Below are 56,284 nucleotides of genomic sequence, written 5' to 3'. Positions count from 1 at the left end.
ACGCTGGTTTGGGAGTCGCCTCCTTCAACCCGGACACGATCCCCGTTGGCCAGGCATTCTTCGCTGAGTTCATCGGAACGTTCATCCTCGTCTTCACCGTCTTCGGCGTTATCCACCGCAAGGCAGCCCCCGGCTTCGCTGGGCTCGCCATCGGTTTCGTCGTCTTCGCCGCCATCATTCCTGTTGGCCCGATCACCGGCGCCTCCATCAACCCGGCCCGCACCACGGGACCGATGCTCGTTCAGCAGATCATGGGCGGCCAAGTCGCGTGGGAGCAGCTGTGGGTTTACCTCGCCGCTGAACTGCTCGCCGGCATACTCGCAGCCCTCGCGTTCGGCTTCATCTCGAAGACCGCCGCAGACAACACCACCCTCACCGAGGCACTCACGGAAGAGAAGGCCAAATAATGAAGAAACTGATCAACACCCCCGAGTCGGTACTCGCCGACGCGCTCGCCGGAATCGACGCCGCGCATCCAGAGCTCAAGGTCGACCACGTCAACCGCGTGATCTACCGTGCAGAACCCACCCGCGCTGGCAAGGTTGCGCTGATCTCCGGCGGTGGCTCGGGCCACGAACCGCTTCACGGCGGCTTTGTAGGCATCGGGATGCTCGACGCCGCGTGTGCGGGCGAAGTGTTCACCTCGCCCACCCCCGACCAGATGCAGGAAGCCACCAAGGTCGCTGACTCTGGTGCTGGCGTACTGCACATCGTCAAGAACTACACCGGCGACGTCATGAACTTCGAGATGGCCGCCGAAATGGCGGAGGCGGAAACCGGAGTGAAGGTGGCCTCGATCGTCGTCAACGACGACGTTGCCGTTCAGGACTCGCTCTACACGGCAGGCCGCCGAGGCGTTGGCCTCACCGTTCTGCTCGAGAAGATTGTCGGCGCAGCAGCGGAAGAGGGGCAAGACCTCGACGCGGTCACCGCACTCGCACACCGCGTCAACGACTCCGGTCGCTCCATGGGAATGGCTCTCACGAGCTGCACCGTTCCCGCGGCAGGAAAGCCAACCTTCGACCTGCCCGACGACATGATGGAAATCGGCGTCGGCATCCACGGAGAACCCGGTCGCCACCGCGAGAAGCTCGCGGATGCCGCCTCGGTCGCCAAGCAACTGGTCGACCCGATCCTGGCCGACATGGACTTCACAGGCTCACCCGCCATTGTGATGATGAACGGTATGGGCGGAACCCCGCAGATCGAGCTGTACATCATGTACAACGAGGTCGCGAAGCTGCTGAAGGCTGCCGGCGTTGAGGTTGTGCGCAACCTCGTCGGTGACTACATCACGAGCCTCGATATGGCTGGCTGCTCGGTCACCATCCTTAAGGCTGACGAAGAAATGTTGAAACTATGGGATGCCCCGGTGAACACCGCCGGGCTCCGCTGGGGAGTCTAAGAACTATGTCTACAAGCACCATCACTCTTGACCAACTGATCGCCTGGCTTTCGCGTTTTCGCGATCTCGTGACCGAGAAGCAGAGCTACCTGACCGAACTCGATTCGGCCATCGGCGACGCTGACCACGGATCGAACATGACCCGCGGAATGAGCGCAGTAATCGAGAAGGTTGGTGCTGCACCCGCGACCGCCGCCGACGAACTGCTCAAGTCAGTAGGAATGACTTTGGTTACCTCTGTCGGCGGCGCGAGCGGCCCCCTCTACGGCACGCTCTTCTTGCGCATGGGCGTCAACGCTGGCCCCGTCACCGAACTCGACGGAGCAGCCTTCGGCGCCGCCCTGCGGGCCGGTCTCGAAGGCGTCGTGGCGCGCGGCAAGGCCGAAGCGGGCGACAAGACCATGTTCGACGCGCTGTCTCCGGCACTGGATGCCTGGGATGCTGCCGTCGCTGGCGGCGCCGACATCAGTGCTGCGGCATCCGCGGCTTTCGCTGCCGCCGAAAAGGGTCGTGACGCGACCGAGCCTCTCGTTGCCCGCAAGGGGCGCGCGAGCTACCTCGGAGAACGCAGCGCCGGCCACCTTGACCCCGGTGCCACCTCGAGCACGCTGTTGCTTCAGGCGCTCGCCGAAACTGTAGCGAGCTGACCGTGATCGGCATTGTGGTGGTGAGCCACAGCCCTGCGCTCGCGCGGGCCGCTGTGGATCTTGCTTTAGAAATGGTGGGGGAGACCCCGCCGCCGATCGCCATTGCGGCCGGTGCCGGTGACGGCATCATCGGTACGGATGCCGTGAAGGTCGCCGAGGCAATCGACGAGGTTGCCAGCGGAGAAGGCGTTCTCGTCTTCATGGATCTCGGGTCTGCGGTGCTCAGCGGCACCATGGCCACCGAGTTCATGACCACGAGCGACGAAGTTCGACTCACGGATGCTCCCTTCGTGGAGGGTCTCATTGCCGCGATTGTGCTGGCTAACGCTGGTGCTTCGCTCGACGAGGTCGACCGCGAAGCCCGGGGCGCTATGGGCCCGAAGCAGAGCCAGCTCGCCGATCAGGGCGGGGCTGTGCCTGCGGCAGAAAGCGAAGATTCTGCTTCGGACGCTGCGCCAGCGGTAGCCGCCGCGACATCCACTACTGACGGCTCCGCGGCGCTGACCGCGGAAGCCACTCTCGTCAACCCCGACGGGCTGCACTCTCGCCCGGCCGCCGCGATCGTTCAGACGCTTGCGAAAATCGACGCGAAAGTGACCATCCGCGACGTGACCACGGGCAAGGGCCCGGTTGGCGCAAACAGTTTGATCGGCATCATGTCGCTCGGCGCCAAGAAGGATGAGGTTGTCGCATTCTCGGCAACCGGCGCTGCAGCCCAGCAGGCGATCGACACTCTGCTGGAGATGACGCGAGACGGCTTCGGCGAACTCGCGAGCTAATAGCGTTCACGCGCTCACACACGAGAAGCCCGCCGAGATTCGTTCTCGGCGGGCTTTCTTCGTGCGGGCAATCTCCGCCGTGAGATCGCCGCTTTGCGGTAGGCCGCAGCGCGCTTGTGGGTGCTGCGGGGTACTCTCGGCAACGACATGAATCGCCAGCTCACCCTCCTCTTCGCCGCCTTCGAGGCGCTACTCGTTGTCGCTATCGGGATTGCGATTCCGCTGGTTCCGCTAACGCTGTTGTGGGGCATCCATTACGGTCTGGCGATTGACTGGACGGTATTCTGGCGCGCGGCGGTCGATATCTGGCTCGTCGGTCATGGCACCGACATCACCGTCGTCCTTGATCCGGCCGTGGCGAGTTCGGTCGGCCTTGCCGCCGCAAGCACTCCCGTCACGATCACGATGGCGCTCTTGGGCTTTGCCCTGCTCACTCTTCTCTTGGGGGTGCGCGCGGGTCGCCGCGTCGCCGAGACTTCGCATGTGCTGTTGGGCACGCTCGCGTCCCTGGCGACGTTCGGGTTGGCGTCGCTCGTGCTGACGCTGTCGGCGCTGCACCCGGTGGCGCGTCCGTCGCTGTGGCAGGGCGCTCTGTTGCCGACCCTCGTCTTTGCACTCGGCCTGCTGATCGGCAGCCAGATCGTGTCGGCAAGCAATCCCGTTTCTGGGCGCCTCCGTCGATGGATCTCTGGATGGCCGGCTCACGTGCGCACGATCGTCTCGACCTCTCTGCGCGGCGGCGCCATCGCGGCTGCCGGATTGTTTGCGGTCGCTTCGCTCATTACGACGGCGGCGATTGTCACGTCGTTTGCCGACATCATCACGCTCTACGAAGGACTCCACACCGAGGTACTGGGTGGCGTCGCGGTCACGATCGGCCAACTCGCTCTTCTCCCCAACGTCGTCATCTGGGCAGCCTCGTGGCTCGTCGGGCCCGGCTTCGCGATCGGCACCGGCTCTGCGGTCTCACCGCTTGCGACAACGCTCGGGCCCGTTCCGGCGATCCCGCTGTTGGGCGCGCTGCCCGGCGGAGATTTCGCGTTCGGTTTCGTAGGGCTGCTTGCTCCGATCGTGGTGGGTTTCTTGGTCGCTGCTGTTCTTGGCCCGCGCATCGCTGGCGAACTTCGTCGCCGCGAGCTGGCGATAGTGGCGCTCGGAATCGGTGTCACGGCCGCGATAATCGTGGCCGGATTAGCCTGGGCATCCGCTGGTTCAGCTGGTCCTGGCCGTTTAGTGGATGTCGGTCCCCAGCCCTGGATCGTCGCCGCGTGGGCTGCGCTTGAGTTCTCGGTCGCGGCGGGGCTCGGCCTGTTGGCGGCTGCTCGCCCGGAACGCGCTGACGACGGGTTCACTGAGCGCTAGGCTGGGTGCGTGCTCACACTCGTTGTCTTGATCTCCGGGGGCGGGTCTAACCTCGCTGCCCTGCTCGAAGCGGCCGAGAGTGCCGACTTTCCCGCTCGTGTCATCGCCGTCGGCGCCGACCGGGCTGCGGACGGTTTTGATCATGCCGAGCACTACGGCATCCCTACCTTCTCGGTGGCGATGTCGAACTTCGAGAACCGCGACGCCTGGGGCGATGAACTGCTCGAGCAGATTCAGTTCTGGAACGCCGACCTCGTAGTGCTGAGCGGCTTCATGAAGTTGTTGCCGCCGCGCGTTGTCGAAGCGCTCTCTCCCAACATCATCAACACGCATCCGGCGTACCTTCCCGAGTTTCCGGGAGCGCACGCGGTTCGCGATGCTCTTACGGCGGGGGCAACCCAGACCGGTGCCAGTGTTATCAAGGTCGACAACGGTGTCGATAGCGGTCCGATCATCGTGCAAGAGCGCGTTGCGATCGAGCCGGGGGATACCGAAGAACATCTGCACGCTCGCATCAAGCCGGTAGAACGGCGCTTGCTGGTGCAGACGATCGAAGACATTGCCACCAATCGCATCAACCTAAAGGAACTCTGAATCCCATGAGCGGCCCCAGTCACAATCCTGCCGATTTCCGCGAACGCAATGTCGTTCCGATCCGCCGCGCGCTTATCTCCGTGAGTGACAAGTCGCGACTTCTCGACCTGGCCGGCGCGCTCGCTGACGCGGGCGTCGAACTCGTCTCGACCGGTTCGACCGCGAAGACGATTGCTGAAGCGGGTTACGACGTCACTGAGGTATCGACGGTCACGGGTTTCCCCGAGTCGCTCGATGGTCGCGTCAAGACACTGCACCCCGCCGTGCACGCCGGTATTCTGGCTGACCTTCGCCTCGAGTCACACGAAGCTCAGCTCGCCGAGCTCGGCATCAAAGCCTTCGACCTCGTTGTCGTGAACCTTTACCCATTCGTGGAAACGGTTGCCTCTGGCGCTGCTCCCGCCGACATCGTCGAGCAGATCGACATCGGGGGGCCCGCCATGGTGCGCGCCTCCGCCAAGAACCACGCCAACGTTGCCATTGTCACGAGCCCTGAGAGCTACGACGAGATCATCGCCGCGGCAGCAGGGGAGGGCACAACCTTCGCTCAGCGTTACGCGCTGGCTTCGCAAGCCTTTGCGCACACCGCCGCCTACGACACCGCGGTGTCGCAGTGGTTCCTGACCGGTGCGCTGCTCGGTGAAACGGATGCCGCGGCATCCGCTCCCACGCTGCCTGTGCACCTCGATGTCGCCGCTGACCAGCTCGCCGTGCTTCGTTATGGCGAGAACGCCCACCAGCAGGCGGCCCTCTACGGTGTGGCCGCTCAGCCCGGAATCGCTCAGGCCACGCAGCTCGGTGGCAAAGAGATGTCGTACAACAACTACGTGGATGCCGACGCCGCTTTGCGCGCCGCTTTCGACCACGACACTCCCGCTGTTGCGGTCATCAAGCACGCTAACCCGTGCGGAATCGCCACGGCGGCCAGCATTGCGGAAGCCCACGTTTTGGCGCACGCCTGCGACCCCATCTCGGCCTACGGCGGAGTGATCGCGGCCAACGGAATCATCACGAAGGCTGCCGCAGAATCGATCGCCCCCATCTTCACCGAGGTTGTCGTTGCTCCCGGCTTCGAGCCTGAAGCGCTCGAGATCTTGACGGCCAAGAAGAACCTGCGCTTGCTGCAGCTGCCCGAGGGCTACGCCCGCGACAGCCGCGAACTCCGCCAGATTTCGGGCGGCATGCTTGTGCAAGAACTCGACGCGCACTTCTCGCCAGCGTCGGCGTGGACGCTCGCTGCGGGCGACGCCGCCGATGCCGAGACTCTCGCGGACCTTGAGTTCGCGTGGCGTGCAGTGCGCGCCGTGAAGTCGAACGCTATTTTGCTTGCCGACGGCGGAGCATCCGTGGGTGTCGGTATGGGGCAGGTGAACCGTGTTGACTCGTGCCAGCTCGCGATTTCGCGTGCCGGTGATCGGGCCAAGGGCTCGGTTGCGGCCAGCGACGCGTTCTTCCCCTTCGCCGACGGATTGCAGCTGCTGCTTGATGCCGGTGTTCGTGCCGTCGTTCAGCCTGGTGGCTCCATTCGTGATGAAGAGGTCATTGCCGCAGCGATCGAAGCGGGCGTGACGATGTACTTCACCGGAGAGCGCCACTTCTTCCACTAAGCGCGCCCTCAGCGCGACGCTCAGCGCGAGACTCGCTCGCGTTGCGGACGCTGACGCGCGGTAGAGAAGCACTTATGTGCGCTCAAGGCAAAAACATAGATTGACACAGATAGGTTTGGGCGCATGATCAGTGTGAAACGGCGTTTCGGCGCAGCTTTTATTTCAGGACTTGCCGTTGCCGGCACCGTTTACCTCGCAACCGGGTTGGCGTTCTTCACGTCAAACGGTGCTGCGGCAGAGAACCTGCCGGCGATCGGCGAATATTTCTTGCCGATGGCCCTCGTTCTGTTCCTGCTGTACTCCCTAGCGGCTGCGCTGGAGATTAATCGGTACTGGTACACCGCTGCGGTTACCGGTCTCGTGTTGGGTATCGCGTCAGCCTTCTTCGGAACTGCTCTTGGCATTATCGCGTCGGGTGCCGAGTGGAACCCTGAGGCGATGACGTTCATTCTGGCAAGCTTGCTGGGAACGAACCTCATCTTCGTCGTCGCTACCATCATCACTGCAGTCACCGTTGGCCGCCGGGTCTGGGCGGGGATTGCCCGGCCGGTTCACCAGCCGACCACCCTCACCGCTCTGGTTCGTGCGCCGTCGTCACGTATGGCCGACGGCGAGCTTACGCACCTTGACCGTGTTCCCGTCGACGCCGAACTCGCGGATGCTCAGTGGGAAGGCTATGTCGCGGCACTTCAGGCCAACGGCTTCGAGACCATTGAAGTGGCCGCCGCCGATGAGCTCGCCGACTCCGTCTTTATCGAAGACACTGTGGTGATGTTCGGCGAGGTCGCCGTGCTCACGAGCCCTGGCGCTGAAAGCCGCCAGCCCGAGATTGATGCTGTTCGCGAGAGCGTCGCTGGACTGGGCCTCGAACTCCGCGAGATCACTCAGCCGGGAACTCTCGACGGTGGTGACGTTCTCAAGGTCGGCTCCACGGTCTACGTCGGTCGTGGCGGTCGTACTAATGCTGAAGGTATCCGCCAGTTGCGCGCGATCGTGACGCCCATGGGCTACACCGTCATTGCGGTACCGGTCGAGAAGGTGCTGCACCTCAAGAGCGGTGTCACAGCGCTTCCTGACGGCACGATCATCGGTCACCCCGATCTCGTCGACAACGTCGACCTCTATGACCGTTTCTTGGCCGTGCCCGAGGCCGAAGGTGCCGCTGTTGTGGTGCTGTCGGATGACGCGGTGCTGATGTCATCGTCGGCACCGAAGACCGCGGCTCTCATCGAGAACCTTGGGTATCGCGTCGTGACTGTCGACGTGTCAGAGTTTGAGAAGATGGAGGGCTGCGTCACGTGCCTCTCTGTCCGCATCCGCTGAGTTGAGACTCTGTCAAAAAATTTGTGGATAGTGATTGTGAAAGCGCCGGGGCGGGCATATTCTAAAAGGCTGTCTGCCCCGCGCCAATCACGACGAGGAGCAGCGGTTCACGGTCGCACACGACGCGACCCGCAGTAATCGCGATCCCTGAACGCAGGGATCCCTCTCGTCAAGGATCCATGGTGTCACCACAGTCTGACCAGCCAGAACGCGTGAAAGCAGTCGGCACTTTTACGGCTATCCGCCGGCTTTACCCCTATGCAAAATCAGCCATGCCGTTCATCTACCTCGGTATGGGGGCAGCGCTCGCCGCCGGTATTGTGGCGTTGCTTATCCCACAAGTGTTGCGCTCGCTCGTGGATGGGCCGCTTCAATCGGGCGATTCAAGCCAGATTTGGCCCGCCTTCTTCATCGTCCTCGGGCTCGGCATCGTCGAGGCGATCATGATCGCGCTTCGTCGCTACTTTGTGCTGACGCCGGGAACCCATGTCGAGGCGCGCATGCGCAATAGCCTCTACATGACCTTGCAGCACCTGCCGGTGAGCTTCCACGACCGGTGGCCGAGCGGTCAGCTGCTGTCGCGGGCCGTCAGCGACCTCAACCTCATCCGTCGGTGGCTGTCGTTCGGACTCGTGTTGCTCGTGGTCAACGTGCTCACGATCATCGTGGGGCTGATCTTCCTCGTCAATATTTCTTGGATTCTTGGCGTGATCTTTATCGTCACCTCGATCCCGCTCTGGATCTACGGCTATGTCTTCGAAAAGAAGTACTCGATCGTGGCTCGCCGCAGTCAAGACCAGACCGGTGACTTGGCAACCGCCGTCGAAGAGTCGGTTCACGGCATCCGTGTTCTTAAGGCTTTCGGTCGCGGAAAGCACGCGCTCGTCGGATTCTCGGCGCAGGCCGAAAGCTTGCGCGGCACCGAGATCGAGAAAGCTCGCGCCATTGCGGGCATCTGGTTGTGGCTGTTGCTCGTACCCGATGTCATGTTCGCCCTCGGCTTGCTGGGCGGCGTCTGGCTCGTTGTCGAAGGAAACATCTCGGCCGGGGACCTCGTTGCGTTCTTCGCGACCGCGACCGTGCTGCGCTTCCCCGTGGAATCGATCGGCTTCTTGCTCTCGATGACGTTCGACGCGCGTACCGCCGCCGACCGCTTCTTCGAAGTCATGGACTCCGACAACCCGATCACGGATCCCGAGAACCCGGAGACCATCACGGAGAGCAAGGGGCACCTGCAGTTTACGAACGTGCACTTCCGCTACCCGGATTCGCCCGCGAACGTTCCCGACCTCGTCAACGGTGTCGACCTCAGCATTGAGCCGGGGGAGACGATGGCTCTTGTCGGTCTCACCGGTTCGGGCAAGTCCACGATCACGGCGCTCACGACACGGTTGTACGACGTGACCGAAGGCTCCATCAGTATCGACGGTGTCGACATCCGCAACCTCACGCTGCGGGAGCTACGTCGTCACCTGGCGATGGCGTTCGAGGATGCCACGCTGTTCTCGTCGAGTGTGCGCGAGAACGTGCTCATGGGTCGCCCCGACTCAAGCGAAGAGCAATTGCGCGAAGCGCTCAGCATTGCGCAGGCCGACTTTGTTTACGAGCTGCCGAACGGCCTCGACACTCTCGTGGGTGAAGAAGGCTTGAGCCTCTCGGGCGGTCAGCGTCAGCGCCTCGCGCTCGCTCGCGCCGTTGCCGCACGGCCCGCCGTGCTCGTGCTCGACGACCCGCTGTCTGCGCTCGACGTTGACACCGAAACTTTGGTGCAATCAGCCCTCGGCAAGGTGCTGAGCTCCACCACGGCACTCATCGTTGCTCACCGGCCGTCGACCGTGATGCTCGCCGACAGGGTTGCTCTTCTCGAAGATGGCAAGGTCACCGCGGTCGGAAAGCACTCCGACCTGCTCGCGACGAGCGACCATTACCGGTACGTCATATCCAGTCTTGAAGAGGAAGAACAGGAGGTCAGCTCATGAGCGTGATGGGAACCTCCGGCGAAGAGCGTAACGACTACACCAAGGATGAGAGCCGCCAGATTCGTCAGCGTTCGCTGCGACTGCTCGGTTCACTGATTGCGCCGCTGCGCGCCCGCGTGATTCTCACGATGGTCGTGGTTGTCGTGAGCACCGCCGCTCAAGTTGCGGGCCCCGCACTGATCGCCTTCGGTATCGACCGAGCCCTGCCTGCCCTCATCGATGGCGACGCGCTGCCCCTCGGGCTCACCGTGGGCGCATACCTGCTCACGGGCATCATCGGCGCTTCGATGATCGCCTGGTACACCGTGCTCAGCGCACGCGTGAGCCAAGCGATTCTGTTCGACCTGCGCAAGCGTGTTTTCTTACACACTCAACGGTTGAGTCTCGAATTCCACGAGAGCTACACCTCGGGCCGCATTATCGCGCGCCAGACCAGCGACCTCGATGCGATTCGCGAACTGCTCGACTCGGGCATCAACCAGCTCGTTCAGGGCGCGCTCTACATGGGGTTCATCGCGATCGCGATGTTCTCGCTCGACTGGGTGAGCGGCGTGATTCTGTTCTGCGCCCTCGTGCCGCTGGGCTTCCTTACGCGCTGGTTCCAGCTGCGGTCGCAATTGCACTTCCGTGAGACGCGCACCACCTCGGCCAAGCTGATCGTGCACTTCGTTGAGACCATGACCGGCATCCGTGCGGTCAAGGCCTTCCGCAAGGAAGAGCGCAACCGCGAACAGTTCGGTGGACTCGTCGAGAACTACCGTGATGCTAACGCCCGCGTCATCCAACTGTTCGGAATCTTCGACCCGGGCCTCGTTCTCATCGGAAACGTCGCCTTGGCAATGATCCTGCTCGTGGGTGGACTGCGGGTCTCGACCGGCGACCTTGCGATTGGTGCCCTGCTCGGTGCGCTGTTGTACGCGCGTCAGTTCTTCGCTCCGGCGCAAGAGATGGCGATGTTCTACAACTCGTACCAGTCGGCTGCGGCGGCTCTCGAGAAGATTTCGGGAGTGCTCGAAGAGCGCCCGACGGTTGCTGATCCCACGACGCCCATCGATCTGCGCAAGGCCAAGGGCACCGTGAAGTTCGACGGCGTGGAGTTTGCGTACAACTCAGAGAAAGTGATTTTGCCGAAGTTCGATCTCGAGCTGCCGGCCGGTCAGACCGTCGCGATGGTGGGAACAACGGGTGCCGGTAAATCCACACTCGCGAAGCTCATCTCGCGGTTCTACGACCCCAGCCAGGGCACGGTCTCGCTCGACGGCGTTGACCTGCGCAAGCTGCACCCGAAAGACCTGCGCCGTGCGATCGTTATGGTCACGCAAGAGGCGTATCTGTTCTCGGGCAACGTGGCCGACAACATCGCCCTCGGCAAGCCCGATGCCACCCGCGACGAAATCATCGCCGCGGCGAAGGCCGTCGGGGCGCACGAATTCATCGAAGCGCTACCCAACGGTTACGACACTGACGTGAACAAGCGTGGTGGTCGGGTGAGTGCCGGGCAGCGACAACTGCTGTCATTCGCGCGCGCATTTATCGCCGACCCCGTGGTGTTGATTTTGGATGAAGCAACCGCGTCGCTCGACATCCCGAGCGAGCGACTCGTGCAGGCCGGTCTTCAAACACTGCTCGCCGATCGCACCGCTGTCATCATTGCGCACCGTCTCTCGACGGTCGCGATTGCTGACCGCGTGCTCGTGATGGAACACGGTCGCGTGATCGAAGATGGCACCCCGCAAGAACTCATTTCGGGCTCCGGCAAGTTTGCGCAATTGCACGCGGCCTGGCGCAACTCGCTCGTTTAGGGGCGGTGCCGCGCTAGTCGCAGGTTGACGCGGTACCCGCCGTCGGGCATCCATTTCAGCGGCGTTGATTCGGCCTCGTAGTGCACGAGTGCTCGATCTTCGTGGGCCAGCGGTGGATGCCCGCCCGAACGGATGACGCGCCACCACGCCACCTCGGAGCCGTAACGCGCCATGACGGTGCCGACAGCGCGCGCGGCTCGCGAGCCGATCGTGGCAGCCACCTCGCCGTACGTCATCACGTGCCCGGGTGGGATGGATTCAACGACGTCGAGCACGCGGCTCACGAAATCGTCGCTGGGGGCGGGCATGGTGAGCGTTCAGTTAGCGAGCGTTGGGTTGGCGAGTGGGAACGCGTAAAAGGTGCAGGCGAGAGATCACACTCTAGAGCGTGTATTCGCCGAGCTTTTCGCCGTATTGGGTTTCGCCGACGACCTGAAAACCCACTTTAAGGAAGAACTGTTCTGGGCCGTCTTCGCCCTCTTCCCAAATGGCGGTAATGCGGTCGAAGCCACGGCTGCGGGCTTCTTCGGCGAGAGCCTTCACGGCGAAGCGGCCAATGCCGCCGCCCTGAGCATCACCGGCGACATTGACGCGCCAGATGCAGCTACGGAACTCTTCTTGCGAAGCATCCGCGTCGAAGTTGCCACGGATGAAGCCCACGACGGTGTCGCCATCGAGAACAACACGAGGCCACGACGTGAGCGGATCGATGTAGGCGTCCGCGATCGCGTAGGAGGGCGGCGTGACGAATTGCTCCTGCCCTCGACGTAGCGAGAGGTTGTTGGCAGCCACAATGGTGCTTGCCGATAATTCTTCAAGTCTTAGCTCACCCATGAATACAGGCTAACCCGCGGTAGACAGATGCGCCAAGGTATCTCGATGTCGAGATACTTAGGAAAAAGAGTAAGCTGGTAGAGGCCACCAACTAAGGAGCAAAGCTTGTCCAAGATCAAGGTAGAAGGCACCGTCGTCGAACTCGACGGCGACGAAATGACGCGAATCATTTGGCAGCGGATCAAGGACACCCTGATCCACCCGTACATCGACGTTAACCTCGAGTACTACGACCTCGGCATCGAAAGCCGTGACGCAACAGACGACCAGATCACCATCGATGCGGCTCACGCCATCCAAAAGCATGGTGTTGGCGTCAAGTGCGCAACCATCACCCCCGACGAAGCCCGTGTTGAAGAATTCGGCCTCAAGAAGATGTGGCGCAGCCCTAACGGCACCATCCGCAACATCCTTGGTGGCGTTATCTTCCGCGAGCCGATCATCATCTCGAACATCCCGCGTCTGGTTCCGGGCTGGAACAAGCCGATCATCATCGGCCGTCACGCCTTCGGCGACCAGTACCGCGCTACCGACTTCCTCTTCAAGGGCAAGGGAAAGCTGACCGTGGAGTTCGCTCCCGAAGACGGCTCCGAGCCCATGAAGTTTGAGGTCTACGACGCCCCCAGCGACGGAATCGCTCAGGTTCAGTACAACCTCGACGACTCGATCGTTGACTTCGCTCGCGCGAGCCTCAACTACGGTCTCTCGCGTAACTACCCCGTGTACCTCTCGACGAAGAACACGATCCTCAAGGCCTACGACGGTCGCTTCAAGGACATCTTTGAAGAGATCTTCCAGACCGAGTTCAAGGACAAGTTCGAAGCGGCTGGCCTCACCTACGAGCACCGCCTCATCGACGACATGGTCGCTTCGGCCATGAAGTGGGAGGGCGGCTACGTCTGGGCCTGCAAGAACTACGATGGCGACGTTCAGTCTGACACCGTAGCTCAGGGCTTCGGCTCGCTCGGCCTCATGACCTCCGTTCTGGCCACGCCAGATGGAAAGGTTGTTGAAGCAGAGGCCGCTCACGGCACCGTGACGCGTCACTACCGCCAGCACCAGCAGGGCAAGCCCACCTCCACTAACCCGATCGCCTCGATCTACGCGTGGACCCGTGGACTCGCTCACCGCGGACTGCTCGACAACAACCAGGAGCTCATCGAGTTCGCTTCGACCCTGGAAGATGTCGTCATCAAGTCGGTGGAGGGTGGTCACATGACCAAGGACCTCGCGCTGCTCGTCGGACCGGACCAGAAGTGGGAAACCACCGAAGAGTTCCTCGACACGCTCGACAAGAACCTCGCCGCACGCCTCGCATAATCTGCGTCTCGCGCGGTAACTGACTGGCTCACGCCACGACGTTCATGAAGGGCCTGAAAGCTTCGGCTTTCGGGCCCTTGTGCGTGGGCGCACAGGCAGGAAAACACCCAGCTCGCTCTGGCTATTCTTGAGCGGCGGGTGCTGTGCGGTGCTCGCTCATGCTGAACGAGACAGCGTGCGGCGTGGTGCATCGTGAGGAGACAATAGTGACGGTCGTCATAGCCGGATGCGGTGACCTAGGTGTCGAAGCAGGGCTCCGCTTTGCGGCGCTGGGGCATTCTGTAGTGGGCCTACGGCGCTCGATTGACAAGCTGCCGCCCGACATCGCTGGGCAAGCGGTCGACTTGTCTGCGCGGATGCCGGTTCTTCCCTCCGATACCAGCATCGTCGTCATTGCGGTGAGCCCCGATCAGCGCACGCGCGAGGGCTATCGCGCGACCTACGTCGACAGCGTGCGGAGCATCGCCGCTGCTATCGAGCGAGACTGCGCTGCTGCACCGAGAGTTATTTATGTCTCCTCGACTGCCGTCTATGGGGTTAGCGATGGCTCGTGGGTCGATGAATTGACTCCGGCGACGCCGTCAGCGGAGACAGCGACCGTGTTGCGGGAAGCTGAAGAGTTGTTGCTCGAGCGCGTGGCCAATTCGACGGTTCTTCGCTTGGCGGGAATCTACGGGCCGGGTCGCACCCGACAGATCGACCGCATCCGTGCCGGTGACGAAACGGTGGCATCCGCCCCTTACTTCACCAATCTGATCCACCGGGATGACGCTGCAGCGGCCATCGTGCACCTTGCGACGATGGCCCCCTCGCCCGCCAGCATCTATGTCGGCGTAGATGATGAGCCGGCCGATCAGCGTGAGGTCATCGAGTTTCTCGCTCGCAGTATCGAGCAACCGATTCCGCTCGAACGTGCAGGCGGTGTCACTGATGGCAGGGGCCGCGGTAAGCGCTGTCGCAATGCGCTACTGAGAAGTACAGGCTTCTCGTTTACTTATCCGAGCTACCGCGAAGGGTATGCGGCGGTGCTGGCGGGGGAAGGCACTCGTCATCGTTGACGCGTTCACCGAGTGAGCGTCTTGGTTCTCATCTAACGTTCGGCTAGCACTCGGCCAGTGTTGAGGATCGCTCCCTAGCGTCGAAGCGCAGCACAACTGCGCAACCGTCGACGAATTGGAGACACAATGTCATCTCACAGCCACGCAACAGCAGACCAGCTCGACACCATCCGCTCCATCATGAAGAGCACGCGAATCGCGATGCTGACCACGGTCGCCGCGAGCGGTGCTCTGCACAGCCACCCCATGACAGTTCAGCAGGCTGAGTTCGACGGCGACTGCTGGTTCCTTGCCTCCGACACCGCGGATGCCGTGCAGCAGCTTCAGGCCCACCCTCACGTTAACGTCTCCTACTCGGGCTCCTCGCAGTGGCTGTCGCTCGCCGGCACCGCCGAAGTCGTGCGCGATCAGGCGACGAAGTCGGAGCTGTGGGGTTCGTTTACCGACGTGTGGTTTGAGGGTGGAGAGACCGACCCCTCGGTCGTTCTGATTCACGTCAAGGGCGAATCGGCCCAGTACTGGGAGAGCCCGGGCAAGGTCGCGACTCTTGTGGGTGTCGTTGCCGCGAAGGTCACCGGAGACCAGCCTCAGACCGGATTTTCCGAGTCGGTCACGGTCTGACCCCTACGAGCGCGGCCTAGTTCAGGCCTGCTCCCGTCGGCGCGCTGCGGTTCTTTAGGGGCCGCAGCCGCGTCAACCAATGCCAGCACAACCGCACTTGCCAGAGACGAGGAACCGATGAAACGACTGCCAGTGTTACGAAACGTTGACCGCCTCGAAGAGGCCACCTCGCTCGACCCCGCGGTCGACAAGACGCGCGGTGTCGTCGATGCAGTACTTCGCCCTCGGTGGTTGCGAGATCTACTTCACGGCGTGCCAATGGGGCACCCCGTGCATCCGCTAGGGGTCCACGTTCCGTTGGGGGCGTGGATCTCAGCCGGGGTGCTCGACGCCGTGCCAGGCACTGAACAAGCATCGCGTGCCTTGGTCGGAGTCGGAGTGCTGGGCGCGAGCGGCACGGCAGTCGCTGGCTTTGCCGATTGGTCGCAGCTGGACGAAAAGCAGCAGCGCGTGGGCATCGTGCATGCCGCGGTCAATATCGTGGCCACGGGTCTTTTTGCGGCATCCTTTGTGCAGCGTTCGCGCGGAAAGCACACGAGCGGCAAAGTGCTGAGCTATGCCGGGCTTGCGATTTCCTCAGGCGGCGGCTACCTCGGTGGGCACCTGACTTATCGGCAGGCCGCGGGCGTCAGTCACGCGCCGGATGTCGAAGCCACCTTCCCGAGCGGCTGGCAGCAGCTGGCGCCGCTCACTGACTTGCCCGAGGGCGCTCTCGAGAAGCGTGTCGTTGCCGACACCGAAGTAGTAGTCTTCCGTCGGGGTGAGCGGGTCTCGGTGCTCTCTAACACGTGCAGCCACCTCGGGGCCGAGCTTCACGATGGCTACGTCGTCGAGGACGATTCCGCTCCGGGCGGCGCGTGTGTGGAATGCCCCTGGCATCAGAGTGCGTTCTCGCTCGATACAGGCGAGGTCATCCACGGTCCGGCGACGAGTCCGCAACCGCGCTTTGAGAGCCGCATCGTTGACGGCGCGGTGGAGATTCGGTTGCCGCGCTAGTCGAAGCGCGCACCCTCAGGGTCTGAACTGCGGAGGGCGAGTCCCAGCACGATGATCGCTCCCAGCGGGAAGAGGGCAAAGAACGCCCACCCTCCGGAAAGGTTCGAATCGTGGAGGCGCCGTACGATGACCGCGATTCCCGGGATCGCGGTCAGTAGAACCCAGCCTCCCACCATGAAAGCGAGAGCGACGAGCACGGGCGAATTCGCGGTCGTAGCGTCACTCCAACTCGCGATGCTCAGAGTGGGATAGACAAGCGAGCCAAAGGGGCCAAAGTTGAGCGCATCACTCAGCGGGCGACCCGCGATCATCAGCGGGGCGACGACTTGGAGGGTCGTGACCACGACGATGTTCACGAGCATCCACCACCAGTATTCGCTGCGACTGGCACGACCGCGCATCCGGAACGATCGATCGAAGAACCGCCGCATCGCCACCCTCATCGTTGCACGCGGCAGCGGGGCGCTCTCGGGGTCTAGCGTGAGCGCTGCCGCGGCGGTGGAGGTCATGCCCTCACCTTAGGTGAGTGGTTGTCGCTTTGGAAGAGGGTCGGATACCGAGGATGCCGAGGTCGGCGACGTGGGCGCGGGCGTTCCTGCTGATGCGGCCATCTGAGTTGCGTGCTCGAGCAGCACGTGCTTGAGCTGGTTCACCTGGTCGGTAAGTTCGGTTACCTCGCGACGCGTGGCAACGTGCGAGAGTTCATCTTGAGCCGCAACTCGTTCCACGATCCACGAGGCGAGCGTTGCCGTCACGACACCGAGCAGGGCAATGCCGGCCACCATTACTCCACCGGCAATAACGCGGCCGAGCGTGGTGGCGGGGTAGATATCTCCATAGCCGACCGTGGTGATTGTGACGAAAGCCCACCAGATGCCGTCGCCCAGGTTGGTGATTTGGCTGCCCGCGATACTGCGTTCGGTATCCAGGATCGCGAGCCCGGCCACGAAGACGAGCAGTAGCGAGGAACCGACGGCGTAGGTGAGAACGCCGCCGCGCACAGCGGTTCCGGCGCGACGCTGCAGAACGTTCAGGAGTGTGACTAAACGCAGCAAGCGTAGCGGGCGCAGCATGGGCAGCACGACAACAAAGAGATCGAAGATGTGCTTGCGAAACCAGAACCAGCGGTGCTCAGCGAGAACAAGGTTCACGGCGTAGTCGACCACAAAAACGACCCACGTCACGGCGATGATGATCTCGGCAATGAGCATCGGAACACCGTCGAGATTTGCGATCACTTCCCACGCATACGCAATCAAGAAAATCACTGCCGCAACGGTGAGGGGAATGTCCATGATCTGTTGCCAGCGCCGTTGAGTCATGCTGTCGAGCCTAGCGACCCGGCCCCGAAACGTGCCCCGAGCCACTGCTAAGGGGAGCCTGTGCTGGCTGGCCGGATGCCGCGAACGAGAGTAGAACGAAGGTATGGCTACTTCTCGCTCCATCACGCCGGGCTCGGCGGTGCGCCGCTATCCGCTCGTTGCACTCACAGTCGTGGTCGGCGTCGTGGGGCTGGCATTGAACTGGACTGCGGCATCCGCTGTCGTGCCCTGGCTGCTCTCGCTCTACGCGCTCGCGGTGGCGGCGCGCGAAGCGGTGTCGATGGTGCGCAAACTTCTGAAGCGCGAGTTCGGGCTCGATGTGCTGGCGGTCACGGCCATCGTCGCGACGGTAGTGGTGGGCGAGTACTGGGCGAGCATTGTGATCGTGCTGATGCTGACGGGCGGCGAAGCGCTCGAAGACTTCGCAGCGGGGCGGGCCAAGCGCGAGCTGAATGCGCTGCTGGGCCGTGTTCCGCAAACCGCGCATCAGGTGACGGTATCTGGTGACATCGTTGACGTGCCCGCCACCGAGGTAGCCGTGGGGGATCGTCTCGTCGTGCGCCCCTCGGAGATCGTGCCGGTGGATGCCGTGCTCCTCTCCGCCGCGACATCCGTCGACGAATCGTCGCTCACGGGCGAGAGCATGCCCGTGGAGAAGGTGACGGGAGACCTCCTGTTGAGCGGATCGGTGAATGGGCCAGAAGCTGCCACGGTGCAGGCGAGCGCCCGCGCGTCCGACAGCCAATACCAACGCATCGTGCAGCTCGTCTCCGAGGCGGCGGCGAGCAAGGCGCCCATCGTGCGGTTGGCTGATCGCTATGCGGTGCCCTTCACTTTCGTGTCGATAGGGCTCGCCGCAATCGCCTGGTGGATCTCTGGTGACCCCGTGCGCTTCGCCGAAGTGCTCGTGGTGGCGACGCCGTGTCCGCTGCTGATTGCGGCCCCGGTGGCGTTCATGGCGGGCATGTCGAGCGCCTCGACCTACGGAGTCGTCGTCAAAAACGCCGGCACTCTTGAGGTGCTCGCCCGCGCGAAAACTGTCGTGTTCGACAAGACCGGCACCCTGACGAGTGGGCGTCCCGTTGTCGTCGAGGTGCGGCCCGAAGGCGACCTCAGCGCCGACGAACTACTCGCCTTGGTCGCTGCTGCCGAGCAGTATTCGTCTCACGTGCTCGCGGCATCCCTTGTCGAGGCCGCGAAGCAACGCTCGCTCGATCTGCCCGAGGTGGCGGATGCCCGCGAAGTCGCCACCCATGGCGTGCAAGCCCGCGTTGGCACGCGGCTGGTGACGGTGGGCAAGCCCGCCTTCGTGGCGCAGCAGGCGCCCGCGCTGACCCGCATCACCCTCGCGAGCGGGGAAGCAGCCGTGTACGTGAGCGTCGATGACCAGTACGCCGGCGCGATTGTGCTGCGCGATGCAGTGCGGCCCGAAGCGGCGCGCACGCTCACGGAGTTGGGCGAGCTGGGCATCCAGAACACTCTGATGCTGACGGGCGATGTGGAAGAGACGGCGCGCAAGGTGGCGGACGAGCTCCACATCAGTGAAGTGCACGCCGAGTGTCTTCCCGAAGACAAAGTGCGGCTCGTGCACGCCACCTCGCCGCATCCGGTGGTGATGGTCGGCGATGGCGTGAACGATGCGCCGGTGCTGGGAGCCGCTGACGTCGGCATCGCGATGGGCGCGAAAGGCTCAACGGCGGCGAGCGAATCTGCGGATGTTGTGATTCTGGTCGACGACCTGCATCGGGTCGTCTCCGCAGTGCAAGTGAGTCAGCGCACCGTGCAGATCGCGTTGCAGAGCATTTGGATCGGTATCGCGATCAGCATCGGGCTCATGCTCTTTGCTATGACCGGAGCGCTGCCCGCAGTGGTGGGAGCTGCGCTGCAAGAAGTGGTTGACCTCGTGACGATTCTCAACGCTTTGCGGGCGCTGAATCTCAAGCGTCGTGTGCGCGGCTCACCACGCTCGACCGCGGAGCGCGTGCACGTGCCGAGCTAGTAGCCCGAGAAATAGTCGGTGTGGATGCGGCGAATGCCGTTTGCTCGCAGCGTCGACTTAAGGTCATTGACGAGCGCGGGCGGGCCCGAAAGGTAAGCCCGGCGGTCGGCCAGATCGGGCACGAGCGCGGAGAGCGCGTCGCCGTTCAGGCGCCCCTCGCTGCCGAGAACCCAGCCCGCGGGCAGGGCGTCGGCGGGTTGCGGCCCGAAGACGATGACGCGCACACCAGCCGCAGTCAGAACATCAGTGAAGGGCAGGGGTGCCGAGCTCGAGGTGGCGTAAATGACCACGATGTCGCGCTCTTCGTCATGACGGTGAGCATGCGCAACCTGGCTCGCGAAAGGCGTCATGCCGATGCCGCCGGCGACGAGCAAGAGCGGCTCGCTCGTCTTGCGGGGGAGTACAAAGTCACCCCAGATTCCCGTCGCGTTCACTTGAGAACCGCGCGGTAACGCCACGAGGGCAGCCTTGAAGCTGCTCGAGTTTTCGGCAACCGTGAACGTCACCGCTAGGGTCGCTCCGGCATCCGGTGCTGACGAGATCGTGAAGTAGCGGCGCACTCCGCGAAAGTCCGGGGAGGCGTGCGGCAGCGACAGCTCGATGTACTGGCCCGCCCGGAAGAGGATCGGGCGGTGCGGGGCAAAAGTGAGTTGCCATGTTCCGGGAGCGATCTCGTCGGTCTCGGTGAGCGACATCCGAATGGTGCGGCGCTGGGTGAACGCGAACGCCACGAGGTTACCGATGAGCAGAGCGAGCAATGGGTCGCTGTAGAAGTTGCCGATCGAGAACGGGATGGCGAAGAGCAGGGCGACGAGCACCGCGAGACTGAGGCGTTGCCAGCGTCGCGGCGGCAACGTGAGCGGTTCGCTCAGCATGAAGCCCGCGAAAAAAATCATCTGAGATGACAAGAAAGTGAAGCTGAGCGCCTCGGTCAGGTCGCCACCGTTAGCCAGCGTGAGCGCAATGCGGATGCCAGCCGCGACCACCACGAACGTGAGCCCGAGATCAAGGCGCTGAGTGCGGTACAGAATGAGGAATGCAGCGATCAGAACGACCGGCTGCAGCCAGGGTGTTCCGACCCACCACGTCGGAAAACCGAGCGGTACGAAAATGAAAACGTACGCGCCGAGTGCCGCCGGGTTGAAGATATGGCGCCCACGGAATGCGAGGAGAAACTTGGATGCCGCGGCAATCGTTGAGGCCAGTGCAATGGCGAGCAGCCCAGTCAGTTGCAGGCTTGGCGCCATGATGAAGAACACGAGCAGCCCCGTGATGAGCGATGATTCGAGGTGCGCTCGCTGACCCACGATGCGGGCTCCGAGCCAACTAGCGCCATAGCTGAACGCGACTGCGACCGGCAAGCTCGCGAGCAGCGCGAAGGGGTCAGGCGAAACGAGGCCGACGAACGCGAGCGCGATCGACACGACAGCGAGTACGGCGAGACTGCCGAGCACGAGCTTGTACATGGCGACGGCGCCGAGGGTTCGATCGAGCCAACGTTTCATAGAAATACTTCTCCGGTGAGGTGGGCCGAGTGTTCGACTCGGCCGGTCGAATGCATCCGCACCCACTGAAAGTCGAACTCGGCTTCGAGTTTCGCAGGCTCGGCAAAGAACAGCGCAGTGGCGAGGCCGTCGGCCTCGAGGGCAGTGCGGGCGATGGCCCAGGTCGCGATGATGCGGTCGGTGGGCAGTCCGGTGCGGGCGTCCAGAATGTGATGCAGTCCGGCCCAGGCTCGGCGGTTGGGGGCCGAGGCGCAGATCGCTTCGTTGCTCACCGTCACGACACCGATCGCTTTGCTGGTGTCGAGCGGATGCTCCAGCGCGACCCGCAATTCGCCAGCGCCGCGATGCAAAATGTCCCCGCTCGCATCTACCGTGCTGGTGGTGACTCCGTGCTCGGCGAGCACCTCGGCCACGAGATCGACGAGGTAGCCCTTGCCTGCGGCGCCCACGTCGAGCACCGCCGGGGTGAGCGTGGTGAGCGCACTGCCGTTCCAACTAATGGCTTCGCTCCATGCGGGAACGCGCGTGCGGGTGGAGGCAGGCTGCAGCGAGTACGTGCGGTCGTATCCGAGCTCTTCCAGAGCATGGCCCACGAGAGGACTGAGGGCACCGTTCGTTACGTCGTAGAGACGACGATAAAGCTCAAACAGTGGGGGAGCATCCGCCGGAAAAGGGTAGGTGCCGGGCGTGCGTGCAATTGCGGTGACGAGGGAGTCGTCGCGAAACCGTGAGTACGTACGGTCGAACAGCTCGATTCGGTGCGCTACGGCAGCCTCTATGTCAGAGCCGAGAGGCTCCGCAGTGTCGATCTGCCAGGGCGCACCGATGGCATCAAACTGTTTACTCGGCGAGGGCATCAGCCTTAATCGCGTCGACGGCCTTGTTGAAGCCACCGCTCGTGAGCGAGGAACCAGCTACCTTGTCGACGGAAAGCTCGTCGATGTTCTTGCCCACGACCTCGTCAGCAATTCCGTCGATGAACTCGCCTTGGAATTGGATCGAGTTGGGGTTCTCGCCGTAGCCGACGACCGTGACGTCGGTGATGGTGTTGCTCTCGAGGGTGAGCGTGACATCCACCTTCTCGGCGCCGTTGGGCGAGGTGTAATCGCCTGACTCTGTGTAGGTGCCGTCGGCGTAGTCGGCGCCGGTGCCGGCGTCGGAGGCATTAACATCGGCAGATCCGCTGTCGGCGCTCGGCGACGAGCAGGCAGAAAGTGCACCCACGAGGGTGACACCGGCAAAGAGGGCTACGGCAGTCTTGTTGTCGGTGAGGTTACGCATGGGGCTCCCAGAGGTTGGCGAGTGTTCAGTATGCCCGAGCAACCCTGACGAGAAGCTGGATTCTCAGGGATTCCAGCGCGCTCGGTGACGATTGCCAGACGCTAGTTGTCGCGCGAGCTGGTGTCGTCGGTGTCGAGAGGATCGCGAGTCGTCGGAACGTTCGTGGGCTGCGCGACGTCATCTGCGTCAGCCCCTTCTGTCTCAGCGTCGTCGAATTCGGGCGCTGCATCAATGGCCTGCTCGAGTTCGTCGACGAGCAGCGAATTGGGCGCGATGGTTCCGCCTCGGTAGCCGGCGCGGGCGATCATGTGAGCCGAAACGGGCGCGGTGATCATCTGGAAGATCAGGAGAAAGATCAACAGCAGAATCGTCGAGAGCTGACGGTTCTGCAGGGCGATGGCTAAGAGCACGAACGTGAGGCCCAGAATCTGGGGCTTGGTGGTGGCGTGCAGTCGCGCGATCGCATCGGGAAAGCGTAAGAGCCCCACCCCGGCCGCGACCGAGAGAAAGCTACCGAGCAGGAGAAAAATGCCCGTGAGAACGTCGAGGATCGAGTCGAGTGTCATGAGTTAGTCCTCCGCGACACGTAGCGGGCGACCACGACAGAACCGAGAAACGCGGTGGTGGCAAGCACGAGCATCGCTGGCAGGCTGCGGGTGTGACCGTTGTAGACCATCTCCGCGCCGAGCGCACAAATGATTGTCGTGAGCAGCATGTCGGAGGCGATCATGCGGTCAAGAATCGAGGGGCCGCGGATGATGCGGTAGAGCGCCAGAAGGGCTGCGACGAGCAGCATCAGCCCGACGGCGATGAAGACCCATTCGTTCATCGGGCGGCCTCCGTCTCGTGAATGCGGGCAAGGTCGTCTTTCGACCCGATGGCGCGAACGATGCGCGTTTCCACAACGAGCACCTTGGCGCGCATCGCTTCAACATCGGCGGCGGTAGTCGTATCGAAAGTGTGGAAATACAGGATGGCACGCTCGCGGTCGACTTCAACGACGATCGACCCGGGAACCAGCGACATCGCAATCGCGTCGAGCGTCATGACGAAGTCCGAGCGAGTGCGCAGCTGAACAGCGATAACGGATGATGTCGGAATCGGTCGTGGGTTGAGCGCTTGGAAGGCGACCATGAACGAGGCCACCGTGACATCCAGAATGAAGTGGGCCAGAAAGACGAGCGAGTACCAGATGTTCAGTCGCTCCGAGATGTCGGCCGGGGGCAGGTAGAGCACGCGAGTGACCAGAATCGCGACAATGAAACCGGTCAGGATGTTCAGCCACGAGAACTGCCCCCAGAGAACGGCCCACAGCACCACGAGACCGAGCAGCAGCGGCAGTTGCTGCCAGACCCGGCCGCGCACTTCGGAGCGCGATGCTCGGTGTTCAGCCACTGGTTGGTTCACGGGCGACGCGGTGGACGCTGCCGCGGTAGTGGGCTGGCTGTCGTGGGCGCTCATTCGAGACCTCCCGGGAAGACAGTGTTCACGTAGTAGGCCGGGCCGTCAATGTTCTCGCCGGCATTCGCGCTCAGGTCGAAGAGCGGAGTCGCGAACACGGTGAGCGCAACGCTCACGGCAACCATCGCTACCGTCGCGCCGACCATGATGCGCGGCGTCGTGCGTACGGACTCGACAGTGGCGGAGCTGCTGTTTTCGGGGGACATCGCGAGCGGGTTTTCGTAGTCGGCGACCTCTTCGGCGTCGCGCCAGAAGATCATGCTCCAGGCGCGAGCGAGGGCATACAACGTGAGTAGCGACACGGCTGCACCACAGCCGATGAGCACCCACGCGAGCGTGGAGCCGTTGTTGGCGCCTGCCTCGAACAGGGCGAGCTTGCCGAGGAATCCGGAGAACGGAGGGATGCCGCCGAGGTTCAGCAGAGGGATGAAGAACAGCACCGCTATGAGCGGACTGGCCTTGAGCATCCCGCCCAGTTTGTTGATGCCGGTCGTGCCACCCTGACGTTCCACCAGCCCGGTGGCCAAGAACAGGGTCGTCTGCACGGTGATGTGGTGCACGATGTAGTACGTTGCTGCCGCGAGCCCGGCCGCGGTATCGATGCCGATGCCGAACAGCATGTAGCCGATGTGACTAATGAGCGTGAACGACAGCAGTCGCTTGATATCGGACTGCGCTACCGCTCCCAGGATTCCGACCACCATGGTGAGCGCGGCCACAATCAGCAGCACAGTGTTGAGTTCGCCATCCGGGAAGATGATCATTTCGGTGCGGATGATCGCGTAGACGCCGACCTTGGTGAGCAACCCGGCGAAGACGGCCGTGACGGGTGCTGGCGCCATCGGGTAGGAGTCAGGCAGCCAGAAGGAGAGCGGGAACACGGCAGCCTTGATGCCGAACCCGATGAGCAACATGACGTGCAGCGTGAGTTGAACGTCGGCGGGAAGCTCGGCGAGGCGCACGGTGAGTTGGGCAATATTGACGGTGCCAGTGGCTCCGTAGATCATCGCGATCGCCGCGAGGAAAATAGCGGATGACACCAAACTGACGACGATGTACACCGTGCCAGCGCGGATGCGGGGTTCGGTGCCGCCAAGCGTGATCAGCACGTAGCTGGCCACGAGAAGAATCTCGAAGCTGACATAGAGGTTGAACAGGTCGCCCGCGACGAACGCGTTGAACACGCCGGTCGCCAAGATCAGGTAGGTCGGGTAGTAGATCGAGACGGGGGTTTCTCGGTCTCCGTCAGCAAGTCCCTGACCCACGGAGAATACGAGGACGGCCAAGAGGACGGCCGCAGAGACCACGATCATCAGCGCTGAGAGTCGATCGACCACGAGCACGATGCCGTAGGGCGCGGGCCAGCCGCCGACCTCTACCGCAATCGCGCCGTTGGTGTCGACGGCGACGAGCAGCGCGGCTCCGATCGCGAGAACGGCGGTGAGCACGCTGACGGTGATCAGCGTCTGCACTCGGGGGTGCTTTGCTTGGGTGAGAGCTGCTGCCGCACCGAGCAAGGGCAGGAGTACTACGAGAGTGGTGAGGGCGCTCATGCGTCTCTCTCCTTCTTGTCGATTTCCTGTTGTCGGCGTTCGGCAGCGAGGCTCTCTTGCTCTTCGCGTTCTTCTTGTTCTTCGAGGTCGACAGCGGTGGAGATGGCCGCGGCCGCGCGAGTACCGAATTCGGTGTCATCCCCGTCAACCGGTCGGTCGGTCGTGACCGAGGTGCGGCGGCGGCCCATCGCGAGGTCTTCCGTGTCGTCGTAGACCACGTCGGCATTGGCCAAGCGCCACGAGCGGTAGATCAGCGCAAGCAAGAACGCGGAGACGCCGAACGTGATCACGATGGCGGTCAGGATGAACGCCTGCGGTAACGGGTCGGCGGTAGCGGCATCCTCACCATAGAACGCAGCGGGGCCGGAGGGGCCCGACACGATGAGGATGAGCAGGTTGGTCGCATTGCCCACGAGCAAGAAGCCCAAAAGCACGCGGGTCATGCTGCGCTCAAGAAGAAGGTAGACGCCTACCGAGTAGAGCACGACCATGATGATCACGAGGGTGAGAGAGGCGTTCATATGGTGCTTCCGCTCTCGAGAGATTCAGAGGACTCTTCGCGCTGACGATCAATCTCGGCGCCCAGACTTCGAAGGACATCCAGCACCATTCCGATGACGACGAGGTACACCCCGATGTCGAAAATGGTGGAGGTGGAGAACTCAACGTGGCCGAGCAGGGGGATGGTCGTTTCGAAGAACGTGGAGGTCAGAGCATCCGCCCCCAGCAGCAGCGGCACGGTGGCGGTGCCCGCCGCGAGAACGAGACCGACACCTAGGATGCGCCCGGCGTCGAAGGGGGCGGCGGCGCCCAGTTCGTAGCGTCCGCCAGCAAGGTAGCGACCGGCTAGAGCGAGACCAGCAACGAGCCCCGCGGCAAAACCGCCGCCGGGGAGGTTGTGGCCGGCGAACAAGAGGTAGAGCGAAAGCACGATGAGGGGGTGGAAGAGCAAGCGAATGACAACCTCAAGCAGGATCGACCGGTTTTCGGGTGCAAGCTTGCGACCCGCGAGCAGCCACGCGTTGCGAGTGGAGGGGTCTTGGACGCCCGGTAGGTATTCGGACGACACGATTTCGCGAGACGGTTTGAGGCGGGCGCGGATCGTTCCGCGGGCACGAGCCTCTGAGACACGCGGCAGGTTGTCGGTGCGGCTGCGCAAGAACACGAGGCTCGCAACACCGGTCGCGGCGGCGACAATCACCGAGAGCTCGCCAAGGGTGTCCCAGCCGCGAATGTCGACCAGTACAACGTTCACGACGTTGCGACCGTGACCAATCTCGTACGCGAGGTCGGGCAGCGACGCCGAGATGGGGTCGGCGCTTCGGGCACCGAGCGCGACGATGGCGACGATTCCCATGAGCAGCCCCACCGAGAGGCCAACGGCAGCGCGCAGCACGCGGCGTGAACTGCCGTGGGCTTTACCGAGGCGAGCGGGCAGGCGACGAAGCACTAACACGAAGGCGATGAGAGTGACGGTCTCGACCAAAACTTGAGTGAGGGCGATATCGGGCGCACCGTGGAACGCGAAGAGTGCCCCCATTCCGTAGCCGACGACGCCGACGAGAACCGCCGCTTGGAAGCGCTTCTGGGCGGCCACAAGCGCTAGCGCGGCGACGATCATGACGGCACCGATCGCGAGCTGACCGGCGCTGTCGAAGAGTCGGATGGAGTCGGGCCAGCTGCGATTGAGCGCGAGCGTGCTGCCTACCGAACCCACCATCACGAGCAGGATCACGGTGAGGTAGAAGGGCAGCGAACCACGCTGCGTGGTCGCCGTCACGCGCAACGCGACGCGGTCGAGCGTGCGCAGCGTGGAGCGATACAACTTGTTCGAATCGACGATCGCCGGCACGAGCGACTGCAGTGCGAAGACCTTCGTGCGGGCCCAGAACAGCCCCAGGCCGACGAGCAATGTGGCGGCAGAGATGAAGAACGCGGCATCGAACCCATGCCAGAGCTTGAGCGAGTAGTCGTAGCCCTCGGAGGCGAATTGCGTTGAATAGCCTTCGAGCACGGTTCCAACGGTGCCAAAGAACGGTGCGAGAACCAGGCTGCTGGCGGCAAGAATGGCGGGTGACGACAGGAACCACACGTTCTCATGCAGCGGACGCACGGTCTCGACACCGGCTTTGCTGGCGAATGCGCCCCAGACAAAGCGGGCGCTGTAGGCGACGGTGAGGGTAGAGCCGACGGCAACACCGATGATGGCGATCCAGCCCAGTGCTGATCCCGCGCTTGCGCTCTCGACGAACCCGGCCAGCACCGACTCTTTCGCGACGAAGCCAGCGGTGAACGGGATGCCTGCCATGGATGCCGTGGCAATAACCGCAATAGTCGTGAGGAAGGGAGCTTCCCGGCCCAGCCCACTGAGCTTGGTGAGGTCGCGGGTTCCGACGCGGTGGTCGATGAGGCCAACGACCAAGAACAAGGCCGCCTTGAAGAGGGCGTGGGCAAGGAGCAACGCGACTCCGGCAAGGGCCGCGGTGCGCGTGCCAAAACTCACGACCGTGAGCAAGAACCCGAGCTGGCTGACGGTGCCATAGGCAAGCAGAAGTTTGAGGTCGACCTGCGTGAGTGCGCGCCATCCGCCCACCAGCATCGTGAACACACCCAAGCCGAGCAGCAACGGCTGCCAGCCCGGAGTCTGGGCGAAGCCGGGCGCGAGTCTAGCGATGAGGTAGATGCCGGCCTGCACCATCGCGGCCGCGTGCAGATAGGCGCTCACTGGAGTGGGCGCGGCCATCGCCGAAGGGAGCCAGAACTGGAACGGAACGATGGCCGACTTACTGAGCGCGCCGACGAGAATCAGCATGATCGCGATCGTGACGGCGGTGCCCTCGGGGGCGAGGTCGATGAGCCGCGCCAAGCTAGCAGTGCCGGTGCGCTCGGCGAGCATCACAAGACCGACCAGCATCGCGAGGCCACCGGCGGTTGTGACGATCAGGGCCTGCATCGCAGCAATGCGACTCGCGAGTCGGCCAGTGTTGTGGCCGATGAGCAGGAAGGAGAACACCGTCGTGGCTTCCCACAGGATGAAGAGCAGGTAGACGTTGTCGGCGATCACGAGGCCGTACATCGTGCCGGTGAAGGCGAGGAAGACCGCAGCGAAGCGACCAAGGCCTTCTTCGGTATCAGCGAAGTACTTGATGCAATAGAGCATCACGAGTGTACCGACGCCGGTAACAACGAGAGCAAGCAGCCACGAGAGGGTGTCTACGCGAAAGCTGAGATCGAGGTTCAACTGCGAGATCCAGGGGATGCTCTCGGTGGGCGGGGCATCCGCGAGAACAGCGGGAGTCTGCAGCAGGGTGTAAATAAATGCCGCAGCGGGAATGATGGCCGTGACAAAGAAGACACGAGTGTGCAGGCGACGCGTGAGCGCAGGGATCGCCAAGGACACGAGCGCAAACGCTGCGAGCAGCGCTATCACGGGGCTCTCCGCTTCGAGCTGGGGCTAGAACCTTGCGGATTCAGTGCAGTTCTCCCTTAGGGGTGCTCGATCTGGTGGTCGAGTGCTGCAGCGCAGCCAAGGCGAATGGCGTTGCCACAGAATGGCGAGATGGTCGGTGTCTTCGTCACACACATTCTACCGGACGGATATCTGGACAGGTCGTGAAGATTCGGACCCGAACATGAGCGGCTTAAAAAGACCACTTCAGCAATCCTCGCTCGGTCGCACCGCGTAGCTCTACAGTCGATGACATGGCAGAAGTAGTGATTGTGGAGTCGGCAGAGGCGGCGGGCGAAGTCGCCGCCGACCTCATCGAAGCGCTCGTGCGTCAGACTCCGGATGCCGTACTCGGCCTAGCAACCGGGTCGACGCCCTTAACAACGTGGGCTGCGCTCGCGGCTCGCGCCCTCGACCTCTCTGCGGTGCGGGGGTTTGCCCTCGACGAGTATGTCGGATTGCCTGCCGGGCACCCCGAAAGCTACCGCTCGGTCATCACGCGCGAAGTCGTTGAACCGCTCGGGTTGACGCCTGAACTCGTGCAGGTGCCGGCGGAGAGCGGGCCCATCGAAACGGCAGGGGATGACTATGAGCGCGCAATCGTCGCGGCCGGTGGTGTTGACCTGCAGATTCTCGGAATAGGTTCGACCGGCCACATCGGTTTCAACGAACCCGGATCCTCGTTCGCATCACTCACGCGCGTAAAAACGTTGACCCAGCAGACCCGACTCGACAACGCACGTTTCTTCGATTCACCCGACGATGTGCCCAAGCACTGCATCACGCAGGGGCTCGGCACCATCCAGCGTGCGGGGCATTTGGTGCTGCTCGCGTTCGGCGAAGCCAAGGCAGCGGCGCTCGCGGGCGCAGTGGAGGGGCCGGTGACGGCGAGCCTGCCGGGATCGGCGATTCAGTTGCACTCCACCGTCACTGTGATTGTGGACGAGGCTGCGGCATCCGAGCTGAAGTTTGCGGACTACTACCGGTATTCCTGGGAGAACCGCCTCGACTGGGAACGGCTGCGCTGAACCGGCGGAGACCGATTAGCGGAAGATGATGGTGCGTGCGCCGTCAAGCAGCACGCGGTCTTCGGCGAACCACTTCACGGCCTGCGTGAGGGTGCGGCTTTCTTCGTCTTGACCGATCGATCTGAGTTCGCTTGAGGTGCTCGCGTGATCCACGCGCACGACGTTCTGTTCGATGATCGGGCCCTCGTCGAGGTCGCTCGTCACGAAGTGGGCGGTGGCGCCGATGAGTTTGACGCCGCGCGCGTGGGCCTGCTTGTAGGGGTTCGCGCCCTTGAAGCCGGGCAAGAAGGAGTGGTGGATGTTGATGATCTTGCCGCTCAAGTGTGCGCACAGTTCGGGGGAGAGGATCTGCATGTAGCGGGCGAGCACGACGAGTTCGATGTCGTGCTCTTCGACGACCTCGAGGATGCGATCTTCGAAGGCCAGCTTCTGGCCCGGCGTCGTGACGGCGTGCGACTCGAAGGGCACCTCATAGAACTCAGCGAGCGAGCCCAGATCGGGGTGGTTGCTCATAATCAGCGGCATATCGATCGGCAGCTGGCCAGCGCGCTGGCGGTAGAGAAGGTCGTTGACGCAGTGTCCGGCCTTGGATGCGAGTACGAGCGTGCGCAGGGGCCGCCCGACAACGTCGAGTTGCCACTCCATCGCGTACCGCTCGGTCACGGGGGTTAGGGCTTGCTCGAAGACCTCGCGCGGAGCATCCGACTCCACTTGAAGGCGCATGAAGAAGCGCCCCGTGTCGTCGCTGGAGAATTGCTGCGACTCGGTGATGTTGCCGCCGGCCTCAACGATGGCGCCACTGATGGCGTGAACGATGCCGGGCTTGTCATCACAAGTGAGGGTTACGATCCAGTGCATTGAGGTGGTCACTGATTTAGCGTACCGGTGCTGACGGTAGAGTTAGTCAAACATGAGCACGTCACGCACTTCTTCGCCCGCCTCATCTCAGGCTTTTCCGTGGGCGGGCCTCTTCACTCTTTCCGCACTGATCTTCACTTCGGTCACGAGCGAATGGCTGCCCACCGGGTTGCTGCCGGAGATCGCCGTTGAACTCTCGGTCTCGGAGTCGCAGGTGGGGTTGCTCATCACGATCTTCGCCGCGACTGTCGTTATTTCTACGGCTCCGCTCGCCGCGCTCACGCGTAACCAGCCTCGCAAGAAGCTCGTCATCATCGTGCTTGTCGTCTTTGTGATCGGCAACCTGCTTGCTGCCGTGGCCCCCAACTATGCGGTGCTCGTGATCGCGCGAATCATTGGTGGGTTGTCGCACGGTCTGTTCTGGGCCGTGGTCGGTGCGTACTCGGCTCACCTCGTTCCCCCTCACCAGGTTGGTCGCGCCGTTGCCGTCACGAGTGCGGGCGCAACTGCCGCCTTCGTGCTCGGAGTGCCCGTGGGCACCGCTCTCGGTCACGCCCTGGGGTGGCGACTGGCCTTTGTCGTGATCGCGATCATCATCGCGGCCCTCACGATCATGGTCGTGCGGATTCTGCCGCCTGTCGATCACCAGCAGCCCCTCGCCACGGGCGAAATCTCGATCCCGTTGCGCAAAGACCGGTCCGTTCCCGGCGTCATTTACGTGTGCATTTTGGTTGCTCTCGTGATGCTCGGCCACAACCTCTTCTACACCTACATCGTTCCGTACCTGATCGGCCCGGCCGGGATCGACACCGGTGCCGTCGCTGGGGTTCTCTTGCTTTTCGGCGCCGCCGGCGCCCTCGGGCTCGCGCTTGCCGGACTCCTGGTCGACCGCTTTCCGCGCAGCATCATCCCCGTGACGGTCGCGCTCGTCGCGATCTGTGCCGTGCTGCTCGGACTGTTCCCTGCTGAGCCCGCCATCATGTTCACGGTCATCATTGTCTGGGGAACCGCTTTCGGCGGGGTTCCCGCCATGATGCAAACGCGACTCTTGCAGCTGGCTTCCCCGCGGATGCGTGACGTCGGCTCGGCCTACCTCACGACCTCGTTCAACATCGGTATCGGCGGCGGCGCGCTCGTGGGTGGCATCCTGCTCGACAACTACGGAGTCATCTCTCTGCCGTACGTTGACGCCGCCATTCTGGGTGTTGCCGTGGTCTTCGCGATTATCGGCGGCGAACTGCTCAGGCGTCGAGCTGCTCGAACTGCGGCAATTCGCGACCAGCAGCCCACACCGCCCGCACCCTAAAGTCGGCGTCGAGCAACACGGCATCAGCGGCGAATCCGGGAGCAAGCGAGCCTAGGTCGCTCTCGCGCCCCATGGCCCGGGCCGGAACAACGGTTGCCGCGGCAACAGCCTGCGGCACGCTCAAGCCCACTTCAGTGATGGCGCGGCGCACTGCGGCATCCATCGTCAGGGTCGATCCGGCGATCGAGCCGTTCTCGCTCAAGCGGGCGACGCCATCAGTCACTGTGACGTCGAGTGAACCCAACTCGTAGTGGCCGTCTCCAGCGCAGGTTGCCGCCATGGCGTCTGTCACGAGCGCGATGCGGTCGGGCGCCGAGGCGAACAGCATTTTGACGACATCCGGATGCACGTGAACGCCGTCGTTGATGACTTCGAGCGTGACGCCGGGGGAGTGGAACGCGGCTGCTACCGGGCCAGGGGCGCGGTGGTGGATCTCGCGCATCGCGTTGAAAGCATGCGTCAGAATGCTCGCGCCGGCGTCGAACGCCGCCCGGGTCTCGGCGTAGGTGGCGGCGGTGTGCCCTACTGCCACGCGAGCTCCAGCGGTCACAAAGGTCGCGATTGCCTCGGTGCCACCGGGTAGCTCCGGCGCAAGCGTGATGTGGCGCAGCGTGCCGTCGGCGGCCGCGAGAAGATGGTCGATTTCGGCAGCGGACGGCGATCGCAGAATGGCGGGGTCGTGAGCGCCGCGAAACTCCTGATCGATGAAGGGTCCCTCAAGGTGGCTGCCCAGGATCAGAGGATCGTGCTGCGCCAGTTCTGCCACCGTTGCAAGGTTTGTCAGAAGCTTCTCGGGTGAGGCGCTGATCAGAGAGATGACGGATCGCGTCGTGCCATGGCGGCGGTGCGCATCGAGCGCCTGAGCGATCGCAGCGGGGCCATCGTCGAAGGCCGCTCCTGCCGCTCCATGCGAGTGGATATCGATGAAACCCGGAGCGAGATAGTCGCCACCAGCGTCGACAACGTCAGTCGCGGCATCCGCTCGCGAACGCCACGAGTCGCCCGTGCCGGTGGCTGCCACCGTTGCTCCGTCGAAGCCAACCCACGCATCCTGCTGTGAAACACCGTCGCTCACGAGGTTCGCGGAGTGAATCAGGCGGGTAAACATGGGGTCCGTTCGAGGGGATGGGAGCGCTCTACCGCGCACGTCTCGCGCCGCTGGTGTAGTCCAAAGTCTGACAGAAACAGGGGGATTTTCAAGGGTGCTTTAGACCACTTAGGGTGCAGACCTTCTTCCGCCCCGGCGGAAAGTTGTAGGGCATCCACTGCGCGACTCCAGCCTTCAGGCGGTATCTTGGGAGTATCCACCACCTGTCGCAAGGAGATCATCTGTGTCCTCGTTCCTTTCGCCTCTTTCTGAGGTAGACCCCGAGATCGCTGCGGTGCTCGCTCAAGAGCTCGACCGCCAGCGCAATACGCTTGAGATGATCGCGAGTGAGAACTTTGTTCCGCGCGCTGTTCTCGAAGCGCAGGGCTCGGTTCTCACCAACAAGTACGCCGAGGGTTACCCGGGGCGTCGCTACTACGGTGGATGCGAATTCGTTGACGTTGCAGAGAAGCTCGCTATCGAGCGCGCCAAGAGCCTGTTCGGTTCGGCATACGCCAACGTTCAGCCTCACTCGGGAGCATCGGCTAACGCTGCAGTGCTGTCGGCTATCGCTCAGCCCGGCGACCGCATTCTCGGCCTCTCGCTCGACCACGGTGGACACCTCACGCACGGCATGCGTTTGAACTTCTCGGGCAAGCTCTACGAAGCTCACGCCTACGGGGTAAACGAAGAGACCGGCGTTCTTGACATGGCGGATGTTCGTGCCAAGGCTCTTGAGGTCAAGCCCCACGTCATCATCGCCGGCTGGTCGGCGTACACGCGTCAGCTCGACTTTGCCGAGTTCCGTTCCATCGCCGATGAGGTTGGCGCAACCCTCTGGGTCGACATGGCGCACTTCGCCGGACTCGTTGCCGCAGGCCTGCACCCCAACCCCGTTCCCTTTGCGGATGTCGTGTCGTCGACCGTTCACAAGACCATCGGTGGTCCTCGCTCGGGCTTCATTCTCACGAACAACGTTGACATCGCGAAGAAGATCAACTCCAACGTGTTCCCCGGTCAACAGGGCGGACCCCTCATGCACGTGATCGCCGCCAAGGCGACCGCATTCATGCTCGCGGCCTCCGACGACTTCAAGGACCGCCAGGAGCGCACCCTTCGTGGCGCCAAGCTTCTCGCTGAGCGCCTCGTGCAAGACGACATGACCTCGCTTGGCGTCGACGTTCTCACGGGCGGCACCGACGTGCACCTTGTACTCGTTGACCTGCGCAAGTCGGAGATCAACGGTCAAGAGGGTGAAGATCTGCTGCACTCTGTGGGCATCACCGTGAACCGCAACTCGGTTCCCGCTGACCCCCGCCCGCCCATGACCACCTCGGGGTTGCGCATCGGTACGCCGGCGCTCGCCACTCGTGGTTTCGGCGACGTTGAGTTCACCGAGGTTGCCGACATCATCGCCGAAGCTCTCAAGCCCGATGCCGACACCGCAGCGCTCAGCGCCCGCGTTCGCGCGCTCGCCGACGCCTTCCCGCTCTACGAAGGTCTCGAAAGCCCCGGTAGCTGGGCCTAAAGAACCCAGAACCGGGCTGAAACAGCCTGAAGCTCAAGAGCCCGTCACCGTGTGAACACGGAGGTGGGCTCTTTAGCGTTTAATGGAGATGGCAGTTGTGTAGGTGGCCGATCAGCGCATGGGCCCGATTCGAACGGAAAACGATGACCGCAGTAAAGCTTGATGGTGTCGCTACGGCCACCGCCGTAAAGAACGAACTGCGCGTGCGCGTGGATGCCCTGAAGGCTCGCGGCATCACTCCGGGCCTCGGCACCCTTCTCGTGGGCGACGACCCCGGAAGCCGTTCCTACGTCGCCGGCAAGCACCGCGACTGTGCCGAAGTGGGCATCGAATCTATCCGCGTCGATCTGCCGGCCACGGCATCCGCAGACGATGTTCGGGATGCCATTGTGGCGTTGAACGAGAACCCTGCCGTTACCGGCTACATCATTCAGCTGCCGCTGCCAGCCGGTCTCGACGAGAACGCGATGCTCGAACTCATGGACCCCGCCAAGGACGCGGATGGCCTGCACCCCACCAACCTCGGCCGCCTCGTGCTGGGCGTAGGCGCGAAGCTCGATTCACCGCTGCCCTGCACCCCGGCCGGAATCGTCGAGATGCTGGAGCGCTACGACGTTCCCATTGCAGGTAAGCACGTCGTCGTCGTCGGTCGCGGCCTGACGGTCGGTCGCCCGATCGGGCTGCTTCTCACGAACAAGGGACTGGATGCCACCGTCACCCTCACCCATTCCCGCACCACCCAGCTTGAAACCCACGTTCGCCAGGCAGACATCGTGGTTGCCGCAGTCGGCTCCGCCGCGCTGATTCGCCCCGAGTGGATCAAGCCGGGCGCTGCCGTGCTCGATGTCGGAATCACTCGTGTGATTGACGAAGCAACCGGCAAGGGCCGTCTCGTCGGCGACGTCGACCCCGCTGTTGCCGAGATTGCCGGTTACCTTTCGCCGATGCCCGGTGGCGTTGGCCCCATGACGCGCGCGATGCTCGTGAAGAACGTCGTCGACGCGGCCGAGCGGCTCTAAGAGTGGCCGAGGAGTCGGCGCAGAAGCCTTCCGCGCCCAAGCTGCAGCAAGTGTCGCGACCGCAGGGTGTGCCACGTAAACCGCGCAAGCGGCGCTTTCCGTGGCCCCGCGTGTGGGTCTGGGCAGGCGTGATCGTTGGTGCTGCGTTTGCCGTTGCGCTCGTTCTGAAACTGGCCGGGTAACTTTCGCCTGCGGCCTGCGGCCTGCGGCTAGCGGTCGCGCAGTGCTCCCATCGACGGAGAAACTGCGGTGACGGTGGGCTGGCCCCACGCGTGCTCGGCAAAGGCGCCATCGAGCGCTACCCGTACCCGCGATGCCGTGTCGGTGTCGACGAGAGCGACGGCCACTCCGCTGAAGGGGCGGCCGAGCATCCGCGCGCCTAAAGCACCGGCGGCCAGAGCCGTTTCGACCGCGAGGTCAACCTCGGTGGTGGAGATGCCGTAGTCGTCGCGCAGGCTCGCGTGTGAGGCATCGAGCAGCGCGCCGAGCAGTCGAGGGGTTTCATCGCGAATGGCGAGAGCCGCGTCGCGCACCCGCTGGTTTTCGGTAACAGAGTGCAGCGTGCGGCGCACTTCGTCATCCGCTGCGGCGGTATCGAACGTGTCGGCGGTGGGAGCATCGGTATCGATAACAAGAAGCTCGAGGCCGGCGGTCTGCCAGTCGAGGGGGAGTGGCTCGGGGCGCGTTTCACCCTCAAGGCGCACGAGGGCGTGGTCGTCGAGAGCGAAGACGCTCGTGGCAACGTCGGGGTGCTCGGCGAGATGAGCGGTGTGCTCTCCGAGGTTCCAGAGGTCGCTGAGGGCGAGTGCCAGGGCCGCCTCGAGTGCGGCCGACGAGCCGAGACCCGCGCCCACCGGCACGGTGGTGTCGATGAACACATCAACGCCGGTGAGCGATGCCGCGGTGTCGGATGCCTCCAGCACCTCCTGCACGATCCCGAGCGCGATGCGACTCCAGCCCTGCACCTCGGTGGAGGCCAGTTCGTCGAGTTCGATCGTCACGAGTTCGTCCACGAGGGCGCTCGCGATGCGCACCGTGCGGTCGGAGCGAGTGGATGCGGCCAGCACCGTGCGGCGGTTGATGGCCACGGCGAGTTCGGCATCCGTCTCGGGGTTATCGGAAGTGCCGAGCAGAGTGAGGCGGCCGGGAGCCGACCAGACTCCGGCGGCGGGGTGGCCGAACACGGCCTCGAAGTCGTAAAGAACGTCATCGCGAATATCTGACATGGGTGCTTCCTTGGTTGTGGCCGGTGCGCCGCTAGGCTGGTGCGGTGAGCGCGCCTACAGGAACCCAGTACATCATCACTCGAGCCACTGAGCAGGGTGAAGCGCGAGCGACCATCACCGAACTTGCTGCCTCGTTGCGTGAATTCAGCATCGGTGGGGTCGAACTCGTGGAATCCTACGCCGAGTCTGCGATGCCACCCTTCGCTGACGGCATCGTGTTGGTGCCGTGGCCCAACCGCATCAAAGACGGAACGTGGATGCTCGACGGCGAGCCACAGACTCTCGATATCACTGAGCGCGACCGCAACAACTCGATCCACGGGCTGCTGCGCAACACCGGCTACTCGCTGATCGAGCGCACCGAAGGCTCAGTCACTCTCGGCGCGACGATCTTTCCGCAGCACGGCTACCCCTTCCACGTGCACACCACGGTGCGCTACGAACTCGTCGAGGGCGGCCTGCGCGTTAGTCACACCGCCACCAACCTGTCGGATGCCGCAGCCCCGTATGCGCTCGGAACCCACCCCTTCTTCAAGATCGGTGACACCCCCATCGCGGAGCTGACCCTCACGATGACCGCCGCCACTCGCTTCGAATCGAATGAGCGCCTCATTCCGACCGCCGAAGTTGCTGTGCCCGGAACGGACTTTGACTTGAGCGCTGGTCGCCCGGTCGGCGAACTCGACCTCGATATGGCTTTCGCCGGCGTCGAAGTTATCGACGGTGTCGCTGCTCGACTGACCGCGCCTGATGGCCGCGAAGTGCGCGTGACCGTTGACGAGAATTTCGACTTCGTTCAGTTGTTTACGCCGCGCAACTTTCCGACCCTCACGGGCATCGGCCAGGTCGTTGCCATCGAGCCGATGACGGCCGCCCCCAACGCGTTCAACACGGGCCGCGGTTTGCTGTGGCTTGAGCCCGGCGTCGAGTTCTCTGCAACCTGGGGCGTCGAGTTCTCTGCCTAAGGAGTCTGTCGTGAGTTCAACACCCCGAGCCCGCGATGTGCGGCGGTGGCGACGCTACCTCGCCGCCGAACGCGCTGAAGCGGCCGTCTATCGGGATCTGGCATCCCGCCGCACGGGCGAGGAACGCGAGATTTTGCTGGCGCTTGCCGCTGCCGAAAAGCGCCACGAAGATCACTGGTTGACGTTGCTGGGGGAGCAAGCCGGTCGCCCGCTGCCCACCGACCCGAGAACGCGGATGCTCGGCTTCTTGGCTCGACGCTTTGGCTCTGTGTTTGTGCTCGCCCTTGCCCAGCGCGCCGAGTCACGGTCGCCTTATCTGGATGACGACGATGCGACCGACACGATGGCCGCCGACGAAGCCGTGCACGAGGAGGTCGTTCGCGCGCTTGCTACTCGCGGGCGTCAACGCCTCTCGGGAACGTTCCGCGCCGCCGTGTTCGGAGCGAACGATGGGCTCGTCTCCAACCTCGCCCTCGTGCTCGGCATGAGTGCTGCCGGGCTGCCGAACGCTGTCGTTCTTCTTTCCGGTGTCGCTGGGCTTCTCGCCGGAGCCCTCTCGATGGCCGCGGGTGAATACGTGTCGGTGCGCTCGCAGCTTGAGCTTGAGAACGCGGCAGCACACGGACCAGTGGCGGTGCACTCGGTAACGCACCTCGACGTCGACGAAAACGAGCTGGCACTCGTTTACCGCGCTCGCGGCATGAGCACCCACGAAGCCGAGCTGCACGCTGCCGAAGTACTCGCAGGGCGCACGACGGAACCCGCGACCGCAACACCAGAGCACAACCCGATCGGTTCGGCTCTGGGAGCTGCGGCATCCAGTTTCTGCTTCTTTGCGTCAGGTGCGGTTATCCCCGTGCTGCCCTACCTCTTTGGTGCAGAAGGGTTCACCGCCGTCGTGATCGCTTCGGTGCTGGTGGGGATTGCTCTGCTCGTCACCGGCTCGATCGTCGGGTTGCTCTCCGGCGCCTCACCGCTCAAACGTGCGCTGCGTCAACTGGCAATCGGATACGGAGCCGCTACCGCAACGTACCTCCTAGGACTACTATTCGGGGTAAGTCTCGGCTAAAACCCGGAGGTCGCAATGGCTGCAGCACTCATTGTTGTCGATGTACAGCAAGGGTTTGATGATGTCGCCTACTGGGGGCCGCGCAATAACCCCGACTGCGAATCCAACATTGGAATGCTCATCGGGCATTGGCGGCGCGAAGGCTGGCCGATCGTCTACGTACGGCACGATTCCCACGACGAGACGTCGCCGCTGCATCCAAGCTCGCCAGGCAACGACTTCAAGGAGTTACTCTCGGGCACCCCCGACCTGCTGGTGACCAAGAGCGTGAACTCGAGTTTTCATGGCAGCCCCGACCTCAACGGGTGGCTGAAAGCTTCCGCTATCCAGTCGATTGTCATCTGCGGAATCACCACCAACCACTGCTGCGAAACCACGGCGCGCGTGGGCGGCAACCTCGGCTATGACGTGACATTTGTGATCGATGCGACGCACACCTTCGACCGGGAAGGCCCCTTCGGCGAAGAAGTGGCCGCCGATGAACTCTCGCGCATCACCGGAGTGAACGTGCACGATGAGTTCGGCACGGTCGCGTTGACCCGCGACTTGGTCGGCCCCGGATCGAGCGCTGGCTACGGCGGAGTGGTGATCTAGAGCAGCGCGCTATTGCGCCCCACGGCGAACCAAATGAGGGAGCCGATGAAGGGCGCGATGAGAATCACGATGAGCCAGAGCAGCTTGGTGTTCGTGGGCATCGTGGAGCGAAAGACCTGCGACAGCGCAACGACGATCAGCGCGAAGTAACCGACCATGGCAACGATCGCGACGACGTTCCAGAGAATCGGTTCTGGCATGACAACCTCTCGTTGGGGGCGCTAGGTGCGTGGCGTCGAAGCCAATTCTATCGAGTATCGCTCAATAATCCATTCTGCTGAGTGTGTTGCGGCGTGCGCTAAGCGACCGATTCTCAGTGGTTCCGGCTATTCTCGAAGAAGCTAACGGCATCCGTTTTCGGATGTTGGGCATTTCAGCCAGGCTCGAACATTGGGGCCACCATGATTGACCATGTTTCTTCTCCCGCTGTAGTCGGTCGCGACGATGTCGTCTTGCACGATGGGCTGCTTGTTCTCAGTAACAGCACCCTCACGCCGCGTGAAGCCGTGCGCGAAGATCTGCTGTTTGTGCGCCGCGTGCTCGACGCCGCCGATATCCCCTTTTTGATGGTGCGCGGTGAAGACGAGACTCCCGTACTTGCGATCGATACCAAGGACCGCAAGGGGCTGCGCCTCGCACTCATCGCCGCCTGCCAGAACGAGCCGTTCTATGTGAAGCCGGCTCGCATCAAGTCGAACGGCAAGCGAGTCCCGTCCGATCAAAGAGACACCCCGGTGCTGGTGGCGGATGGCGTGCTCACCCCGGTGATCAAAGCCAAGGCGTTCGTCATCTTCCGGCCTCGCGTCGAGCCTGCCGGCCGCCTGCGCTTCGACGAGCCCTTCGGCGTGCGTATCGAACTGTGGGAGTACATGCGCAACGAGGTTGTTGCTCCGAACCCCAACGCGTTGATGCGCCGCTGGCTGCCGAGCAACGAAGCCATCAGCGACACCGTTGAGTTGCACGGTGAAAGCTGGCCGACGCTTCGAGGCATGTTTGACCAGCTTGCCCACGACATCCCCTTCGAAATCGACCTCGTGTTCTCGTGGGTCGATGGCGCTGAAGTGGAATGGCAGAAGGCGCGCGCTGCCCGCATGGCCAACTTCGTGGTCGGCGAGGGTGATGATTCCGAGGCGCGTTTTAGGCAGCTCGACGAGCTCAAGTACGCCCTGCGCTCAGTGCATCAGTACGCTCCGTGGATTCGCAACATCTACATTGCCACCGACTCGCCGCGCCCCAAGTGGCTGACCGAGCACCCGCGCGTCACGCTCATGCGCAGCGAAGACTTCTTCGAGCGCCACGAAGACCTGCCCACGCACAACTCGCACGCGGTCGAAAGCCAACTGCACAACATCCCGGGAATCAGCGAGCACTTTCTGTATTCCAACGATGACATGTTCTTCGGTCGCCACGTGAGCCCCTCGATGTTCTACTCACCCGGAGGAATCTCCAAGTTCATCGAGGCACGCACGCGTATTGGTCTCGGCGAGAGCAGCCTGCAGCGTTCCGGTTTCGAAAACGCCGCTCGTGTCAATCGTCGACTGCTGCAGCAGAAGTTTGGGGCGACCATCACGCGTCACCTCGAGCACGCGGCTACCCCGCTACGCGTTTCGGTGATGCGCGAACTCGAGGCGGAGTTCCCCGACGATTTCGCGCGCACGAGTGCCAGCGCGTTCCGCCAGGCGACCGACATTTCTGTCACCAACTCGATGTACCACTACTACGCGCTGCTCAGCGGAAAAGCGATCGTGCAAACGGATGCCAAGGTGAAGTACGTCGACACGACATCCATTGAAGGGCTTCGCAAGATGCGGTCGCTGCTGCGCAAGCGTTCGAGCGACTTCTTCTGCCTGAACGATGGCAGCTTCCCCGAGATCTCGGCAGAAGATCGTGCTGCAGCAGTGCGCTCGTTTCTCGACGAGTACTACCCGATTGCGGCGCCGTGGGAGCTTCCCGAAGCGGAGTAACGCTGCGCGCGTGCCCTAAACCGACACAGTTTCGGGCACCACGTGGGGATTGGTTGGCGGCGCGATCGTAATGTTCTCTCGCTCTAAGATCGCTGCCGTCTCTTCGGGGGAAACGTACGAGAGGGCGTCGTAGTCGCCGAGCGGTACGACAGAGTGCAGAACGGTTTCGTCGTAGACGTGCACGAGGTTGAACGACTGTGCCCCGTCGCGCCCCCGAGTGCCACCGAGGGGCACGTTGAGGTCCTGGGTGTAGCAGGTGGCGGATGCCACCGAGACGGGAATGCCCGCGAAGGTGGCCGTCGTCGAATAGTGCAGGTGGCCGGCGATGATGCTGCGGATGTCGCTGCCGCGAATGACCGCCGCCAGCTCTTTCTGGGCGCGCAATTCGACCGTCACTGCTTGATCGAGCACAGTGGGAACGGGCGGGTGGTGCATTGCGAGAATGGTGCCGTGGGGCGCTGGAGTTTCAAGTACGTTGTGCAGCCACAGCAGTTGGGCATCCGTGACATGACCGTAGTGAGCACCTGGCACGGTCGAATCGAGAGAGATGATGCGCAGCCCGTTGACGTCAACGACACTGTCGATGGGGGCAGTGGTGTCGCCCACCGTACCGGCTTCGGCCGTGTTGTCGATCAGGGTGGCGTTGAACGTCGCGCGGTCATCGTGGTTGCCCATGACCCACACCACTTGGGCGCCCAATCGTTCAGCGGCTGGCTCCACGAGGTCCCGCAGAGTGCGGTAGGCCTCGGCTTCGCCCTTGTCGGCGAGATCGCCCGTGAAGATGATTGCTTCGGGGTGTGCTCCGGATGCTTCAAGTTCGGCGAACAACTGCCGCAGCTTCGCTTCGCTGTCGAGAATGTCGTACAGCCGACCGTCTCCTGCGAGGAAGTGGGTGTCGCTGAGATGCAACACAAAGTGGTCGGGGCGAGGATACTGCGACACGTAGCCGGTCATAGAAGTTACTTCAGCACTTGTAGATGGATGGGAAGTGAACATCCTGCGGCAAGTTGCGGCACGACACAAGTAGAACGGGTTGCCGCCCCGCGCGTTGTGGCCCGGTTTGGGGGCATTCTGCGCGATGCCTGTTGCGACAATCGAGCTAGCCTCGATTTGAGAGCGCTCGGGGGAGCGCTGTGGGGGAACAATGACGAACGAAGTTCACGCTACGCAGCCCGTTTCGCAGTTGAGTGTGCCGAGCGACCTGCTCGAACGGCCCGCGGCCTACTCGGTGATCGAGGAGCTGTTTCGCATTCAAGAAACGATGGAGCCGCGGAACCCGTTCCGCCGCGTTTTTGGTTTCCCGCCCGTGCATCCGGATGCCCGTAGCTGGTTTTCTGGGGCGATTGGAGAGCTTGCCGTCGGGGAGTCGCTCGCGAAACTTGGCTCGGAGTGGACGGTGCTGCATTCAGTGCCCGTGGGCACAGGCGATAGCGACATTGACCACGTAGTTATTGGGCCGGCTGGCGTATTTACTATCAACACGAAGCGGCACCCCGGCAAGAAAATTTGGGTTGGCCAACAAAGGATGATGGTGTCCGGCCAAAAAGTCGATCACCTTCGCAATTCTCGTCACGAGGCAAAGCGAGCGGCAAAACTATTAGCTCAGGCCAGTGGCGTCACTGTTGACGTGCACCCCGTCGTGGCAATCGTAGAACTGGCATCGATCGACAGTAAGCAAACCCCAGCTGATGTGAGCGTTCTGGATGCTCGCGCCGTTCGTCGCTGGCTCGAGCGCCGCACGGCGGTGCTCGAGCGGGAAGCTCAGATACGAGTAGTGACCGCCGCAGCAGACTCGCTAACGTGGCATCCCGCGGCAGAGCTTACGATCGATCCCACGTATCGGGCTCGGTTTAGGGCTCTCGAGCGAGAAGACAAACGGGCGCGCATCACGCGGGTCGCTTGGGCAAGTGCCGTCACCGTCACTCTCGCGCTGCTGGGCTACCACTTCTTGCTTCCCGCAATCAGCGCGGCAATGGTCGCCGGCGTCGGCGCTCTCTAGGCCAGGATCCGTGAGCACGCCGATTAGCGCTGCGGAAACTCCGCCAGCTCCTGCTCCCACGCGGCGACTGCCTGCCGCAGGTCACGCGGAGAGATCGTGAGATCCAGGAAGAACTCCCTCTCACTCGTCACGCTCGGAGGCTGTGACTCGAGCCAAAGGAACACACGGATGATAACCGCAGACGGCTCGAAACTCACGAGGCCGAATCCAAGGTTCGGTTCCACGAAGTCCCGCGTGGGCAGTACATCACTCTGGCCGTCCAGTTCCAGCGGCTCAACAAGCCCGCGGGCGGCACGCATCAGCCAGGTTCCTAGGCTGCGTGCCTCCTCCCCGAGCAAGCAGGGCTCAAGAAAGTTCCACTCCTCGGAGCCCCAGCGAGCACGTCCGTCGATCAGCAACCAGTTGGCGTCGTACGGATCAGTGCGCACACCTTCGAACTGGTACGCCATCGGCTCGATGCTCAGATAGTTCGTGCCGGCGGCATCCCACAACTCCATAGTCAGGAGCCTAATCGTGGGCCGGCGCGCGAGCGGAGCAATAACGCTGCGATCTGGCTTGGGCGAAGAAAAATGTGGGCCCGGCCGGGCTCGAACCGGCGACCCGCGGATTAAAAGTCCGATGCTCTACCAACTGAGCTACAGGCCCTACATGTTAAGCGTACCGTGATCTTATGGCCGAAAATTTCCATAAGCCCACGCAGTACTCGACAGACAAGTTTGACACATATGAGGGCGGGCAAGATCCTGCCCAAATAATGCGCGCCGCCCACGATACCGCCCATGCGCTCATCGAAGGTGCACGCAACACGGATGACCCTGAGGTCGTCGATCGCATCGTCGCCTACACCGACAAACACGGCATCGATGCGCTCGCCGAGTTATGGTCGCGATCGAGCCCCAGCAGCCTGCCGGGTGCACTCTGGCGCATCTATTTACTGAGGGCGGTCATCCAACAGGATGCGGTGGGCACGAGTCTGCTCTTCCAGCGCGGCATCGACACGCTTCCCACTATCGATGCCGCGGTGACGGGGGCCGTCAACCCAACCGGTCCCAACGAAATCAAGTCGTTGGCGGATGAGGTGCTGCGCGGTCTCTTCCGTGGCGACTTCGGGGTTGCTCTCGATCGCGCAGCATCGTTTAGCCGGATTCTGGCCTCAGGCGCGGGAAGCGTAGCCGACGACCAAGAACTGCTTAACCCGGAACGGGCGAGCGAGCTGACGACGCGGGCAGATCGCTACTCGCGAATGGCGACTGAGTTCACTGCCTGCGCGAAGCTGTTTCGTTCTGGCTCGCTCGACTGAGTGGTCGATGAGAGCAATGCGGCGGGCGCGGTCGCGGGCGTCTAGGGAGCGTTCTGGAGAATCCGCTGGAAGGCCGTGTTGAACGTTTGCTCTTCTGAGCTGTCGAGACCACGGAAGACGTACGAGCGAGCCAGCATGTCGTCGTCCGGAAAGATCAGGTTGTTATTGGCTAACGCTGGGTCTATCGCGGCTGCTGCTTCCTTGGCGCCCGCTACCGGGGTGATGTAATTCACATAGGCGGCAACCTCGGCCGCAACGGCAGGGTCGTAGTAGTAGTTGATGAGCTCTTCGACGTTGGACTTCGCCGGGCTGCCGATCGGCACCATGAAATTGTCATTCCAAATCGGGCCGCCCGCCTCGGGGACCGCAAAACCCCATTTGTCGCCGTGCTCCGCATTGAGTTGAACGATGTCTCCCGACCACACAATCGCCGCGAGAGTATCGCCGCTGACAAGGTCCTCGAGATATGAATTGCCCGTGATGTTGAGAATCTGGCCGCTCGACACGTGCTGGCTCAACTCTTCGGTCGCTGCCGTGAACTGGTCGACGCCCCAACTGCCTGAGATGTCGACGCCCTGGTCGAGCATGATGAGCCCCATCGTGTCGCGCATCTCTGAGAGCACCCCAACGCGCCCCTTCAAATCCGGGTTCCATAAGTCGCTCACTGATTGGAGTCCCGCAGGAAGCAGCTCTTTGTTCCACGCGATCCCAGCAAAGCCGCCCTGATACGGGATGCTCATTTCGCGCCCGGGGTCGAAGTCAACATCTCGAAGTTCTGGCAACAAATTCGAGATGTTTGGGATGTTGGCGTGGTCGAGTTTCTGAATGTAGCCGAACCGGATGAGGCGGGCCACGATCCAGTCGGTGAGGCACACGACATCGGCGCCAATGTCTTGGCCGAGCGATAGTTGGTCGTTGACCATCGCGTAGTAACTGTTGTTGTCCTCCACCGCCTCGGTGTACGCCACGTTGATGCCGGTCTGAGCCTCAAAAGCGTCAATCGTCGGGTAGTTGCCCTCATCATCGACGTCTACATAGAGAGCCCAGTTGTCCCATCGCACCGAATTGTTCGACTCGCTGGTGTCTTCCGCTGGGGTCACCCCGACGTTGCTGCCGGTAGAGCACGCGGCGAGGGCTAAGCCGGTCGCGCCAGCAGCGGTACCAGCAAGAAGAGAGCGACGACTCAACGACGATTGACGCGCGCGCCGAATAAGCGCGCGAATGGCGGGATCGGCGGGCAAAGGTTTCGGGTGCATCGCGCTCTCCTGGCGACTTCCGCGCTCGCGCGCTCAGTCTTGAGTTAGTGTCGAGATTCTCGATAGTGGCACACTTACGCTGTCTCAATGCGAAAACTCACCGAAAAAGTGAGTCATGAAACAGAATCGTCACGCGATCCGCACTTTCATCGGAGATCGGGATCGCTGAGCGCACGGGGGTGGCGCCGATCTGTCTGTGAAGTTCTCCCGTTCCGCCCTATTTTGAGCGGGCACTCAGGTGAGGTTTTGCTACACTTTTCATCGCCGGGCCACAGTAACCCCGGGCTCCAAAATTAGCCGCTTCGAGCGGCCCTGCGTCGTGAGGCGTTCTCTGTGGCCCGGCTTTTTAGCGCCCGCGGGCAGCTATTCGCATCAGCCGTACTGTACTTTCAGGCGATTCGAGCGCTCCCGCATATCTGTGCAGCTTCCGACCAAACCCTTCTCGCTAGGGCACCGAATTACCAACCAGTGAAAGCAACTGACGAAAACCATCGTCGGCCCCGCATCCACTCACTGAAGATTCGCTGCTGAACCACACGAACTGCGATGAAGGAGCACAGGAACCTGTCATGCTTGTCCTTATGTCTCGTGAAGCTGAAGTCGGCGCAACGCCCGAAGAACCGGGTGTGCCTGCCACGAGCCCGCAAGACCTATTAGAGCGTGTCGCCACTGGTGACCAAGCCGCATTTAGCGAGCTGTACGACCAACTGGCCCCTCGAGTTTTCGGACTCGTCAAGAGGCTCCTTCGCGACCATTCGCAGTCCGAAGAAGTAACGCAAGAGATCTTCTTGGAGATCTGGCAAACCGCAACCCGATTCGATTCGAATAAGGGCGCCGCGGTGAGTTGGATTCTCACCATGGCTCACCGCCGAACTGTTGACCGTGTACGTGCATCGCAGTCGTCCCGCGACCGCGACGTTCGTATCGGCATCCGTGATCACAACCCGGACTACGATCACGTCTCAGAAACCATTGAAGTCCGACTCGAACACGAAAGGGTAGAGAAGGCCATGTCCCGACTGACTGAACTCCAGCGCCAAGCTGTCTCCCTTGCGTATTACGGCGGCTATAGCCACAGTGAGGTGGCGACCATGCTCAAGGTTCCTGTCGGCACTGTCAAAACCCGACTACGTGATGGAATGATCCGCTTACGCGACGAAATGGGGGTGGCATCATGAACGACCGCAACGACGACCTCGCAGCACAGTCTGGCGCCTACGCTCTCAACGCGTTGAGCCCAGAAGAGCGCGAAGCCTTCGAGGAGCACCTAGCTGCTTCCGAAGAGACCCGCACCGAAACCACTGAACTCTCCGACACTGCAGTGGCACTCGGAATGGCCATCGATCCGGTCACTCCGCCTCCTGCCCTCAAGGCCAACCTCATGGCGATGATTGCGCAGACGCCGCAGTTGCCCCGTGAAGCAGACGCCGCTTCTGCGGCTGACGACGCTTCGAGCAGTGTGGATGCCGCATCCGCGCCGATCTCGAACGTCACGCCGCTTGCTGCCTCGGTTGCGCCCGCTGCTGACGCCTCGGCTGAGCAGTCAAGCACCGCGGCCGCTGCCCCGGCATCCTCCGCGGAGCGCAAGGCGCAAGCCCGCTGGTTCACGCGTCCGGCTACTGCTTTGGCGGCTGTCGCCGCGGCGGTGGCGCTCATCGTTGCCGGTGGCGTAGTTGCCGAATCGATCGGTCGCACGTCTCTCGAGCAGTCGACGTTCGCGTCACAGCAGGCTGACCAGCTGGCGGCGATCAATGCCGCCAGCGACTCGCAGCGTCTTGTCTCGACGGTCGCTGGGGGAGCCACCGCTACCTTCGTGTGGTCGGGCGAGCTCGCGTCTTCCGCCGTGATCGTCGATGGTCTTGAGGCTTTGCCTGCCGACCAGGTTTACGAGCTCTGGTACATCGATGAGGCGGGTGCTCGCCCGGCTGGCCTCATGAATGCCGCTGACGACGGGCCTACGTGGCGCGTGCTCGACGGCGAAATGGGTGCCGGCGATGTTGTTGGTGTCACGATCGAGCCCAAGGGCGGATCGGAAGCGCCAACCACTGATCCGATTGTGGTCTTCGAAAGCGCGTAAACTGGGGTCGAGCCTCAGCTCAGAGGCTCGATCATCTAGGGAGCAATCATGATCGGCAGGGGAACCCAAGTTCTCCGCGCATCACTGGTTGCTGCCTTCTCGGTGTTCGTTGCCGCTACCGCCCACGTTTTCGGCGGTGGCAACTCACCCAGTTGGGTCGCTCTCGTTCTTGCCTTCACGTTCGCGGCGCTCATCAGCATTCCGCTCGTCGGTAAGCGGATGTCGCTCCCGCGCGTAGCGGCGGCCGTCACGATCGCTCAAACCTTCTTCCATACCGTTTTCGCGGTGATTGGCAATCCCGCCAATATCGTGGCGCAGTCCGTTGGGCACCACGATGTCACGTTCGCTGCTGCCGCTGGTGCGATCAATCACGGAGCCCACGGCGCCGGTGCCATGACTGCCGGGCACATCATCGCGGGCATCATCACGATCGTGGCCCTGCGCCAAGGCATCACTGCTCTCGGTTCGATCGCCGCGAGTGCCGCCCGCCAGCTTCGTCGGCTGTTCTCGCCGCAGCATGTTCCTCTTGTTGCTCGCCTCACGGTGGAGGCGAGCGCGATCTGCCGTGACGAGATCACCGCAACACTTCAGTTGCTCCGTTCCGTAGTCAGCCTGAGAGGGCCACCGACCGTCAGCGCGGTCTTCTCCTAACCCCTCTCTGCAGTTCGGTGGTCTCGTGCTGCCCCTGCGCGGTTGTGCCGAGGGCGCTTACCTTCGTGGAGCGTCTCGTCTTCCGCAATGACAACGGAAAGCTGACAACTCAGATGACGTTTGTGCGTAATTGCACGCGCGTGGTCGGGGGAGTAGCTCTTGCTGCTCTTCTCGTATTCACGCTGCCACAAACGGCTTTTGCTCACGACCAAATCATTGAGCAGATGCCAAACGAGAACGAAGTGCTTGAGGTTGCCCCGAGCGAGATCACGCTCGAATTTACGGGCGAACTCATGGACATCACTCAACTCGCGATGGTGGTGGATGCCGACGGCACCGACTGGGTAAGTGGACCTCTGCAGGTGACGCAGCGAACTGCCGTGCAGCCCCTCTTGCCGGATATGCCGGAGGGCAGTTATCAGGTGCGGTGGCGAGTGGTGTCTAGCGATGGCCACCCCATTTCGGGCAGCTTTGAGTTCGCTGTGGGGCAAGAGACTCCGGGGGCCACATTTGGGCTCGACGCGGAAGCCTCGGATGAAGGCGACACCGCGACGAGCCCGTCAGGAAATTCGACGTCGAGCGTTAGCCCGCTCGTTGTCACCAGCTTTATCGGTGCCGGTATTGGCATCGCCCTTTTTGCCGGAGCTCTCGCCACGCGATGGTTCTGGATTCGACGAAAGAAGTAATACAGAAATGATCCGCACTACACGCACCAAGAACACCGTCAGCCTGATCGCGATCCTCGCGGCAGGAGCGCTTGCTCTCGCCGGATGCTCGACCACGGCATCCACTGATAGCGACACCGATGACATGGCGTCGACGGCCACCACGCTCACCACTACCGACGCCTGGGTCAAGGCGATCGACAGCGGCATGACGGCCGCGTTCGGCATGGTCGAGAACCCCACCGATCACGACATTACGATCGTGTCGGCAACCACCAGCGCCTCCGACATGACCGAGCTTCACGAGACGCTCGAAAACGAGTCGGGCGACATGATGATGCAGGAGATTGACGGCGGATTCACGATTCCGGCCGGCGGGATGCTCATGCTGGAGCCCGGCGGAAACCACATCATGATCATGGGTGTCACTGACCCGATCCTTGCAGGCGACGACGTCACCGTCACGCTGACGCTCGATGATGGCAGCACCATCGAGTTCACGGCCCCGGCCAAGGACTACTCGGGTGCCAACGAGAACTACGAGGGCGACGACGACATGGACATGGACATGGATCACGATGACATGGAGATGAACGAATAATTGTCTGAACCAATAGAGTCCGACACCTCGCGTCGGCTCTCGCGGCGGCACCTCCTTTGGGGCGGTGCCGCTGCGGCGGGCGTTGGCGCGGCAACAGCCGCCGGAGTGAGCATCGTTGGTGACACTTCGGGATCTGTCGCGCCGACGAGCACGGGTGACGGTGCCCACATCGGCGGCACTGCGGAGTTCACCCCGCAGGAAGCCTTCGAAGGGGCGGTGCCCTTTTACGGCACGCATCAGGCCGGCATCGAGACCCCGGCGCAGTCCAATGCGGTCTTCATCGCGCTCGATCTTCTCGACAGCGTCGACGCTTCCGCTCTGAAGCGCCTCATGGGCGTACTGACGGATGACGCGGCTCGCCTTACGGCAGGCCAGCCCGCGTTGGCCGACTCCGAGCCTGAGCTCGCCGTCATCCCCGCTCAACTCACCGTCACGTTCGGCTTCGGTCCTCGCGTGGTGCAGTTGGCGGGCAAAACAGCACCCGAGTGGCTGCGTCCACTTCCGGCCTTCGGCATTGACCAGCTCGACCCGGCTTATTGTGATGGCGATCTTCTCATCCAAATCGCCGCCAACGACCCGCTAACGGTTGCTCACACTGCCCGGATGCTGCTCAAAGATGCTCGCAGCTTCGCTTTGCCGCGGTGGTCGCAGTCTGGCTTCCGTCGTGCAGCGGGAGCCGAGAATCCGGCTGCCACAATGCGCAACCTCTTCGGCCAGCTCGACGGCTCGGCGAACCCTTCACCGGGAACGACCGAGTTCAACGATGCCGTCTGGAGCACCGACGTTCCCTCGTGGATGGCGGGCGGCACGGGCTTCGTGCTGCGTCGTATCTTCATGGATCTCGACGGCTGGGACAAGATCGACCGCCTTGGTCGAGAGGAAACCATCGGTCGCACTCTCGACACCGGAGCACCGCTCACCGGCAGCGTCGAAGGAGACGAGCCTGACTTGGAAGCGAAGGATCGGTTGGGCTTTCCCGTCATCCCAGCGTTCGCCCACGTTCGTCGTTCCCTCGAGCACGAGGCCACAAACAAGATGTTTCGTCGTGGCTACAACTACGACGACACGGTGCTGACGGGCTCCGAGAGTGTCTCCAATTCGGGTCTGCTGTTTGCTGCATTTCAGGCGGATATCGATAAGCAGTTTGTGCCCGTGCAGAAAGCACTCGACACTCTCGACCTGCTGAATACCTGGACCACACCGGTTGGGTCGGCGGTCTTCGCCATTCCTCCCGGGTGCCAAGAGGGCGGCTACATCGGCGAGACCCTTTTTTAGTTTCGGTGAGCGTCGCGCGACCCGCGCGCTGCTCGTTTCCGGTGCCAAAAGCATCTGAATTCACCGCAATCGCGCAATCATTACCCGTGCACGATCGCACTGAAAAGCCCCCGGCCAGTTGGCTGGGGGCTTTTCGTTTCGTTCTACAGCGACATCGTGCTCAAGGAACTCATTACCCGAACTTGCCGGAAACGTAGTCTTCGGTTGCCTGAACGCTGGGGTTCGAGAAGATCGTGGTGGTGTCGTCGTATTCGATGAGCTTGCCGGGGGCGCCGGTGCCGGCGATGTTGAAGAAGGCGGTGCGGTCGGAGACGCGCGAGGCCTGCTGCATGTTGTGGGTCACGATCACGATCGTGTATTCCTGCTTGAGTTCCTCAATGAGGTCTTCAATGGCGAGGGTCGAGATGGGGTCGAGGGCCGAGCACGGCTCATCCATCAGTACAACGTCGGGCTTGACGGCGATGGCGCGGGCGATGCAGAGTCGCTGCTGCTGTCCACCGGAAAGGCCCGATCCGGGCTTCTCGAGGCGGTCCTTAACCTCGTTCCAGAGGTTGGCGCCCACGAGTGACGATTCGACGAGGTCATCGGCATCGCTCTTGCTGATGCGGCTGTTGTTGAGCTTCACGCCGGCCAGCACGTTGTCGCGAATCGACATCGTGGGGAACGGGTTGGGGCGTTGGAACACCATGCCCACCTGGCGACGCACGTTCACGGGGTCGACGCCGGGGCCGTAGAGGTTGTTGCCGTCGATGAGAACTTCACCTTCGACGTAGGCGCCGGGGATGACCTCGTGCATGCGGTTGAGCGTGCGGAGGAACGTCGACTTGCCGCAACCGGAGGGGCCGATGAAGGCGGTAACCGTACGGGGCTCAATCGTGAGCGAGACACCTTCTACAGCGCGAAACTTGCTGTAGTAGACGTTGAGATCATTGACTTCGATGCGCTTAGACACGAATTAGGTTCCTTCGGTTATCGACCGGTTTTGGGGGCGAAGATTTTGGCGATGATGCGGGCCAGCAGGTTGAGCGCCATCACGATCAGGATGAGGGTGAGCGCTCCGGCCCACGCCCGATCGATGTACGCCTGAGCATCGGTGCCTTGGGAGATGTACGAGCTGTAGACGAATACCGGCAGGCTTTGCATCCGGTCGCTGAACAGCGAGTAGTTGAAGTTGTTGGTGAAGCCAGCAGCCACAAGAAGCGGTGCGGTCTCGCCAATGACGCGGGCGATGGAGAGCATTACACCGGTAGTGATTCCGGCGATGGATGTCGGCAGCACAACCTTCAGAATGGTCAGCCACTTGGGTACGCCGAGTGCGAATGCGGCCTCGCGTAGTTCGTTAGGTACGAGTCGCAGCATTTCTTCGCTCGAACGCACGACGACGGGGATCATCAGCACCGACAGGGCGAGGGCTCCGGCGATTCCGACACGCACGCCGGGGCCGAAGAACAGCACGATGAGGGAGTAGGCGAAGAGGCCGGCGACGATAGAGGGGATGCCGGTCATCACGTCCACGAAGAAGGTGATGGCCTGGGCGAGACGGCCGCGACCATATTCGACGAGGTAGATCGAGGTCATGAGTCCGATGGGCACCGAAATCACAGTGGCCGCCAACGTCATCTGCAACGTTCCGATGATGGCGTGAGCCGCACCACCGCCCTCTCCGACGACGTTACGCAGAGAGAGAGTGAAGAAGTCGAGATCGAAGCGAGCCGCGCCGTTGATCACGACGGTGTACAGCAGCGAGATAAGCGGCAGGAGAGCGATAACGAACGCGAGCGTCACCAAGGTCGTTACGAGGCGATCCATGGCGCGACGGTGGCCTTCAACGAGCCGTGAGACGGTGACGAGCACGACGCCGTAGAGCACGACGCCCAAGAGCACGGCAGCGACGATGTTGAATTCGCCGTCAACCTGGCCTGCCTGAATGAACAGGAAGATCAGGATGAACGTGACGACGCTGCTGATCAGGATGAGCAGGGGAGCCCAGCGAGGCAGCTGGCCGGCGGCGTACGCGTTCTGGATGGGGCGCGCTGGTGTGGTGGTAGTCATCAGTTCGCTCCCGAGAATTCCTTGCGGCGGTTGACGATGTAGCGCGCGATCGTATTGACGACCAACGTGATGGCGAAGAGGATCAGGCCGGTCGCGATGAGCACGTTCACGTTGAGGCCGTAAGCCTCAGGGAAGCTCAGCGCGATGTTGGCGGCGATGGTCGACGGGTTCGTCGAGCTGACCACGTTGAACGTGATCACGTTCGAGGCCGAGAGCACCATCGCAACGGCCATGGTCTCGCCAAGGGCGCGGCCGAGACCGAGCATGGCGCCGGAGACGATACCGGCGCGGCCGAAGGGAAGCACGGCAGTCTTGATCATTTCCCAGCGGGTAGCGCCGAGAGCGAGCGCGGCTTCTTCGTGCAGTACCGGGGTCTGCAGGAAGACTTCGCGGCAGATGGCGGTGATGATCGGCAGGATCATCACCGCGAGCACGATAGAAGCGGTGAGAATGGTGCGGCCGGTTCCCGAGGCTGGGCCGGCAAAGAGCGGGATCCAGCCAAAGTTGTCAACGAGCCAGGTGTAAAACGGCTGCACGCCAACAGCGAGTACGTTTCCGCCCCAGAGGCCGAAGACTACGGAAGGCACGGCGGCCAGCAAGTCGATGATGTACCCGAGCGTTGCGGCGAGAGGTCGCGGCGCGTAGTGCGAGATGAAGAGGGCGATACCGATGGCGATCGGCACGGCCATGAGGAGGGCCAATCCGGCCGACCAGAGGGTTCCGAACACGAGTGGGCCAACGTAGGCCCAGAAGTTCGTGCCTTCAAGAAGAGTGGTTTTCTCGGGGTCCGCGGTGATGCCGGGAACACCCTGCAACACGAGGAAGGCCGCAACAGCGGCAAGGATCGCGAGGATCAGCGCACCAGCGGTGAGGGCTGTACCTGAGAAGAGGCGGTCTCCTGGGCGCTGCTTCGCGCGGATACGGGGGGCCGCAGTCGAGGTCATGTGTCGAGTATCCCTTATCCCTGGCGTGGCTTAGTGCGTCGTGTGGTTGTCATGCTGGTTTCTGGGCGAACGAGTTCACGTGACCCAGAGGAAAGTCTGCCCGACCCCGCTGCCAGTAGCAACGGGGTCGAAGCAGACTCAAGGTGTTACTTGATGGCGTCTACTGCAGCCTGAGCCTTCTCGAACAGAGCCGAGGAGATCGGTGCTGAACCAGCGGACTCAGCGGCGGTGGCCTGTCCCTCGTCGCTGATGATGTAGCTGAGGTAGCCCTTGACCAAGTCAACGTTGTCGCTCGAGGCGTACTCGTTGCAAGCGATCAGGTAGCTGATCAGAACGACCGGGTAGACACCCGAGGCGTCGGATGCGCGGTCGAGCTCTACAGCGAAGTCGGTCTCGCCGCGGCCTTCTGCGAAGGGCGATGCGTCAACGATTGCTGCTGCAGCTTCGGGGGAGTACGGAACGTACTCGTCGCCGACCTTGACGGCGACGGTTCCGAGGTCTCCGGCACGCGATGCGTCGGCGTAACCGATGGTTCCGGTTCCGTTGGTGACGGCGTCAACGAGACCCGAGGTCTGAGGAGCACCCTCGCCACCGAACTCGATGGGCCAGGTTTCGATCGATCCGACGGTCCAGACCGAGGGAGCAGCAGCCGAGAGGTAGTCGGTGAAGTTTGCAGTCGTTCCCGAGTCGTCTGCGCGGTGTACGGCGGTGATGCCGAGGTCGGGCAGGTCTACGCCGTCGTTCTGCGAAGCGATAGCGTCGTCGCTCCAGTTGGTGATCTCGCCGGTGAAGATTCCGGCGATGGTGTCTGCGTCGAGGTTGAGCGAGTCAACACCGTCGAGGTTGAAGATGATCGCGATCGGCGAGATGTAGGCAGGGATCTCAAGGATGCCGGTGCCGGGAACGCACGATGCGAAGTTGTCTTCGTCAATTTCTTCGTTGTTGAAGGCGCGGTCAGATCCGGCGAAGAGGCTTCCGCCGCCGATGAACGTGTCGCGTCCACCACCGGAGCCGATGGGGTCGTACTCAACCGTGACGTTCTCGTTTGCGGTCTGGAATCCAGCAACCCATGCCTCTTGAGCTGACTGCTGCGACGATGCGCCGGCGCCAACGAGCGTGCCGGTGAGGTCTGAAGCGGATCCTTCATCGCTGCCGTTGTCGGCTGCTGCTGCGCACGATGAGAGGAGGATGGTGCCTGCGATAGCAATGGCACCGATGGTGCCAAGACGCTTGAAGTTCACAGTTTTCCCTTCGGGATGTTGATTTCAGGTTTCAGGTCGGTGCGACCCAAATAGAAAACTTAGGCACGGCAGGTAGCCACCTTTACCCGGTTAGGTAAACGGGAGGTAAACGACCCGTCAACACCACAAAGAGCAGTCCCGGAATCCCGGGGATGTGAGCTATTTGATCGCCGCGACGGCAGCGCGAGCCTTCTCATAGAGGGAGTCAGAGATCGGCGCCGAACCGGCAGAAGCAGCCGCGGCCTGCTGGCCCTCGGGGCTGATCACGTAGTCGAGGTAGCCACGGATGACATCCACCCGGTCGTTCGACACGTATTCGTTGCAGGCGATGAGGTAGCTGATGAGCACGACCGGGTACACGCCGCTGGCGGTGGATGCTCGGTCGATCTCTACTGCGAAGTCGGTTTCGCCGCGTCCTTCGCCGAAGGGGGAGACGTCGACGATGGCTGCTGCCGCTTCGGGGGAGTACGAGACGTAGTCGTCGCCCACCTTCACGGCGACGGTGCCGAGGTCGCCAGCGCGCGAGGCGTCGGCGTAGCCGATTGTGCCGGTTCCGTTGGTCACGGCATCCACGACACCGGAGGTCTGGGGTGCAGCCTCGCCACCGAACTCTAGGGGCCACTTCTCGATGGAGCCGACGGTCCAGGTCGAGGGGGCTGCCGCGGCGAGGTAATCGGTGAAGT

At 62.7% G+C, this 56,284-nt stretch carries 56 protein-coding genes and 1 tRNA gene (2 of these 57 only partly in view); 31 read left to right on the top strand and 26 right to left on the bottom strand.

All coding sequences use genetic code 11. The features are described 5' to 3' along the window. From ACWTV3_RS05300 to ACWTV3_RS05255, 10 genes are all read left to right on the top strand, one after another. Positions 1-407: the 3' portion of an MIP/aquaporin family protein gene (locus ACWTV3_RS05300; protein WP_498477168.1), read on the top strand. 352 nt of this gene lie to the left of the window's left edge; only the last 407 of its 759 coding nucleotides appear in the window; its start codon lies off the left edge, out of view; it ends in the stop codon at positions 405-407. Continuing rightward, positions 407-1,405, top strand: a complete 999-nt coding sequence (gene dhaK, locus ACWTV3_RS05295) for a dihydroxyacetone kinase subunit DhaK (RefSeq protein ID WP_498477167.1) — start codon at positions 407-409, stop codon at positions 1,403-1,405. Before ACWTV3_RS05300 ends, dhaK begins: the two co-directional genes overlap by 1 nt. Positions 1,406-1,410: 5 nt before the next feature. After that, complete coding sequence (gene dhaL, locus ACWTV3_RS05290) at positions 1,411-2,052, top strand: dihydroxyacetone kinase subunit DhaL (protein ID WP_498477166.1); 642 nt, start codon at positions 1,411-1,413, stop codon at positions 2,050-2,052. Between the two features lie 2 nt (positions 2,053-2,054). Beyond that, positions 2,055-2,831, top strand: a complete 777-nt coding sequence (gene dhaM, locus ACWTV3_RS05285; RefSeq protein ID WP_498477165.1) for a dihydroxyacetone kinase phosphoryl donor subunit DhaM — start codon at positions 2,055-2,057, stop codon at positions 2,829-2,831. Between the two features lie 147 nt (positions 2,832-2,978). After that, complete coding sequence (locus ACWTV3_RS05280) at positions 2,979-4,193, top strand: cell division protein PerM (RefSeq protein WP_498477164.1); 1,215 nt, start codon at positions 2,979-2,981, stop codon at positions 4,191-4,193. Between the two features lie 9 nt (positions 4,194-4,202). Then, positions 4,203-4,787: a phosphoribosylglycinamide formyltransferase gene (gene purN, locus ACWTV3_RS05275; protein ID WP_498477163.1), complete on the top strand. Its 585-nt coding sequence runs from the start codon at positions 4,203-4,205 to the stop codon at positions 4,785-4,787. Between the two features lie 5 nt (positions 4,788-4,792). Then, positions 4,793-6,394 (top strand): bifunctional phosphoribosylaminoimidazolecarboxamide formyltransferase/IMP cyclohydrolase, encoded by a 1,602-nt coding sequence (gene purH, locus ACWTV3_RS05270; RefSeq protein ID WP_498477162.1) that lies wholly within the window; start codon positions 4,793-4,795, stop codon positions 6,392-6,394. Positions 6,395-6,517: 123 nt separating this feature from the next. Next, the gene (gene ddaH / locus ACWTV3_RS05265) at positions 6,518-7,717 is read left to right on the top strand and encodes a dimethylargininase (RefSeq protein WP_498477160.1); all 1,200 of its coding nucleotides are present in this window, start codon (positions 6,518-6,520) and stop codon (positions 7,715-7,717) included. A 179-nt stretch (positions 7,718-7,896) separates the two neighbouring features. Next, the gene (locus ACWTV3_RS05260; RefSeq protein ID WP_498477159.1) at positions 7,897-9,696 is read left to right on the top strand and encodes an ABC transporter ATP-binding protein; all 1,800 of its coding nucleotides are present in this window, start codon (positions 7,897-7,899) and stop codon (positions 9,694-9,696) included. Then, positions 9,693-11,498, top strand: a complete 1,806-nt coding sequence (locus ACWTV3_RS05255) for an ABC transporter ATP-binding protein (RefSeq protein WP_498477158.1) — start codon at positions 9,693-9,695, stop codon at positions 11,496-11,498. Before ACWTV3_RS05260 ends, ACWTV3_RS05255 begins: the two co-directional genes overlap by 4 nt. Here the strand turns inward: ACWTV3_RS05255 and ACWTV3_RS05250 are convergent. Beyond that, positions 11,495-11,806: an MGMT family protein gene (locus ACWTV3_RS05250; protein ID WP_498477157.1), complete on the bottom strand. Its 312-nt coding sequence runs from the start codon at positions 11,804-11,806 to the stop codon at positions 11,495-11,497. The two genes, ACWTV3_RS05255 and ACWTV3_RS05250, sit on opposite strands and share 4 nt — an antisense overlap. Before the next feature lie 73 nt (positions 11,807-11,879). Further along, complete coding sequence (locus tag ACWTV3_RS05245; RefSeq protein WP_498477156.1) at positions 11,880-12,332, bottom strand: GNAT family N-acetyltransferase; 453 nt, start codon at positions 12,330-12,332, stop codon at positions 11,880-11,882. A 105-nt stretch (positions 12,333-12,437) separates the two neighbouring features. On the opposite strand from ACWTV3_RS05245, the gene ACWTV3_RS05240 reads away from it, so the two are divergent. From ACWTV3_RS05240 to ACWTV3_RS05225, 4 genes are all read left to right on the top strand, one after another. Beyond that, on the top strand, positions 12,438-13,652 hold the full coding sequence (locus ACWTV3_RS05240; RefSeq protein WP_498477155.1) for an NADP-dependent isocitrate dehydrogenase: 1,215 nt from the start codon (positions 12,438-12,440) through the stop codon (positions 13,650-13,652). 206 nt (positions 13,653-13,858) lie between these two features. Beyond that, positions 13,859-14,710, top strand: coding sequence for a Rossmann-fold NAD(P)-binding domain-containing protein (locus ACWTV3_RS05235; protein ID WP_498477154.1), 852 nt, complete (start codon positions 13,859-13,861; stop codon positions 14,708-14,710). 126 nt (positions 14,711-14,836) lie between these two features. Then, positions 14,837-15,331 carry a pyridoxamine 5'-phosphate oxidase family protein gene (locus tag ACWTV3_RS05230; protein ID WP_498477153.1) on the top strand — a complete coding sequence of 165 codons (495 nt, stop codon included), beginning with the start codon at positions 14,837-14,839 and terminating at the stop codon, positions 15,329-15,331. A gap of 117 nt (positions 15,332-15,448) precedes the next feature. Further along, entirely contained in the window at positions 15,449-16,327 is an 879-nt protein-coding gene (locus tag ACWTV3_RS05225; protein WP_498477152.1) for a Rieske (2Fe-2S) protein, read from the top strand. Here the strand turns inward: ACWTV3_RS05225 and ACWTV3_RS05220 are convergent. Next, the gene (locus ACWTV3_RS05220; RefSeq protein WP_498477151.1) at positions 16,324-16,836 is read right to left on the bottom strand and encodes a DUF805 domain-containing protein; all 513 of its coding nucleotides are present in this window, start codon (positions 16,834-16,836) and stop codon (positions 16,324-16,326) included. The genes ACWTV3_RS05225 and ACWTV3_RS05220 overlap by 4 nt on opposite strands. A 9-nt stretch (positions 16,837-16,845) precedes the next feature. Next, positions 16,846-17,649, bottom strand: a complete 804-nt coding sequence (locus ACWTV3_RS05215; protein WP_498477150.1) for a potassium channel family protein — start codon at positions 17,647-17,649, stop codon at positions 16,846-16,848. A gap of 103 nt (positions 17,650-17,752) precedes the next feature. Between ACWTV3_RS05215 and ACWTV3_RS05210 the strand changes: the two genes are divergently transcribed. Continuing rightward, positions 17,753-19,648, top strand: a complete 1,896-nt coding sequence (locus tag ACWTV3_RS05210) for a heavy metal translocating P-type ATPase (RefSeq protein WP_498477149.1) — start codon at positions 17,753-17,755, stop codon at positions 19,646-19,648. Here ACWTV3_RS05210 and ACWTV3_RS05205 read toward each other — a convergent pair. From ACWTV3_RS05205 to ACWTV3_RS05165, 9 genes are all read right to left on the bottom strand, one after another. Continuing rightward, positions 19,645-21,153 (bottom strand): FAD-dependent oxidoreductase, encoded by a 1,509-nt coding sequence (locus ACWTV3_RS05205; RefSeq protein WP_498477148.1) that lies wholly within the window; start codon positions 21,151-21,153, stop codon positions 19,645-19,647. The two genes, ACWTV3_RS05210 and ACWTV3_RS05205, sit on opposite strands and share 4 nt — an antisense overlap. Continuing rightward, positions 21,150-22,010: an FAD:protein FMN transferase gene (locus ACWTV3_RS05200; protein ID WP_498477147.1), complete on the bottom strand. Its 861-nt coding sequence runs from the start codon at positions 22,008-22,010 to the stop codon at positions 21,150-21,152. The genes ACWTV3_RS05205 and ACWTV3_RS05200 overlap by 4 nt, the downstream gene beginning before the upstream one ends. Further along, on the bottom strand, positions 21,994-22,434 hold the full coding sequence (locus ACWTV3_RS05195) for an FMN-binding protein (RefSeq protein ID WP_498477146.1): 441 nt from the start codon (positions 22,432-22,434) through the stop codon (positions 21,994-21,996). Before ACWTV3_RS05195 ends, ACWTV3_RS05200 begins: the two co-directional genes overlap by 17 nt. A gap of 101 nt (positions 22,435-22,535) precedes the next feature. Beyond that, positions 22,536-23,000, bottom strand: a complete 465-nt coding sequence (gene mnhG, locus ACWTV3_RS05190; protein ID WP_498477144.1) for a monovalent cation/H(+) antiporter subunit G — start codon at positions 22,998-23,000, stop codon at positions 22,536-22,538. Beyond that, positions 22,997-23,263 carry an MrpF/PhaF family protein gene (locus ACWTV3_RS05185; RefSeq protein ID WP_341619284.1) on the bottom strand — a complete coding sequence of 89 codons (267 nt, stop codon included), beginning with the start codon at positions 23,261-23,263 and terminating at the stop codon, positions 22,997-22,999. Before ACWTV3_RS05185 ends, mnhG begins: the two co-directional genes overlap by 4 nt. Next, positions 23,260-23,895 carry a Na+/H+ antiporter subunit E gene (locus tag ACWTV3_RS05180; protein WP_498477143.1) on the bottom strand — a complete coding sequence of 212 codons (636 nt, stop codon included), beginning with the start codon at positions 23,893-23,895 and terminating at the stop codon, positions 23,260-23,262. Before ACWTV3_RS05180 ends, ACWTV3_RS05185 begins: the two co-directional genes overlap by 4 nt. Next, entirely contained in the window at positions 23,892-25,448 is a 1,557-nt protein-coding gene (locus ACWTV3_RS05175; RefSeq protein ID WP_498477142.1) for a Na+/H+ antiporter subunit D, read from the bottom strand. The genes ACWTV3_RS05180 and ACWTV3_RS05175 overlap by 4 nt, the downstream gene beginning before the upstream one ends. Further along, a complete protein-coding gene (locus ACWTV3_RS05170) occupies positions 25,445-25,969 on the bottom strand; it encodes a Na(+)/H(+) antiporter subunit C (RefSeq protein WP_341619287.1) in 525 nt (174 codons plus the stop codon). The genes ACWTV3_RS05175 and ACWTV3_RS05170 overlap by 4 nt, the downstream gene beginning before the upstream one ends. Then, positions 25,966-28,878, bottom strand: coding sequence for a Na+/H+ antiporter subunit A (locus ACWTV3_RS05165; RefSeq protein WP_498477141.1), 2,913 nt, complete (start codon positions 28,876-28,878; stop codon positions 25,966-25,968). Before ACWTV3_RS05165 ends, ACWTV3_RS05170 begins: the two co-directional genes overlap by 4 nt. Positions 28,879-29,150: 272 nt before the next feature. On the opposite strand from ACWTV3_RS05165, the gene ACWTV3_RS05160 reads away from it, so the two are divergent. After that, a complete protein-coding gene (locus ACWTV3_RS05160) occupies positions 29,151-29,924 on the top strand; it encodes a glucosamine-6-phosphate deaminase (RefSeq protein WP_498477140.1) in 774 nt (257 codons plus the stop codon). 15 nt (positions 29,925-29,939) lie between these two features. Here the strand turns inward: ACWTV3_RS05160 and purU are convergent, their stop codons facing one another. After that, a complete protein-coding gene (purU, locus tag ACWTV3_RS05155; protein WP_498477939.1) occupies positions 29,940-30,782 on the bottom strand; it encodes a formyltetrahydrofolate deformylase in 843 nt (280 codons plus the stop codon). Between the two features lie 52 nt (positions 30,783-30,834). Between purU and ACWTV3_RS05150 the strand changes: the two genes are divergently transcribed. Further along, entirely contained in the window at positions 30,835-32,088 is a 1,254-nt protein-coding gene (locus ACWTV3_RS05150) for an MFS transporter (RefSeq protein ID WP_498477139.1), read from the top strand. Here ACWTV3_RS05150 and nagA read toward each other — a convergent pair. Continuing rightward, on the bottom strand, positions 32,024-33,196 hold the full coding sequence (gene nagA, locus ACWTV3_RS05145; RefSeq protein ID WP_498477138.1) for an N-acetylglucosamine-6-phosphate deacetylase: 1,173 nt from the start codon (positions 33,194-33,196) through the stop codon (positions 32,024-32,026). The two genes, ACWTV3_RS05150 and nagA, sit on opposite strands and share 65 nt — an antisense overlap. Before the next feature lie 223 nt (positions 33,197-33,419). Here nagA and glyA point away from each other — a divergent pair, with 223 nt between their 5' ends. Then, the gene (gene glyA, locus ACWTV3_RS05140) at positions 33,420-34,703 is read left to right on the top strand and encodes a serine hydroxymethyltransferase (RefSeq protein WP_498477137.1); all 1,284 of its coding nucleotides are present in this window, start codon (positions 33,420-33,422) and stop codon (positions 34,701-34,703) included. A gap of 143 nt (positions 34,704-34,846) precedes the next feature. Next, positions 34,847-35,722, top strand: coding sequence for a bifunctional methylenetetrahydrofolate dehydrogenase/methenyltetrahydrofolate cyclohydrolase (locus ACWTV3_RS05135; protein WP_498477136.1), 876 nt, complete (start codon positions 34,847-34,849; stop codon positions 35,720-35,722). 209 nt (positions 35,723-35,931) lie between these two features. On the opposite strand, the gene ACWTV3_RS05130 is transcribed toward ACWTV3_RS05135, so the two are convergent. Continuing rightward, positions 35,932-36,948 (bottom strand): galactokinase, encoded by a 1,017-nt coding sequence (locus ACWTV3_RS05130; RefSeq protein ID WP_498477135.1) that lies wholly within the window; start codon positions 36,946-36,948, stop codon positions 35,932-35,934. Between the two features lie 44 nt (positions 36,949-36,992). On the opposite strand from ACWTV3_RS05130, the gene ACWTV3_RS05125 reads away from it, so the two are divergent. From ACWTV3_RS05125 to ACWTV3_RS05115, 3 genes are read left to right on the top strand one after another with little or no spacing between them, the layout of a single operon-like run. Continuing rightward, positions 36,993-37,913 carry an aldose 1-epimerase family protein gene (locus tag ACWTV3_RS05125; protein ID WP_498477134.1) on the top strand — a complete coding sequence of 307 codons (921 nt, stop codon included), beginning with the start codon at positions 36,993-36,995 and terminating at the stop codon, positions 37,911-37,913. Positions 37,914-37,923: 10 nt separating this feature from the next. Further along, positions 37,924-38,982 (top strand): VIT1/CCC1 transporter family protein, encoded by a 1,059-nt coding sequence (locus ACWTV3_RS05120; protein ID WP_498477133.1) that lies wholly within the window; start codon positions 37,924-37,926, stop codon positions 38,980-38,982. A gap of 15 nt (positions 38,983-38,997) precedes the next feature. Then, positions 38,998-39,576, top strand: coding sequence for a cysteine hydrolase family protein (locus tag ACWTV3_RS05115; RefSeq protein WP_498477132.1), 579 nt, complete (start codon positions 38,998-39,000; stop codon positions 39,574-39,576). Here ACWTV3_RS05115 and ACWTV3_RS05110 read toward each other — a convergent pair. Next, positions 39,573-39,776 (bottom strand): PLD nuclease N-terminal domain-containing protein, encoded by a 204-nt coding sequence (locus tag ACWTV3_RS05110; protein WP_498477131.1) that lies wholly within the window; start codon positions 39,774-39,776, stop codon positions 39,573-39,575. The two genes, ACWTV3_RS05115 and ACWTV3_RS05110, sit on opposite strands and share 4 nt — an antisense overlap. A gap of 201 nt (positions 39,777-39,977) precedes the next feature. Between ACWTV3_RS05110 and ACWTV3_RS05105 the strand changes: the two genes are divergently transcribed. Further along, positions 39,978-41,540: a stealth family protein gene (locus tag ACWTV3_RS05105; RefSeq protein ID WP_498477130.1), complete on the top strand. Its 1,563-nt coding sequence runs from the start codon at positions 39,978-39,980 to the stop codon at positions 41,538-41,540. A 15-nt stretch (positions 41,541-41,555) separates the two neighbouring features. Here ACWTV3_RS05105 and ACWTV3_RS05100 read toward each other — a convergent pair whose 3' ends face one another. Further along, positions 41,556-42,494, bottom strand: coding sequence for a phosphodiesterase (locus ACWTV3_RS05100; RefSeq protein WP_498477129.1), 939 nt, complete (start codon positions 42,492-42,494; stop codon positions 41,556-41,558). Between the two features lie 190 nt (positions 42,495-42,684). On the opposite strand from ACWTV3_RS05100, the gene ACWTV3_RS05095 reads away from it, so the two are divergent. Further along, on the top strand, positions 42,685-43,539 hold the full coding sequence (locus ACWTV3_RS05095; protein WP_498477128.1) for a nuclease-related domain-containing protein: 855 nt from the start codon (positions 42,685-42,687) through the stop codon (positions 43,537-43,539). Between the two features lie 23 nt (positions 43,540-43,562). On the opposite strand, the gene ACWTV3_RS05090 is transcribed toward ACWTV3_RS05095, so the two are convergent. Together ACWTV3_RS05090 and ACWTV3_RS05085 are read right to left on the bottom strand one after the other, a co-directional pair. Next, positions 43,563-44,036: a WapI family immunity protein gene (locus tag ACWTV3_RS05090; RefSeq protein ID WP_498477127.1), complete on the bottom strand. Its 474-nt coding sequence runs from the start codon at positions 44,034-44,036 to the stop codon at positions 43,563-43,565. A gap of 75 nt (positions 44,037-44,111) precedes the next feature. Next, positions 44,112-44,184 (bottom strand) — tRNA-Lys (locus ACWTV3_RS05085). A gap of 25 nt (positions 44,185-44,209) precedes the next feature. On the opposite strand from ACWTV3_RS05085, the gene ACWTV3_RS05080 reads away from it, so the two are divergent. Beyond that, positions 44,210-44,839 carry a DNA-directed RNA polymerase subunit beta gene (locus ACWTV3_RS05080; protein ID WP_498477126.1) on the top strand — a complete coding sequence of 210 codons (630 nt, stop codon included), beginning with the start codon at positions 44,210-44,212 and terminating at the stop codon, positions 44,837-44,839. A 41-nt stretch (positions 44,840-44,880) separates the two neighbouring features. On the opposite strand, the gene ACWTV3_RS05075 is transcribed toward ACWTV3_RS05080, so the two are convergent. After that, positions 44,881-46,095, bottom strand: coding sequence for an ABC transporter substrate-binding protein (locus ACWTV3_RS05075; RefSeq protein ID WP_498477125.1), 1,215 nt, complete (start codon positions 46,093-46,095; stop codon positions 44,881-44,883). A 569-nt stretch (positions 46,096-46,664) separates the two neighbouring features. On the opposite strand from ACWTV3_RS05075, the gene ACWTV3_RS05070 reads away from it, so the two are divergent. From ACWTV3_RS05070 to ACWTV3_RS05045, 6 genes are all read left to right on the top strand, one after another. After that, on the top strand, positions 46,665-47,273 hold the full coding sequence (locus ACWTV3_RS05070) for a sigma-70 family RNA polymerase sigma factor (protein ID WP_498477124.1): 609 nt from the start codon (positions 46,665-46,667) through the stop codon (positions 47,271-47,273). Continuing rightward, positions 47,270-48,172 carry an anti-sigma factor domain-containing protein gene (locus ACWTV3_RS05065; protein ID WP_498477123.1) on the top strand — a complete coding sequence of 301 codons (903 nt, stop codon included), beginning with the start codon at positions 47,270-47,272 and terminating at the stop codon, positions 48,170-48,172. The genes ACWTV3_RS05070 and ACWTV3_RS05065 overlap by 4 nt, the downstream gene beginning before the upstream one ends. A 48-nt stretch (positions 48,173-48,220) precedes the next feature. Further along, positions 48,221-48,823: a hypothetical protein gene (locus ACWTV3_RS05060; RefSeq protein ID WP_498477122.1), complete on the top strand. Its 603-nt coding sequence runs from the start codon at positions 48,221-48,223 to the stop codon at positions 48,821-48,823. A gap of 65 nt (positions 48,824-48,888) precedes the next feature. Then, positions 48,889-49,509 (top strand): copper resistance CopC family protein, encoded by a 621-nt coding sequence (locus ACWTV3_RS05055; protein WP_498477121.1) that lies wholly within the window; start codon positions 48,889-48,891, stop codon positions 49,507-49,509. Positions 49,510-49,516: 7 nt separating this feature from the next. After that, a complete protein-coding gene (locus ACWTV3_RS05050; RefSeq protein ID WP_498477120.1) occupies positions 49,517-50,089 on the top strand; it encodes a copper chaperone PCu(A)C in 573 nt (190 codons plus the stop codon). After that, a complete protein-coding gene (locus ACWTV3_RS05045; protein ID WP_498477119.1) occupies positions 50,090-51,364 on the top strand; it encodes a Dyp-type peroxidase in 1,275 nt (424 codons plus the stop codon). Between the two features lie 172 nt (positions 51,365-51,536). Here the strand turns inward: ACWTV3_RS05045 and pstB are convergent, their stop codons facing one another. From pstB to ACWTV3_RS05020, 5 genes are all read right to left on the bottom strand, one after another. Beyond that, the gene (pstB, locus tag ACWTV3_RS05040; protein ID WP_197130911.1) at positions 51,537-52,316 is read right to left on the bottom strand and encodes a phosphate ABC transporter ATP-binding protein PstB; all 780 of its coding nucleotides are present in this window, start codon (positions 52,314-52,316) and stop codon (positions 51,537-51,539) included. A 17-nt stretch (positions 52,317-52,333) separates the two neighbouring features. Beyond that, positions 52,334-53,416 (bottom strand): phosphate ABC transporter permease PstA, encoded by a 1,083-nt coding sequence (gene pstA / locus ACWTV3_RS05035; protein ID WP_498477118.1) that lies wholly within the window; start codon positions 53,414-53,416, stop codon positions 52,334-52,336. Next, the gene (gene pstC / locus ACWTV3_RS05030) at positions 53,416-54,360 is read right to left on the bottom strand and encodes a phosphate ABC transporter permease subunit PstC (protein ID WP_100388326.1); all 945 of its coding nucleotides are present in this window, start codon (positions 54,358-54,360) and stop codon (positions 53,416-53,418) included. Before pstC ends, pstA begins: the two co-directional genes overlap by 1 nt. Before the next feature lie 146 nt (positions 54,361-54,506). Then, the gene (locus tag ACWTV3_RS05025; protein ID WP_498477117.1) at positions 54,507-55,601 is read right to left on the bottom strand and encodes a phosphate ABC transporter substrate-binding protein PstS; all 1,095 of its coding nucleotides are present in this window, start codon (positions 55,599-55,601) and stop codon (positions 54,507-54,509) included. 159 nt (positions 55,602-55,760) lie between these two features. Beyond that, positions 55,761-56,284: the 3' portion of a phosphate ABC transporter substrate-binding protein PstS gene (locus ACWTV3_RS05020; protein WP_498477116.1), read on the bottom strand. Its footprint extends 556 nt past the window's final position; only the last 524 of its 1,080 coding nucleotides appear in the window; its start codon lies beyond the right edge, outside the window; the stop codon is at positions 55,761-55,763.

The organism is Salinibacterium sp. AL4.1 (genome assembly GCF_059767305.1).
This window is presented reverse-complemented; position numbering and strand designations above follow the sequence as displayed.

Coding starts and splice junctions, on each gene's coding strand:
- dhaK (WP_498477167.1), top strand. CDS start 407: ATGAAGAAACTGATCAACACCCCCGAGTCGGTACTCGCCGACGCGCTC.
- dhaL (WP_498477166.1), top strand. CDS start 1,411: ATGTCTACAAGCACCATCACTCTTGACCAACTGATCGCCTGGCTTTCG.
- ACWTV3_RS05280 (WP_498477164.1), top strand. CDS start 2,979: ATGAATCGCCAGCTCACCCTCCTCTTCGCCGCCTTCGAGGCGCTACTC.
- purH (WP_498477162.1), top strand. CDS start 4,793: ATGAGCGGCCCCAGTCACAATCCTGCCGATTTCCGCGAACGCAATGTC.
- ddaH (WP_498477160.1), top strand. CDS start 6,518: ATGATCAGTGTGAAACGGCGTTTCGGCGCAGCTTTTATTTCAGGACTT.
- ACWTV3_RS05260 (WP_498477159.1), top strand. CDS start 7,897: ATGGTGTCACCACAGTCTGACCAGCCAGAACGCGTGAAAGCAGTCGGC.
- ACWTV3_RS05255 (WP_498477158.1), top strand. CDS start 9,693: ATGAGCGTGATGGGAACCTCCGGCGAAGAGCGTAACGACTACACCAAG.
- ACWTV3_RS05250 (WP_498477157.1), bottom strand. CDS start 11,806: ATGCCCGCCCCCAGCGACGATTTCGTGAGCCGCGTGCTCGACGTCGTT.
- ACWTV3_RS05245 (WP_498477156.1), bottom strand. CDS start 12,332: ATGGGTGAGCTAAGACTTGAAGAATTATCGGCAAGCACCATTGTGGCT.
- ACWTV3_RS05230 (WP_498477153.1), top strand. CDS start 14,837: ATGTCATCTCACAGCCACGCAACAGCAGACCAGCTCGACACCATCCGC.
- ACWTV3_RS05225 (WP_498477152.1), top strand. CDS start 15,449: ATGAAACGACTGCCAGTGTTACGAAACGTTGACCGCCTCGAAGAGGCC.
- ACWTV3_RS05220 (WP_498477151.1), bottom strand. CDS start 16,836: ATGACCTCCACCGCCGCGGCAGCGCTCACGCTAGACCCCGAGAGCGCC.
- ACWTV3_RS05215 (WP_498477150.1), bottom strand. CDS start 17,649: ATGACTCAACGGCGCTGGCAACAGATCATGGACATTCCCCTCACCGTT.
- ACWTV3_RS05210 (WP_498477149.1), top strand. CDS start 17,753: ATGGCTACTTCTCGCTCCATCACGCCGGGCTCGGCGGTGCGCCGCTAT.
- ACWTV3_RS05205 (WP_498477148.1), bottom strand. CDS start 21,153: ATGAAACGTTGGCTCGATCGAACCCTCGGCGCCGTCGCCATGTACAAG.
- ACWTV3_RS05200 (WP_498477147.1), bottom strand. CDS start 22,010: ATGCCCTCGCCGAGTAAACAGTTTGATGCCATCGGTGCGCCCTGGCAG.
- ACWTV3_RS05195 (WP_498477146.1), bottom strand. CDS start 22,434: ATGCGTAACCTCACCGACAACAAGACTGCCGTAGCCCTCTTTGCCGGT.
- mnhG (WP_498477144.1), bottom strand. CDS start 23,000: ATGACACTCGACTCGATCCTCGACGTTCTCACGGGCATTTTTCTCCTG.
- ACWTV3_RS05185 (WP_341619284.1), bottom strand. CDS start 23,263: ATGAACGAATGGGTCTTCATCGCCGTCGGGCTGATGCTGCTCGTCGCA.
- ACWTV3_RS05180 (WP_498477143.1), bottom strand. CDS start 23,895: ATGAGCGCCCACGACAGCCAGCCCACTACCGCGGCAGCGTCCACCGCG.
- ACWTV3_RS05175 (WP_498477142.1), bottom strand. CDS start 25,448: ATGAGCGCCCTCACCACTCTCGTAGTACTCCTGCCCTTGCTCGGTGCG.
- ACWTV3_RS05170 (WP_341619287.1), bottom strand. CDS start 25,969: ATGAACGCCTCTCTCACCCTCGTGATCATCATGGTCGTGCTCTACTCG.
- ACWTV3_RS05160 (WP_498477140.1), top strand. CDS start 29,151: ATGGCAGAAGTAGTGATTGTGGAGTCGGCAGAGGCGGCGGGCGAAGTC.
- purU (WP_498477939.1), bottom strand. CDS start 30,782: ATGCACTGGATCGTAACCCTCACTTGTGATGACAAGCCCGGCATCGTT.
- ACWTV3_RS05150 (WP_498477139.1), top strand. CDS start 30,835: ATGAGCACGTCACGCACTTCTTCGCCCGCCTCATCTCAGGCTTTTCCG.
- nagA (WP_498477138.1), bottom strand. CDS start 33,196: ATGTTTACCCGCCTGATTCACTCCGCGAACCTCGTGAGCGACGGTGTT.
- ACWTV3_RS05135 (WP_498477136.1), top strand. CDS start 34,847: ATGACCGCAGTAAAGCTTGATGGTGTCGCTACGGCCACCGCCGTAAAG.
- ACWTV3_RS05130 (WP_498477135.1), bottom strand. CDS start 36,948: ATGTCAGATATTCGCGATGACGTTCTTTACGACTTCGAGGCCGTGTTC.
- ACWTV3_RS05115 (WP_498477132.1), top strand. CDS start 38,998: ATGGCTGCAGCACTCATTGTTGTCGATGTACAGCAAGGGTTTGATGAT.
- ACWTV3_RS05110 (WP_498477131.1), bottom strand. CDS start 39,776: ATGCCAGAACCGATTCTCTGGAACGTCGTCGCGATCGTTGCCATGGTC.
- ACWTV3_RS05105 (WP_498477130.1), top strand. CDS start 39,978: ATGATTGACCATGTTTCTTCTCCCGCTGTAGTCGGTCGCGACGATGTC.
- ACWTV3_RS05100 (WP_498477129.1), bottom strand. CDS start 42,494: ATGACCGGCTACGTGTCGCAGTATCCTCGCCCCGACCACTTTGTGTTG.
- ACWTV3_RS05095 (WP_498477128.1), top strand. CDS start 42,685: ATGACGAACGAAGTTCACGCTACGCAGCCCGTTTCGCAGTTGAGTGTG.
- ACWTV3_RS05090 (WP_498477127.1), bottom strand. CDS start 44,036: ATGGAGTTGTGGGATGCCGCCGGCACGAACTATCTGAGCATCGAGCCG.
- ACWTV3_RS05080 (WP_498477126.1), top strand. CDS start 44,210: ATGGCCGAAAATTTCCATAAGCCCACGCAGTACTCGACAGACAAGTTT.
- ACWTV3_RS05075 (WP_498477125.1), bottom strand. CDS start 46,095: ATGCACCCGAAACCTTTGCCCGCCGATCCCGCCATTCGCGCGCTTATT.
- ACWTV3_RS05070 (WP_498477124.1), top strand. CDS start 46,665: ATGCTTGTCCTTATGTCTCGTGAAGCTGAAGTCGGCGCAACGCCCGAA.
- ACWTV3_RS05065 (WP_498477123.1), top strand. CDS start 47,270: ATGAACGACCGCAACGACGACCTCGCAGCACAGTCTGGCGCCTACGCT.
- ACWTV3_RS05060 (WP_498477122.1), top strand. CDS start 48,221: ATGATCGGCAGGGGAACCCAAGTTCTCCGCGCATCACTGGTTGCTGCC.
- ACWTV3_RS05050 (WP_498477120.1), top strand. CDS start 49,517: ATGATCCGCACTACACGCACCAAGAACACCGTCAGCCTGATCGCGATC.
- pstA (WP_498477118.1), bottom strand. CDS start 53,416: ATGACTACCACCACACCAGCGCGCCCCATCCAGAACGCGTACGCCGCC.
- pstC (WP_100388326.1), bottom strand. CDS start 54,360: ATGACCTCGACTGCGGCCCCCCGTATCCGCGCGAAGCAGCGCCCAGGA.